30 protein-coding genes (1 of these 30 running past the window's edge) are annotated in these 57671 nt (G+C 72.0%); 21 read left to right on the forward strand and 9 right to left on the reverse strand.

The window, feature by feature from the left end:
• A partial coding sequence (locus ACTYVM_RS33475; RefSeq protein ID WP_445529578.1) for an SDR family NAD(P)-dependent oxidoreductase occupies positions 1-21435 on the forward strand: 21435 nt, incomplete at its 5' end.
• Between the two features lie 113 nt (positions 21436-21548).
• Positions 21549-22316, forward strand: coding sequence for a thioesterase II family protein (locus tag ACTYVM_RS33480; protein WP_445529579.1), 768 nt, complete (start codon positions 21549-21551; stop codon positions 22314-22316).
• Positions 22317-22433: 117 nt separating this feature from the next.
• On the opposite strand, the gene ACTYVM_RS33485 is transcribed toward ACTYVM_RS33480, so the two are convergent.
• Positions 22434-23759: a M14 family zinc carboxypeptidase gene (locus ACTYVM_RS33485; protein WP_445529580.1), complete on the reverse strand. Its 1326-nt coding sequence runs from the start codon at positions 23757-23759 to the stop codon at positions 22434-22436.
• A gap of 219 nt (positions 23760-23978) precedes the next feature.
• On the opposite strand from ACTYVM_RS33485, the gene ACTYVM_RS33490 reads away from it, so the two are divergent.
• Both ACTYVM_RS33490 and ACTYVM_RS33495 read left to right on the forward strand, forming a co-directional pair.
• Complete coding sequence (locus tag ACTYVM_RS33490) at positions 23979-25154, forward strand: HesA/MoeB/ThiF family protein (RefSeq protein ID WP_445529616.1); 1176 nt, start codon at positions 23979-23981, stop codon at positions 25152-25154.
• A complete protein-coding gene (locus ACTYVM_RS33495) occupies positions 25151-26380 on the forward strand; it encodes a hypothetical protein (RefSeq protein ID WP_445529581.1) in 1230 nt (409 codons plus the stop codon). The genes ACTYVM_RS33490 and ACTYVM_RS33495 overlap by 4 nt, the downstream gene beginning before the upstream one ends.
• 395 nt (positions 26381-26775) lie before the next feature.
• Here the strand turns inward: ACTYVM_RS33495 and ACTYVM_RS33500 are convergent, their stop codons facing one another.
• From ACTYVM_RS33500 to ACTYVM_RS33525, 6 genes are all read right to left on the reverse strand, one after another.
• Complete coding sequence (locus ACTYVM_RS33500) at positions 26776-27792, reverse strand: LacI family DNA-binding transcriptional regulator (protein WP_445529582.1); 1017 nt, start codon at positions 27790-27792, stop codon at positions 26776-26778.
• A 64-nt stretch (positions 27793-27856) separates the two neighbouring features.
• Entirely contained in the window at positions 27857-28879 is a 1023-nt protein-coding gene (locus ACTYVM_RS33505) for an ABC transporter permease (RefSeq protein WP_445529583.1), read from the reverse strand.
• Positions 28876-29844: an ABC transporter permease gene (locus ACTYVM_RS33510; RefSeq protein WP_445529584.1), complete on the reverse strand. Its 969-nt coding sequence runs from the start codon at positions 29842-29844 to the stop codon at positions 28876-28878. The genes ACTYVM_RS33505 and ACTYVM_RS33510 overlap by 4 nt, the downstream gene beginning before the upstream one ends.
• Entirely contained in the window at positions 29841-31475 is a 1635-nt protein-coding gene (locus ACTYVM_RS33515; protein WP_445529585.1) for a sugar ABC transporter ATP-binding protein, read from the reverse strand. Before ACTYVM_RS33515 ends, ACTYVM_RS33510 begins: the two co-directional genes overlap by 4 nt.
• Positions 31476-31553: 78 nt before the next feature.
• Positions 31554-32639, reverse strand: coding sequence for an ABC transporter substrate-binding protein (locus tag ACTYVM_RS33520; RefSeq protein WP_445529586.1), 1086 nt, complete (start codon positions 32637-32639; stop codon positions 31554-31556).
• A 183-nt stretch (positions 32640-32822) separates the two neighbouring features.
• On the reverse strand, positions 32823-36131 hold the full coding sequence (locus tag ACTYVM_RS33525) for a LamG-like jellyroll fold domain-containing protein (protein ID WP_445529587.1): 3309 nt from the start codon (positions 36129-36131) through the stop codon (positions 32823-32825).
• Between the two features lie 726 nt (positions 36132-36857).
• Between ACTYVM_RS33525 and ACTYVM_RS33530 the strand changes: the two genes are divergently transcribed.
• From ACTYVM_RS33530 to ACTYVM_RS33590, 13 genes are all read left to right on the forward strand, one after another.
• Complete coding sequence (locus ACTYVM_RS33530; protein ID WP_445529588.1) at positions 36858-37817, forward strand: urea transporter; 960 nt, start codon at positions 36858-36860, stop codon at positions 37815-37817.
• 4 nt (positions 37818-37821) lie between these two features.
• Positions 37822-38127, forward strand: a complete 306-nt coding sequence (locus tag ACTYVM_RS33535) for an urease subunit gamma (RefSeq protein ID WP_445529589.1) — start codon at positions 37822-37824, stop codon at positions 38125-38127.
• Between the two features lie 31 nt (positions 38128-38158).
• Positions 38159-38569: an urease subunit beta gene (locus tag ACTYVM_RS33540; protein ID WP_445529590.1), complete on the forward strand. Its 411-nt coding sequence runs from the start codon at positions 38159-38161 to the stop codon at positions 38567-38569.
• Positions 38569-40293 (forward strand): urease subunit alpha, encoded by a 1725-nt coding sequence (gene ureC, locus ACTYVM_RS33545; RefSeq protein WP_445529591.1) that lies wholly within the window; start codon positions 38569-38571, stop codon positions 40291-40293. The genes ACTYVM_RS33540 and ureC overlap by 1 nt, the downstream gene beginning before the upstream one ends.
• A gap of 97 nt (positions 40294-40390) precedes the next feature.
• On the forward strand, positions 40391-41089 hold the full coding sequence (locus ACTYVM_RS33550) for an urease accessory protein UreF (protein WP_445529592.1): 699 nt from the start codon (positions 40391-40393) through the stop codon (positions 41087-41089).
• 39 nt (positions 41090-41128) lie between these two features.
• The gene (gene ureG / locus ACTYVM_RS33555) at positions 41129-41839 is read left to right on the forward strand and encodes an urease accessory protein UreG (RefSeq protein WP_445529593.1); all 711 of its coding nucleotides are present in this window, start codon (positions 41129-41131) and stop codon (positions 41837-41839) included.
• The gene (locus ACTYVM_RS33560) at positions 41836-42777 is read left to right on the forward strand and encodes an urease accessory protein UreD (RefSeq protein WP_445529594.1); all 942 of its coding nucleotides are present in this window, start codon (positions 41836-41838) and stop codon (positions 42775-42777) included. The genes ureG and ACTYVM_RS33560 overlap by 4 nt, the downstream gene beginning before the upstream one ends.
• Positions 42778-42926: 149 nt before the next feature.
• Positions 42927-44213, forward strand: coding sequence for a flavin-containing monooxygenase (locus tag ACTYVM_RS33565; protein WP_445529595.1), 1287 nt, complete (start codon positions 42927-42929; stop codon positions 44211-44213).
• A 10-nt stretch (positions 44214-44223) separates the two neighbouring features.
• A complete protein-coding gene (locus ACTYVM_RS33570; protein WP_445529596.1) occupies positions 44224-44694 on the forward strand; it encodes a RidA family protein in 471 nt (156 codons plus the stop codon).
• Positions 44691-45365, forward strand: a complete 675-nt coding sequence (locus ACTYVM_RS33575; RefSeq protein ID WP_445529597.1) for a DUF1028 domain-containing protein — start codon at positions 44691-44693, stop codon at positions 45363-45365. Before ACTYVM_RS33570 ends, ACTYVM_RS33575 begins: the two co-directional genes overlap by 4 nt.
• A complete protein-coding gene (locus ACTYVM_RS33580; RefSeq protein WP_445529598.1) occupies positions 45362-46510 on the forward strand; it encodes a M20 family metallopeptidase in 1149 nt (382 codons plus the stop codon). The genes ACTYVM_RS33575 and ACTYVM_RS33580 overlap by 4 nt, the downstream gene beginning before the upstream one ends.
• Before the next feature lie 114 nt (positions 46511-46624).
• Complete coding sequence (locus ACTYVM_RS33585) at positions 46625-47548, forward strand: LysR family transcriptional regulator (RefSeq protein WP_445529599.1); 924 nt, start codon at positions 46625-46627, stop codon at positions 47546-47548.
• A gap of 188 nt (positions 47549-47736) precedes the next feature.
• A complete protein-coding gene (locus ACTYVM_RS33590; protein WP_445529600.1) occupies positions 47737-48666 on the forward strand; it encodes an NmrA family NAD(P)-binding protein in 930 nt (309 codons plus the stop codon).
• A 165-nt stretch (positions 48667-48831) separates the two neighbouring features.
• On the opposite strand, the gene ACTYVM_RS33595 is transcribed toward ACTYVM_RS33590, so the two are convergent.
• Positions 48832-49449 (reverse strand): TetR/AcrR family transcriptional regulator, encoded by a 618-nt coding sequence (locus ACTYVM_RS33595; protein ID WP_445529601.1) that lies wholly within the window; start codon positions 49447-49449, stop codon positions 48832-48834.
• A gap of 243 nt (positions 49450-49692) precedes the next feature.
• Here ACTYVM_RS33595 and ACTYVM_RS33600 point away from each other — a divergent pair, with 243 nt between their 5' ends.
• The 3 genes from ACTYVM_RS33600 to ACTYVM_RS33610 all read left to right on the forward strand — a co-directional run bounded on the left by ACTYVM_RS33600 (position 49693) and on the right by ACTYVM_RS33610 (position 54275).
• Complete coding sequence (locus ACTYVM_RS33600) at positions 49693-51165, forward strand: aldehyde dehydrogenase (protein ID WP_445529602.1); 1473 nt, start codon at positions 49693-49695, stop codon at positions 51163-51165.
• A gap of 109 nt (positions 51166-51274) precedes the next feature.
• Positions 51275-52642: an aminotransferase family protein gene (locus ACTYVM_RS33605; protein ID WP_445529603.1), complete on the forward strand. Its 1368-nt coding sequence runs from the start codon at positions 51275-51277 to the stop codon at positions 52640-52642.
• A gap of 136 nt (positions 52643-52778) precedes the next feature.
• Positions 52779-54275 (forward strand): APC family permease, encoded by a 1497-nt coding sequence (locus ACTYVM_RS33610; RefSeq protein ID WP_445529604.1) that lies wholly within the window; start codon positions 52779-52781, stop codon positions 54273-54275.
• Positions 54276-54412: 137 nt separating this feature from the next.
• Here ACTYVM_RS33610 and ACTYVM_RS33615 read toward each other — a convergent pair whose 3' ends face one another.
• The gene (locus ACTYVM_RS33615; RefSeq protein WP_445529605.1) at positions 54413-56629 is read right to left on the reverse strand and encodes a pectate lyase-like domain-containing protein; all 2217 of its coding nucleotides are present in this window, start codon (positions 56627-56629) and stop codon (positions 54413-54415) included.
• A gap of 397 nt (positions 56630-57026) precedes the next feature.
• On the opposite strand from ACTYVM_RS33615, the gene ACTYVM_RS33620 reads away from it, so the two are divergent.
• Positions 57027-57671, forward strand: partial view of a DUF1996 domain-containing protein gene (locus ACTYVM_RS33620; protein WP_445529606.1) — the 5' portion only. 450 nt of this gene lie beyond the right edge of the window; 645 of the gene's 1095 nt are visible here — the first part of the coding sequence; its start codon is at positions 57027-57029; its stop codon lies beyond the right edge, outside the window.

Raw genomic sequence — 57671 nt, forward strand, 5'->3', positions numbered from 1 at the left:
ACCGGTCTGCGTCTGTCGGCGACGGCGATCTTCGACCATCCCACGCTGTCCGCGCTCGCCGACCACCTGCTCACCGAACTCTTCGGAGCTGAAGCCGAGACGCTCGCCCCCGTCCGGCTCCTGCCGACGACGGAGGACGATCCGATCGTGATCGTCGGCATGGCCTGCCGCTTCCCGGGCGACGTCACCTCGCCCGAGGACCTGTGGCGCCTGGTCAGCGAAGGCACGGACGCCGTCTCCGACTTCCCGGCCAACCGCGGCTGGGACGTGGACGGCCTCTACCACCCGGACCCCGAGCACTCCGGCACCTCGTACACCCGCTCCGGCGGATTCCTGCACGACGCGGGCGACTTCGACCCCGACTTCTTCGGGATGAGCCCCCGCGAGGCGCTGGCGACGGACTCCCAACAGCGTCTGCTCCTCGAGACCTCGTGGGAGGCCATCGAGCGGGCCGGCATCGACCCACACAGCCTCCGCGACAGCCGCACCGGCGTCTTCGCCGGCGTCATGTACCACGACTACGGCAGCCTGCTGGGCGGCAAGGAGTTCGAGGGCTTCCAGGGCCAGGGCAGCGCGGGCAGCGTCGCTTCCGGCCGCGTCTCGTACACCTTCGGCTTCGAGGGTCCGGCCGTCACCGTCGACACCGCCTGCTCGTCCTCCCTGGTCGCCCTGCACTGGGCCGCCCAGGCACTGCGGTCGGGCGAGTGCTCGCTCGCCCTGGCCGGCGGCGTGACCGTCATGTCGAGGCCCAGCACCTTCATCGAGTTCTCGCGCCAGCGGGGTCTCGCTCCCGACGGCCGCTCCAAGGCGTTCGCCGAGTCGGCGGACGGCGTCGGCTGGTCCGAGGGCGTCGGCATGCTCCTGCTGGAGCGGCAGTCGGACGCGATCCGCAACGGTCACCAGATCCTCGCGGTTGTGCGTGGTTCGGCCGTCAACCAGGATGGCGCCTCCAATGGGCTCACCGCTCCCAACGGCCCGTCCCAGCAGCGCGTCATCCGCCAGGCCCTCGCCAGCGGCGGACTCTCGACCGGTGACGTGGACGCGGTCGAGGCGCACGGCACGGGTACGACCCTGGGTGACCCGATCGAGGCCCAGGCGCTCATCGCCACCTACGGCCGGAACCGCACCGACGAGCAGCCCCTGTGGCTCGGCTCGCTGAAGTCGAACATCGGTCACACCCAGGCCGCGGCCGGTGTCGCCGGTGTCATCAAGATGGTCATGGCCATGCGCCACGGTGTGCTGCCGCGCACGCTGCACGTGGACACCCCGTCGTCCCACGTCGACTGGACCGAGGGCGCGGTCGAACTGCTCACCGAGCAGACCGAGTGGCCCGAGACGGACCGGGTGCGCCGCGCCGGTGTCTCCTCCTTCGGCATCAGCGGCACCAACGCCCACGTCATCCTGGAGCAGCCGGTCGCCGTCGCGGAGCTGGAGGCGGCTGGAGCGGACGATGCCGAAGCCGTCGTCGTCCCGCTGGTCCTCTCCGGCAAGTCCCCCGAGGCACTGCGCGACCAGGCCGCCCGCCTGCTCGACACCGTCCGCGAGCGCACGGCGCTGCGCCCCCTCGACCTCGGCCACTCGCTGGCGACCAGCCGTTCCGCGTTCGACCACCGCGCCGTCGTCCTGGCCACCGGCCGGGAGGACGCCCTCCGCGCCCTGACCGCCCTCGCCGACGGCGAGGCGGACTCCAGCGCTTTCATCGGCCGCACCCGGACGGGCCGTCGTGCCGCGTTGTTCTCGGGTCAGGGTTCGCAGCGACTCGGGATGGGTCGTGAGCTGTATGGCCGGTTCCCGGTGTTCGCGGACGCCTTGGATGCCGTGCTGGCCGTTCTGGACGGCGAGTTGGGTGGTTCGCTGCGGGAGGTGATGTGGGGTGACGATGCCGGTCTGCTGAACGAGACCGGGTGGACTCAGCCTGCGTTGTTCGCCGTTGAGGTCGCTCTCTACCGGTTGGTGGAGTCGTGGGGTGTGAGGCCGGACTTCGTGGCCGGTCACTCCATCGGTGAGATCGCGGCCGCTCATGTGGCCGGGGTGTTCTCGTTGGAGGACGCGGCCCGTCTGGTGGCGGCTCGTGGCCGTCTGATGCAGGCGCTGCCGGCGGGCGGCGCGATGGTGGCCGTGCAGGCCACGGAGGACGAGGTCATCCCGTACCTCACCGACGTGGTGTCGGTCGCCGCCGTCAACGGGCCTACCTCGGTGGTCGTTTCGGGTGAGGAAGGAGCCGTGCTGGAGGTTGCGGCACGGTTCGAGGCGGAGGGCCGCAAGGCGACGGCGCTGCGGGTGTCGCACGCGTTCCACTCCCCGCTGATGGATCCGATGTTGGACGAGTTCCGGGCGGTGGTCGATGGGTTGTCCTACGCCGCCCCGGAGATCCCGGTGGTGTCGAACCTGACGGGTTCCCTGGCCACGGCTGAGGAGTTGTGCTCGCCCGAGTACTGGGTACGCCACGTCCGCGAGGCGGTCCGCTTCTCCAACGGCGTCACCACGCTCGAGGAACAGGGTGTGACCACGTTCCTGGAGCTGGGTCCTGACGGAGTTCTCTCCGCGATGGCCCAGGAGTCGCTGACCGGCGACGACGCCCTCACCATCCCGGTCCTGCGCAAGGACCGTGACGAAGAGACCGCTGCCCTGACCGCCCTCGCCGCCCTGCACACGGCGGGCCTGCGGCTCGACTGGAACGCCTTCTTCGCCGGCACCGGCGCCACCCGCGTCGACCTGCCGACCTACGCCTTCCAGCACGCCACCTACTGGCCCAGCGCCACGCACTCCGCCGCCACGGTCGTCGGCCTCACCGCCGCCGGACACCCGCTGCTCAACGGTTCGGTGGAGCTGGCCGAGGGCGAAGGCGTGCTCTTCACCGGTCGTCTCTCCCTCCAGTCGCACCCCTGGCTCGCCGACCACGCCGTCATGGGCACCATCCTGCTGCCGGGCACCGCTTTCCTGGATCTCGCGATCCGTGCGGGTGACGAGGTCGGCTGCGACCGGGTCGAGGAACTCACCCTCGCTGCCCCGTTGACCCTGCCGCAGGACGGCGCCGTGCTGCTCCAGGCCCGTGTGGGTGGCGCCGACGATGGTGGACGACGCACAGTCACCGTGCACTCGCGCCCCGAGGGCGCCACGGACGGTGCCTGGACGTTGCACGCCACCGGCACGTTGGTGACCGGCGGCAGTGCCGTCGAGGCCGACTTCGACGTCAGTGCGTGGCCGCCTGTCGGTGCGGAGGCCCTTGACACCGACGGCTCCTACGAGCGCTTCGTTGCTCGCGGCTTCGCCTATGGTCCGCTCTTCCAGGGGCTCACCGCCGCTTGGAGCACGGGTGAGACGCTGTATGCCGAGGTCGCGCTGCCCGAGGAGGGCATCGATGACGCGGCCGGTTTCGCCGTGCACCCGGCGCTGCTCGACGCGGCCCTGCATCCGGCGCTGCTCACCGACGACGACGGTGGTCTGCCGTTCTCCTGGGAGGGCGTCAGCCTGCACGCCTCCGGCGCCACCGCGCTGCGCGTCCGGCTCGCTCCGGCGAGTGCGAACGCGGTATCCGTGACCGCTGTCGACCCGGCCGGCCGGCCCGTGGTCTCCATCGCCCGGCTGCTCGCCCGCCCGGTCGACGCGGACCAGCCGGCCGGTGACGCCGGACAGCTGCGGGACGCGCTCTTCCGGCTGGAGTGGACCCCGGTCCCGCTGCCGGAAGGCACCGGTTCCGCAGGGGTTGCCCTGCTGGGCCCGGACACGGAGGCGCTCGCCGATGCCGTGGGCGAGGGTGCTGTGCGGTATGCGACGCTTGCCGATCTGCTCGCGGCCGCTGCGCCGGTTCCCGGTGCTGTGTTGGTTCCGTTGACGCCTCGTTCCGACGGCGATGACACGCCGGGTGCCGTGCACACCCGGACCGCCGCCGCCCTCACCCTTCTTCAGGAGTGGCTGGCGGAGGACCGACTGACTGGTTCTCGTCTCGTCCTCGTCACCCGCGGTGCCGTCGCCACGGACGACGCCCCGGCGACCGACCTTGCCGCCGCTGCCCTGCTGGGCCTCGTCCGTTCCGCGCAGACCGAGAACCCCGGCGCCTTCGGATTCGTCGACATTGACGGGGCCTCCGACTCCGTCCTCGCGCACGCCCTGGCCCTGGACGAGCCGCAGCTCGCGCTGCGCGCTGGTCGCGCTCTTGCCGCCCGTCTGGCCCGTGCCACCGCCGATTCCGCCGTCCAGGTCGCCTGGTCGTCGGAGGGGACGGTGCTGGTGACGGGCGGTACCGGTGGCCTCGGCGGCCTGGTGGCCCGTCATCTCGTCGCGGAGCGTGGGGTGCGGCGTCTGCTGCTGACCAGCCGCTCCGGCCCGGACGCTGCGGGCGCCCGTGAGCTGGTGGCGGAGCTGGAGGGCCTGGGCGCCGAGGTCTCGGTGGTGGCGTGTGATGTCGCCGACCGGGACGAGGTGGCCGCGCTGGTCGCGGAGATCCCGGCGGAGCACCCGCTCACCGCGGTCGTCCACACGGCCGGTGTCCTCGACGACGGCGTTCTGAACTCGCTCACCGGCGAACGGCTCGTCAACGTGTTGCGGCCCAAGGTGGACGGCGCCTGGAACCTCCATGAGGCGACGCGGCACCTGGATCTGGACGCGTTCGTGGTGTTCTCGTCCGTCGCCGGTGTCTTCGGCGGCGCGGGTCAGGCCAACTACGCGGCGGGCAACGCCTTCCTCGACGCCCTCGCCGCCCACCGACAGGCCCTCGGTCTTCCCGCCACCTCCCTCGCCTGGGGCCCCTGGCAGCAGGGCGCGGGCATGACGGCCGGGCTCGACGAGCGCGACATCCGCCGGGCCGCCGAGTCCGGGATGCCGCTGATCACGGTCGAGCAGGGTCTCGCCCTCTTCGACGCCGCCCTCACCTCCGGCGAGGCCGCTCTCGTCACCGGCCGCCTCGACCTTGCCGCCTTCCGGGGCCGGCCGGAGATCCCGGCCCTGCTGCGCGGACTGATCCGCACCCCCGTGCGCCGCACCGCCGCGACCGGGGCCGCCGAGGGCGCGGACGCCGGACTGGTCCAGAGGCTCGCCCGTCTCGACCGGGAGCAGCGCCACGAGGTCCTGCTCGACCTGGTCCGCGCGAGCGCTGCCCTGATCCTCGGCCACGCCGCCGGATCCGACATCGACGCCGACCGTGCCTTCCGTGACCTCGGCTTCGACTCGCTCACCGCGGTCGAACTCCGCAACCGGCTGCGGACCGCGACCGGTCTGCGTCTGTCGGCGACGGCGATCTTCGACCATCCCACGCTGTCCGCGCTCGCCGACCACCTGCTCACCGAACTCTTCGGAGCTGAAGCCGAGACGCTCGCCCCCGTCCGGCTCCTGCCGACGACGCAGGACGATCCGATCGTGATCGTGGGTATGGCCTGCCGCTTCCCGGGCGGGGTGGCCTCGCCCGAGGATCTGTGGCGCCTGGTCAGCGAGGGCACGGACGCCGTCTCCGACTTCCCGGCCAACCGCGGCTGGGATGTCGACTCCCTGTACGACCCGGACCCGGACCACACCGGCACGTCGTACACCCGCTCCGGCGGATTCCTGCTCGACGCCGCGGACTTCGACGCCGACTTCTTCGGCATGAGCCCGCGCGAGGCGCTGGCCACCGACTCCCAGCAGCGCCTGTTGCTCGAGACCTCGTGGGAGGCCATCGAGCGGGCCGGTATCGACCCGCAGAGCCTGCGCGGCAGCACGACCGGTGTGTTCGCCGGTGTCATGTATCACGACTACGGCGGCCTGCTGGGCGGCGAGGAATTCGAGGGCTTCCAGGGCAGCAGCGCGGGCAGCGTGGCCTCCGGCCGGGTCTCGTACACCTTCGGCTTCGAGGGGCCGGCGGTCACGGTCGACACGGCCTGCTCGTCCTCCCTGGTGGCGATGCACCTCGCGGCGCAGGCACTGCGGTCGGGTGAGTGCTCGCTCGCCCTGGCCGGCGGCGTGACCGTGATGTCGACGCCCACCGCGTTCGTCGAGTTCTCCCGCCAGCGGGGTCTGTCGCCCGACGGCCGGTGCAAGGCGTTCTCGGACTCGGCGGACGGTGTCGGCTGGGCGGAGGGTGTCGGCATGCTCCTGCTGGAGCGGCAGTCCGACGCGATCCGCAACGGCCACCGGATCCTCGCCGTGGTCCGTGGTTCCGCCGTCAACCAGGACGGCGCCTCCAACGGTCTGACGGCCCCCAACGGCCCCTCCCAGCAGCGCGTCATCCGGCAGGCGCTCGCCGGCGGCGGACTCTCGACCGGCGACGTGGACGTCGTCGAGGCGCATGGCACCGGTACGACGCTGGGTGACCCGATCGAGGCCCAGGCCCTGATCGCCACCTACGGTCAGGACCGCCCGGAGGACCGTCCCCTGCTGCTCGGCTCCGTGAAGTCCAACCTGGGCCACACGCAGGCCGCGGCCGGTGCCGCGGGTGTCATCAAGATGGTCATGGCGATGCGCCACGGCGTGCTGCCCCGCACCCTCAACATCACTGAGCCGTCCCCGCACGTCGACTGGAACGCCGGTGCCGTCGAGCTGCTCACCGAGCAGACCGAGTGGCCCGAGACGGACCGGGTGCGCCGCGCCGGTGTCTCCTCCTTCGGCATCAGCGGCACCAACGCCCACGTGATCCTGGAGCAGCCCGCGAAGGTGATCCAGGGCACTGCGGTCGCCGCTTCGGTGCCGGGGGCTGATGCGGTGGAGCCCGAGGTGGTCCCGTGGGTGCTCTCCGGCAAGTCGCCGGAGGCACTGCGCGACCAGGCCGCCCGCCTGCTCACGCACATCCAGCTGACGCCCGAACTGCGCCCCGCCGATGTGGCGTTCTCCCTCGCCACCCAGCGTTCCCTGTTCACCCACCGCGGCGTGGTGCTGGCCACCGAGCACGAGGAGACGGTGCATGCCCTGGCCGCCCTCGCGTCCGGCGAGGCCCACCCCTCCGTCGTCACCGGTAACCAGACATCGGGCCGTCGTGCCGCTTTGTTCTCGGGTCAGGGTTCGCAGCGGTTGGGGATGGGGCGTGAGCTGTACGGCCGGTTCCCGGTGTTCGCGGAAGCCCTGGATGTCGTTCTCGCCGTTCTGGACGGTGAGTTGGGTGGTTCGCTGCGGGAGGTGATGTGGGGTGAGGACGCCGGTCTGCTGAACGAGACCGGGTGGACCCAGCCCGCGTTGTTCGCTGTCGAGGTCGCTCTCTACCGGTTGGTGGAGTCGTGGGGTGTGACGCCGGACTTCGTGGCCGGTCACTCCATCGGTGAGATCGCGGCCGCACACGTCGCCGGGGTGTTCTCGCTGGAGGACGCCGCCCGCCTGGTGGCCGCTCGTGGCCGTCTGATGCAGGCGCTGCCGGCCGGTGGTGCGATGGTGGCCGTCCAGGCCACCGAGGACGAGGTAACTCCGCATCTCAGCGATGAGGTGTCGATCGCCGCGCTCAACGGGCCCACGTCCGTGGTCGTCTCGGGCGTCGAAGACGCCGTGCTGGAACTGGCCGCGCGATGCGAGGCGGAGGGCCGCAAGACCACCCGACTCAAGGTGAGCCATGCCTTCCACTCACCGCTGATGGACCCGATGTTGGACGAGTTCCGGGCGGTGGCGGAGGGGCTGTCGTACGCCGCCCCGGAGATCCCGGTGGTGTCGAACCTGACGGGTTCCCCGGCCACGGCTGGGGAGTTGTGCTCGCCCGAGTACTGGGTGCGTCACGTCCGTGAGGCAGTTCGTTTCGCGGACGGGGTGGCCACGCTCGTGGAGCAGGGGGTGGCCACGTTCCTGGAGTTGGGTCCGGACGGAGTTCTCTCCGCGATGGCCCAGGAGTCGCTGACCGACGAGGCCATTACCATCCCCGTCCTGCGCAAGAACATGGCCGAGGAGCGCGCGGCCCTGGCCGCCCTCGGCCGGCTGCACACCACCGGTACCCGCGTCGACTGGGCCGGGCTCCTGGCCCCCATCGGCGCCCGCCCCCTCGAACTGCCGACCTACGCCTTCCAGCACCGGCCCTTCTGGCCCGCCGGTAAGCGCGGTGCCACGGACGTCAACTCCATCGGCATCAGCGAGGCAGCCCACCCGCTGCTCCACGCGGTCGTCGAACTCGCCGAGGACGAAGGCATGGTCTTCACCGGGCGCCTGTCGATGCACTCGCACCCGTGGCTGGCCGACCACGCCGTCCACGGCACCGTCCTGCTCCCGGGCACGGCCCTGCTGGAACTGGCCCTCCGCGCGGGCGACGAGGTCGGTTGCGACCACGTCGAGGAACTGACCCTGGCCGCCCCGCTGGTCCTCTCCGAGCAGGGCGCGGTCCGCACCCGGGTACGGGTGGGCGCCGCGGACGCCGCCGGACGCCGGACCGTCACGGTCCACTCGCGCCCGGAGCAGTCCACCGACGCCCCCTGGACCCAGCACGCCACCGGCGTCCTCGCCGCCGGGCTCCCGACGGCCGCCGCGCCGTTCGACGCCACGGTGTGGCCGCCGGCGGACGCCGAGCCCGTTGACCTGACCGGCTTCTACGAGGCACGCGAGGCCGAGGGCTTCGCCTACGGTCCCGCCTTCCAGGGCCTGCGGACCGCCTGGCGCCGCGGCGACGAGGTGTTCGCGGAGATCGCTCTGCCGGACGGCACACAGAAGGAAGCCGAGCGCTTCGGCCTCCACCCGGCCCTGCTCGACGCCGGTCTGCATGCCGCCTGGCTCGCCGCCCCGGCCGGTGACGGCACCACCGGCAGCGTCCCGTTCTCCTGGAACGGCGTCTCGCTGCTCGCCTCCGGCGCCTCGTCCGTCCGTGTCCGGCTCGGCCGCGACACCGACGGCACGCTGACCCTGGCCGTCGCCGACACCACCGGCGTCCCCGTGGCCGCCGTCCGGGCGCTCACCATGCGCGCCGTGTCCGCGGAGGCGCTCAGCTCCGCCGCGGCACTCGTCCGCGACTCCCTGTTCCGCCTCGACTGGACCCCGGTCACGGGGACGGCGGTCACCCCGGCCGAGCCCGCGGAGCCGACGGCGGAGATCGTCGGTGCGGACCCCTTCGGGCTCGTCGAGAGCCTGAGGGCGGCCGGCACCGAGATCGGCCGGCGCGCCTCCCTGACGGACGACGGCGAGCTGCCCGACCTGGTGCTGCTGCCCGTCTCCGTCCAGGAGCACGAGGACGCGGCCGACACCCCGGCCGTCACCCATGCCCTCACCCGGCAGGTGCTGGAGCTGGTGCGGACCCGGCTGGAGGACGAACGTCACGCCGCCACCAGGTTCGTCTTCGTGACCCGGGGCGCGACCACCGGCCATGACCTGGCGGCCGCCGCGGTCTGGGGCCTGGTGCGCTCCGCGCAGTCCGAGAACCCGGGCTGCTTCGGCCTGATCGACCTCGACCCCGAGACCACCCGTCCGCTCCCGCTCCCGCTCGCCGCTCTCCTGGGCGACGAACCCCAACTCCGCCTCCAGGACGACGAACTCCGTGCCGCCCGTCTGGTCCGCCGTCCCGCTTCCACCGCCGAGGCCGTTCCCACCTTCGGTGGGGAGGGTGCGGTGTTGGTGACGGGTGGTACCGGTGGTCTGGGTGCGGTGCTGGCGCGTCATCTGGTGGCCGAGTACGGGGTGCGTGAGCTGGTTCTGGTCAGTCGTCGTGGTGGTGCGGCGGCGGGTGCGGCCGAGCTGGTCGCGGAGCTGGCGGAGTCGGGTGCGCGGGCGACGGTGGTGGCGTGTGATGTGACGGACCGTGCGGCGGTGGCCGAGTTGGTGGCCGCGCATCCGGTGTCGGCGGTGGTGCACTCCGCCGGTGTCCTGGACGACGGCATGGTCGCCTCCCTCACCCCGGAACGACTCTCCGGCGTGCTGCGCCCGAAGGTGGACGCGGCCTGGAACCTGCACGAGGCCACCCGCGACCTGGACCTGGACGCCTTCGTGGTGTTCTCGTCCGTCGCCGGCGTCTTCGGCAACGCCGGCCAGGCCAACTACGCGGCCGGCAATGCGTTCCTGGATGCGCTGATGGAGCACCGACGTGCGGTCGGCCTGCCGGGTCTGTCGCTGGCCTGGGGCCTCTGGGAGCAGACCGGGACCGGCGGGATGACCGGCACGCTCTCCGACGCGGAGCTCGAGCGGCTCGCGGCCTCCGGAGTGCCCCCGCTCACCGTCGAGCAGGGTCTGGCCCTCTTCGACGCCGCCCTGTCCACCGATGACGCCACGCTCGTGCCCGTCCGGCTCGACCTGCCCGCCCTGCGCGGTCAGGGCGAGGTGCCGCCACTGCTCCGTTCGCTGATCCGGGGCCGCTCGCGCCGTACGGCGGTCGCGGGCTCGGCGACGGCGACCGGTCTGCGTGACCGGCTGGCCGTCCTGGACGCGGTCGAACGCCGGGAAGTGCTCCTGGACCTCGTCCGCGGCCAGGTCGCCCTGGTCCTCGGTCACGCCGACGCCACGGCCGTCCACCCCGCGCGCGCCTTCCGGGACCTCGGCTTCGACTCGCTCACCTCGGTCGAACTGCGCAACCGCCTGAACACGGTCACCGGACTGCGTCTGCCCGCCACGATGGTCTTCGACTACCCGACCGTCGAGGTCCTGGTCGACTTCATCCTGGACGAACTCCTCGGCACCGACGCCGAAGTGCAGCTTGTGCAGCGCGGCACGGCGGCCGTGGCCGACGACCCGATCGTGATCGTGGGCATGTCCTGCCGCTTCCCGGGCGGGGTCGCCTCACCCGAGGACCTGTGGCGCCTGGTCACCGAGGGCACGGACGCCGTCTCCGGCTTCCCGGTCAACCGTGGCTGGGACGTGGAGAACCTCTACCACCCGGACCCCGACAACGTCGGTACGTCCTACACGCGTTCCGGTGGCTTCCTGCACGAGGCGGGGGAGTTCGACCCCGGCTTCTTCGGCATGAGCCCGCGTGAGGCTCTGGCGACGGACTCGCAGCAGCGCCTGCTCCTGGAAGCATCGTGGGAGGCGATCGAGCGGGCCGGTATCGATCCGGTCGGTCTGCGGGGCAGTGCGACCGGTGTGTTCGCCGGTGTGATGTACAGCGACTACAGCGCGATGCTGGCGAGCCCGGAGTTCGAGGGCTTCCAGGGCAGCGGCAGCTCCCCGAGCGTGGCCTCCGGCCGGGTGTCGTACACCTTCGGCTTCGAGGGTCCGGCGGTCACGGTGGACACCGCGTGCTCGTCGTCGCTGGTGGCGATGCACTGGGCGATGCAGGCGCTGCGCTCGGGCGAGATCTCGCTCGCCCTGGCCGGCGGTGTGACCGTGATGTCCACGCCCGCCGTGTTCGTGGACTTCGCGCGTCAGCGGGGTCTGTCGCCCGACGGCCGCTGCAAGGCGTTCTCGGACTCGGCGGACGGTGTCGGCTGGTCCGAGGGTGTCGGCATGCTCGTCCTGGAGCGGCAGTCCGACGCGATCCGCAACGGCCACCAGATCCTCGCGGTCGTCCGTGGTTCGGCCGTCAACCAGGACGGCGCCTCCAACGGCCTCACCGCTCCGAACGGCCCGTCCCAGCAGCGCGTCATCCGCCAGGCCCTCGCCAGCGGCGGACTCTCCACCCAGGAAATCGACGCGGTCGAGGCGCACGGCACGGGTACGACGCTGGGTGACCCGATCGAGGCGCAGGCGCTCCTTGCGACCTACGGCCGGGACCGTGACCCGGAGCAGCCCCTGCTCCTGGGTTCAGTGAAGTCGAACATTGGCCACACGCAAGCCGCGGCCGGTGTCGCCGGTGTCATCAAGATGGTCATGGCGATGCGCCACGGCGTGCTCCCGCACACCCTGCACGTCGACGCCCCGTCCTCGCACGTCGACTGGACCGAGGGCGCGGTGGAGCTGCTCACCGAGCAGACCGAGTGGCCGCGGACGGAGCATGTGCGCCGTGCGGGTGTGTCGTCCTTCGGCATCAGCGGTACGAACGCCCACGTCATCCTGGAGCAGCCGGCGAAGGTGATCCAGGGCACCGTGGCCAGTGCCTCGGCCCCCGAGGCTGACGTGCTGGAGCCCGCGGTGGTGCCGTGGGTGCTGTCCGGCAAGACGCCGGAGGCGCTGCGCAGCCAGGCGGCGAAGCTGCTCGCCTCGGTCGAGGCAGACCTCGACCGTCCGCTGGTGGACGTCGGTTCCTCCCTCGTCACCGCCAGGTCGCTGTTCGAGCACCGCGCGGTCGTCCTCGCCACCGACGCGGACACCGCGGCCCGCGCCCTGGCGGCCCTCGCGGTGGGCGAGCCCGACCCCGCGGCCGTATCCGGCCCGGCCCGCACCGGTCGCTCGGCGGCGCTGTTCACCGGTCAGGGATCGCAGCGGCTCGGGATGGGGCGTGAGCTGTATGCCCGGTTCCCGGTGTTCGCGGAGACCCTGGATGCCGTTGCCGCTGTCCTTGACGGTGAGTTGCGTGGTTCGCTGCGTGAGGTGATGTGGGGTGACGATGCCGGTCTGCTGAACGAGACCGGGTGGACCCAGCCCGCGCTCTTCGCTGTCGAGGTCGCTCTCTACCGTCTGGTGGAGTCCTTCGGTGTGACGCCGGACTTCGTGGCCGGTCACTCCATCGGTGAGATCGCGGCCGCTCATGTGGCCGGGGTGTTCTCGCTGGAGGACGCGGCCCGTCTGGTGGCGGCTCGTGGCCGTCTGATGCAGGCGCTCCCGGCCGGTGGTGCGATGGTGGCTGTCCAGGCCACCGAGGACGAGATCGCCCCTTACCTCGGCGACGAGGTGTCGGTGGCCGCCGTCAACGGACCCACGTCGGTGGTCGTCTCGGGCGTCGAAGGCGCCGTGCTGGAGGTCGCGGCGCGGTTCGAGGCGGAGGGCCGCAAGGCCACGATGCTGCGGGTGTCGCATGCGTTCCACTCGCCGCTGATGGACCCGATGCTGGACGAGTTCCGGGCGGTCGCCGCGACGCTGTCGTACGTCGCCCCGGAGATCCCGGTGGTGTCGAACCTGACGGGTTCCCTGGCCACGGCTGAGGAGTTGTGCTCGCCCGAGTACTGGGTACGCCACGTCCGCGAGGCGGTCCGCTTCGCCGACGGCGTCACCACGCTCGAGGAGCAGGGTGTGACCACGTTCCTGGAGCTGGGTCCTGACGGAGTCCTCTCCGCGATGGCCCAGGAGTCGCTGACCGGCGACGACGCCCTCACCATCCCGGTCCTGCGCAAGAACACGGCAGAAGAGGCCACCGCGGTCGCCGCGCTCGCCCGGCTGCACGTCGGCGGACTGCGGATCGACTGGTCCGCGCTGTTCGCCGGTACCGGCGCACACCGCGTGGAACTGCCGACGTACGCCTTCCAGCACCAGTGGTTCTGGCCCGCGGCCCCGCTCGGCGGCGGCGACGTCCGCGCCGCCGGTCTCGGCTCCGCCGAGCACCCGCTGCTCGGTGCCGCCGTCGAACTCGCCGCAGGGGAGGGCGTGTTGTTCACCGGCCGCCTGGCGCTGCACTCCCACTCCTGGCTGGCCGACCACGCCGTCGACGGCACCGTCCTGCTGCCGGGCACGGCCCTCCTTGAGATGGTGATCCGCGCCGGCGACGAGGTCGGCAGCGACCGGGTCGAGGAACTGACCCTCACCGCGCCGCTGGTCCTGCCCGAACGGGGCGCTGTCCAGGTCCAGGTCGCCGTCGAGGCGCCCGACGCCGCCGGCCGCCGCGTCGTGGGTGTGTACGCACGCCCCGAAGGCACCGGCGACACCGCGTGGTCGCAGCATGCCGCCGGTGTGCTGGCCCCCGCCGGCAGCCGGCCGGCCCCCGCCGCCTTCGACACCGCCGTATGGCCGCCCGAGGGCGCCGAGGCCGTCAATGCCGACGGGTGCTACGAGGAGTTCGCCGTGGCAGGCTTCGGCTACGGCCCCCTCTTCCAGGGGTTGCGAGCGGCCTGGCGTCGCGGCGACGAATGGTTCGCCGAGGTGGCTCTGCCCGAGGGCACCGAGAACACGGCCGCCGGCTTCGGTCTGCACCCGGCCCTGTTCGACTCAGCGCTGCACGCCTTGCTGCTGGCCCCGGCCGCCGACGGCGGCACGGCCGGACTGCCGTTCTCCTGGACGGACGTCTCGCTGCTCGCCTCCGGCGCCACGGTGCTCCGCGTCCGGCTGACGCCGACCGGCGACCGGACGCTGTCCCTCAGCGCCGTGGACCCGTCCGGCACGCCGGTCGTCTCGGTGGGCTCCCTGGTCACCCGGAGCACCACCGGAGTCGGCACCTCGGGCACCGAGGCGCTGCTGCGCGACGCGCTCTTCGGCGTCGAATGGACCCCGGTCCAGGCATCCGAGGTGGCCCCCGCGACCGTCGCGCTGCTGGGCACCGACGGCGACCCGCTCGGGCTCGCCGCCGTACTCACCGGAGCCGGCACGACCGTGCGGACCTACCCGGACGTCGCCGCTCTGGTGGCCGGGACGGTCGCCGCAGACCGGCCCGCACCGGACGTGATCGTCCTCGGCGTCGCCTCGCACGACGGCGAACCGGCCTCCGAGGCGGCACACCGGCTCACCGCCGACGCTCTGGACACCGTCCAGAGCCGGCTGTCCGACGACCGGCTCGTCGACGCCCGCCTCGTCTTCGTGACGCGTGGCGCGGTCGACGCCAAGGACGTCGGCGCCGCGGCCGTCCACGGTCTGGTCCGTTCGGCCCAGACCGAGAACCCCGGCGCTCTCGGCCTCGTCGACCTGGACGGGACCCCCGAGTCCGCCGCCGCCCTCGCCGCGGCGCTCGGCTCCGCCGAACCGCAACTCGCGCTGCGCGAAGGACAACCGCACGCCGCCCGGCTCGCCCGGCTGTCCCGCCCCGCCGACACCGCCGCGCCCACCGCGTGGCAGTCCGACGGCACGGTCCTGGTCACCGGCGGCACCGGCGGCCTGGGCGCCCAGTTCGCCCGGCACCTCGTCGACGCCTACGGGGTCCGCAACCTGCTGCTGGTCAGCAGGCGCGGCGGTGACGCCCCCGGTACCACCGAACTCGCCGCCGAACTCATCGCGCACGGTGCCGAGGTGACGGTCCAGGCCTGCGACGTCGCCGACCCGGAGGCCGTGGCCGCCCTGGTCGCCGGGATCCCCGCGGAGCACCCGCTCACCGCGGTCGTGCACACGGCGGGCGTCCTCGACGACGGTGTCGTCGGCTCCCTCACCGGGGAGCGGCTCGCCCGAGTGCTGCGCCCGAAGGCGGACGCGGCCTGGAACCTGCACGAGGCCACCCGCGACCTGGACCTGGACGCGTTCGTGGTGTTCTCGTCCGTCGCCGGTGTCTTCGGCAACGCCGGTCAGGCCAACTACGCGGCCGGCAACGCCTTCCTGGACGCGCTCATGGAGCACCGCCGCGCGGCCGGCCTGCCGGGTCTGTCGCTGGCCTGGGGCCCCTGGAACCAGACGGGCGGCATGACGGAAACCCTCTCGGACGCCGACGCCGAACGGCTGGCTCGGGCCGGGATGCCGCCCCTCGATGCCGAGCAGGGCTTCGCCCTCTTCGACGCGGCGCTCGCGGCCGGCACCGGCACCGGCACCGGCACCGGCACCGGCACCGGTACCGGTACTGAGGACGCCACAGGAACCGCCCTGGTCGTCCCGGTCCGGCTCGACCTGGCAGCGCTCGCCGCACGCGGCGAAGTACCCGCGGTACTCCGCGGTCTCGTCCGGACCCGCACCCGCCGCACGGTCGCGGGCGGAACCGTCACCGCCGACGGGCTCGTGGCACGCCTGACCGCGCTCACGGCCGTAGAACGCCAGGAGGCGCTCCTCGACCTGGTCCGCACCCAGGCGGCACTGGTCCTCGGACACGCCGAAGCCGCGTCGGTGGACGCCGCGGCCCAGTTCCGTGACGTCGGCTTCGACTCGCTCACCGCGGTCGAACTGCGCAACCGGCTGAGCGCGGCCACCGGACTGCGCCTGACCGCGACGCTGGTCTTCGACTACCCGAACGCGGCCACGCTCGCGCACCATCTGCACGACGAACTCTTCGGCACCGATCCCGAATCGGCACTCGCACTCCCGGTGAAGCAGCTGCCCGCCACGACCGACGACCCGATCGTCATCGTGGGTATGGCCTGCCGCTACCCGGGCGGGGTCGCCTCGCCGGAGGACCTGTGGCGACTGCTGCTCCAAGGCACGGACGCCATCACGGAGTTCCCCGTCAACCGCGGCTGGGACATCGAGTCGGTCTACGACCCGGACCCCGAGCACCTCGGCACGTCGTACACCCGCTCCGGCGGATTCCTGGAGAACGCGGGGGAGTTCGACGCCGACTTCTTCGGGATGAGCCCGCGTGAGGCGCTGGCGACGGACTCGCAGCAGCGCCTGCTGCTTGAGGCGTCGTGGGAGGCGATCGAGCGGGCCGGTATCGACCCGGTCGGTCTGCGGGGCAGTGCGACCGGTGTGTTCGCCGGTGTGATGTACAGCGACTACGGCTCCATCCTCGGCGGCAAGGAGTTCGAGGGCCTCCAGGGCCAGGGCAGCGCGGGCAGCGTGGCCTCCGGCCGCGTCTCGTACACCTTCGGCTTCGAGGGGCCGGCGGTCACGGTCGACACGGCCTGCTCGTCCTCCCTGGTGGCGATGCACCTCGCGGCGCAGGCACTGCGGTCGGGCGAGTGCTCGCTCGCCCTGGCCGGCGGCGTGACGGTCATCTCCACCCCGGGCACCTTCGTCGAGTTCTCCCGCCAGCGGGGTCTGTCGCCCGACGGCCGGTGCAAGGCGTTCTCGGACTCGGCGGACGGTGTCGGCTGGTCCGAGGGCGTGGGCATGCTGGTCCTGGAGCGGCAGTCCGACGCGATCCGCAACGGCCACGACATCCTCGCCGTGCTGCGCGGCTCCGCCGTCAACCAGGACGGCGCCTCCAACGGCCTCACCGCCCCCAACGGCCCGTCCCAGCAGCGGGTGATCCGCCAGGCGCTGGCCAGTGGCGGACTGTCGACGGGTGATGTGGATGTCGTCGAGGCGCACGGTACGGGTACGACGTTGGGTGACCCGATCGAGGCGCAGGCGTTGCTGGCGACCTACGGCCGTGACCGTGATCCGGAGCAGCCGCTGCTGCTGGGTTCGGTGAAGTCGAACATCGGTCACACGCAGGCCGCGGCCGGTGTTGCCGGCGTGATCAAGATGGTCATGGCGATGCGGCACGGTGTGCTCCCGCAGACCCTGCACGTGGACGCCCCGTCCTCGCACGTCGACTGGACCGAAGGGGCGGTGGAGCTGCTCACCGAGCAGACCGAGTGGCCGCGGACGGAGCATGTGCGCCGTGCGGGTGTGTCGTCCTTCGGCATCAGTGGTACGAACGCCCACGTCATCCTGGAGCAGCCTACGAAGGTGATCCACGGGACGGTGGTCGGTGCCTCGGCGCCGGAGGCGGACGCGGTGGTGCCGTGGGTTCTGTCCGGCAAGACACCGGAGGCGTTGCGCGGCCAGGCCGCCCGCCTGCTCACCGCGGTCACCGAAGGGCCGGCACCGCGTCCGGTCGACGTGGCCCACTCCCTGCTCGTCACCCGCTCGCTGTTCGCCCACCGCGCGGTGGTGCTGGCCGGTGAGCAGGAGGAGACGGTCCGCGCCCTCACCGCCCTGGCGGCGGGCGCGACCGACCCGGCGGCGGTGTCGGGCACGATGGCCTCCGGTCGCTCGGCGGCGTTGTTCTCGGGTCAGGGTTCGCAGCGGCTCGGGATGGGGCGTGAGCTGTATGGCCGGTTCCCGGTGTTCGCGGATGCCCTGGATGCCGTACTGGCTGTTCTGGACGGTGAGTTGGGTGGTTCGCTGCGGGAGGTGATGTGGGGTGAGGACGCCGGTCTGCTGAACGAGACCGGGTGGACTCAGCCCGCCCTCTTCGCGGTCGAGGTGGCTCTCTATCGTCTGGTGGAGTCGTGGGGTGTGAGGCCGGACTTTGTGGCCGGTCACTCGATCGGTGAGATCGCTGCCGCGCATGTTGCCGGGGTGTTCTCGCTGGAGGACGCCGCCCGCCTCGTGGCCGCTCGTGGCCGTCTGATGCAGGCGTTGCCTGCTGGAGGCGCGATGGTGGCAGTCCAGGCCACGGAGGACGAGGTCGTCCCGTATCTGTCCGATGAGGTGTCGATCGCCGCGCTCAACGGACCCACGTCCGTGGTGGTGTCGGGCGTGGAAGGTGCCGTACTGGAGCTGGCCGCACGGTTCGAGGCGGAGGGTCGTAAGACCACCCGGCTCCGTGTGTCGCACGCCTTCCACTCGCCCCTGATGGACCCGATGCTCAAGGAATTCCGGACGGTGGCCGAGGGACTCTCCTACGCCGCCCCGGTGATCCCGGTGGTGTCGAACCTGACGGGTTCCCTGGCCACGGCCGAGGAGCTGTGCTCGCCCGAGTACTGGGTGCGCCATGTCCGTGAGGCGGTCCGTTTCACCAACGGCGTCACCACGCTCGAGGCGCAAGGTGTGACGACGTTCCTGGAGCTGGGCCCGGACGGAGTCCTCTCCGCCATGGCCCAGGAGTCGCTGACCGGCGACGACACCGTCACCATCCCGGTCCTGCGCAAGGACCGAGACGAGGAGACGACCGCGCTGCTGGCCCGCGCCGGTCTGTACACGCGGGGGATCGGGGGCGGCTGGCAGGACCTGCTGGCCAGTACCGGTGCCCGCCGGGTGAACCTGCCGACGTACGCCTTCCAGCACCAGTGGTTCTGGCCGACCGGCCGGGCCGCCGCCACCGGTGATGTCCGCGCCGCCGGTCTCGGCTCCGCCGAGCACCCGTTGCTCGGTGCCTCCGTCGAGCTTGCCGCAGGTGAAGGCGTGTTGTTCACCGGCCGTCTGTCGCTCACCTCGCACCCGTGGCTGGCCGACCATGTCGTGATGGGCGCCGTCCTGCTGCCGGGCACGGCCCTGCTGGAGATGGCGGTCCGCGCGGGTGACGAGGTCGGCTGCGGCCGAGTCGAGGAACTGACCCTCGCCGCGCCGCTGGTGCTGCCCGAGCGGGGCGCGCTCCAGGTGCAGGTCGCCGTCGCTGCCCCGGACGACTCCGGCCGGCGTGTGGTCGGGGTGTACTCGCGCCTCGAAGGCGCCGACGAGTCGGCGTGGGCACAGCACGCGGCCGGTGTCCTGACACCCGGCGCCACCGCACCGGATCAGGGCTTCGACACCGAGGTCTGGCCGCCGCGGGACGCCGAGTCGCTCGACACCGAGGACTGCTACCAGGCGTTCACCGAGGCCGGATTCGCGTACGGACCGCTCTTCCAGGGCCTGCGCGCGGTGTGGCGTAGCGGCGGGGAACTCTTCGCCGAAGTGGCGCTGCCCGAGGAAGGCACTGGTGAGGTGGCCGAGTTCGGTCTGCACCCGGCGCTCCTCGACTCCGCGCTGCACGCCACGATGCTGGCCGCCACCGGCGGTGAGGAGGGCGACGGGGGAGGTGCCCTGCCGTTTTCGTGGGAGGGTGTCGCGCTGCACGCCTCCGGCGCCTCGGCGCTGCGGGTGCGGCTGGCCCCCGCGGGCGACAACGCGCTCTCGGTGCATGCGGTGGACCCGGCCGGTGCGCCGGTGGTCACCGTCGAGCGGCTGCTCACCCGCACCGTCACCGGTGACCAACTGAAGTCCGCGGCCGAGGACCAGAACACGCTGTTCGGCGTCGACTGGCTGCCGGTGGCCGACACCGGGACCGCTCAGCCCGCGTCGGTCGCGGTTCTCGGGGACGACCCCTTCGGTCTCACCGACGCGCTCACCGGTACCGGCCTCACGGCCGTCACAGCGGCCGACCTCACCGCGCTCACGGCCTCGTCCGAGGCCGCCGTACCGGACACGGTGCTCGTCCCGGTCGCCGGACCCCCGGCCGCCGCGGGGGACCTGCCCGGCGCGGTCCGGGAGGTCACCGCTCGGGTGCTCGCGCTGCTGCAGCAGTGGTCCGGCGAGGAGGCGCTCGCGGCCTCGCGGCTGGTGTTCGTCACCCGCGGCGCGGTCGCCGTGGACGGCGGCGTGGACGGCGGCGTGGACGGCGGCCGAATCGCGGACCTCGCGGCCTCCGCGGTCTGGGGCCTGGTGCGCTCCGCGCAGTCGGAGAACCCCGGCTGCTTCGGCCTGCTCGACCTCGATCCGGCCACGGCGGACCCGTCCGCCCGGCTCGTCGAGGCCCTGACGGCCGGTGCCGAGGAACCGCAACTCGCGCTGCGCGGCACCGAGATCGTGGCCGCCCGCCTCGCCCGGCTGGACACCGGTACCGGCACCGCACAGCCGGAGCCCGCCTCCGGCGCCACGGCGGACGGCACGTCCGGCACGTTCCGGACCACGGGGACCGTCCTGGTCACCGGCGGCACCGGCGGTCTCGGCCGGCTCCTCGCCCGGCACCTGGTGGCCACGCACGGCGTGCGGAGCCTGATCCTCGCCAGCCGCAGGGGGCTTGAGGCGGACGGCGCGGGCAAGCTCGTAGCCGAACTGGAGGAGATGGGCGCCGAGGTCACCGTGCGGGCGTGCGACGTCGCCGACCGGGAGGCCGTGGCCGCGCTGGTCGCGGCGGCGCCGCAGGACCGTCCGCTGTCGGCGGTCATCCACACGGCAGGTGTCCTCGACGACGGTGTGGTCGGCTCGCTCACGCCGGAGCGCCTCGCCACGGTGCTGCGGCCCAAGGCAGACGCGGTGTGGCACCTGCACGAGGCGACCCTCGGCCTGGACCTGGACGCGTTCGTCGTCTACTCGTCCGTGGCCGGCGTGTTCGGCGCCGCGGGGCAGGCCAACTACGCGGCGGCCAACACGTTCCTGGACGCGCTGATGGCGCGGCGCCGCGCCGACGGGCTGCCCGGCGTGTCCCTCGCGTGGGGCCCGTGGGAGCAGGACAGCGGTATGACGGGCACCCTCTCGGGCGCCGAGGCCGACCGCCTGGCGCGTTCCGGGATGCCGCCGCTGACGGTCGAGCAGGGGCACGCCCTGTTCGACGCGGTGGTCGCCGGCGACCGGGCGCTGGCAGTGCCGGTCCGGCTCGACCTCGCCGTACTTCGGGTCCGCGGGGAGGTGCCCGCGCTGCTGCGCGGCCTGATCCGGGTGCCCGCGCGGCGGGCCGCGGCCCAGGGCGCGGTGCCGTCCGCGGACACGCTCACCCGGCAGCTCGCCGGGCTGGGCGCGCAGGAGCAGGAGGAGGTGCTGCTCACTTTGGTGCGTGGACAGGCGGCGGCGGTGCTCGGGCACCGGGACGGCACGGCGGTCGGCCGGGAGCGCCAGTTCCAGGAACTGGGCTTCGACTCGCTGACCGCGGTCGAGTTCCGCAACCGGCTCAACGCGGCCACCGGTCTGCGGCTGCCGGCCACGCTGCTGTTCGACTACCCGACGCCGGCCGACGTCGTCCGGTACGTGCGCGGACAGCTCGTGACCGACGACCCGGCGGGCGCCGGGTCGGTGCTCTCGGCGCTCGACGCGCTGGAGAAGGCGATCGCCGGACTCAGCCTCGACGACGCGGAGGAGCACCGTCGGGTGACCGGACGGATCGAGGTCCTCAGGACCAAGTGGGCCGAGCTGAGCCGTACGGACGCGTCCGGCGACGACACCTCGAAGGAGGACCTGGACGAGGCGTCCGACGAGGACATGTTCGCGCTCCTCGACGACGAACTCGGCCTCAACTGATCCACCCCGCAGGCCGCTTCGGCGGCCCGCGGGCCAGCCCCCGTACACGCCGAAACCCGCCGCACACCGCGCCGCCGGCATCAGGCCGGCGCTCACGAAAGGTCAAGGAAAGCGTGACGACCCGTACGTCCACCGAGGAGAGCCTGTGGGCCCGGAGCTTCCACCCGGCCCCCTCCCGCTCCACCCAGCTCCACTGCTTCCCGCACGCGGGCGGCTCGGCGTCCTTCTACTTCCCCGTATCCGCCCAACTGTCCTCCGTGGCAAAGGTGTTCGCGGTGCAGTACCCGGGGCGGCAGGACCGGCGCAAGGAGGTGTCGCCCCGGGACATCGCCACCCTCGCCGACCAGGTCTACGACGCCCTCGGCCCCGCCCTCAAAGCACGGCCGACCACGTTCTTCGGGCACAGCATGGGCGCCACCCTGGCCTTCGAGGTGGCCCGCCGCCTCGAGGCCGACGGCGGTGAACTCGTCCGGCTGTTCGCGTCCGGGCGACGCGCGCCGTCGACCGTCCGCGACGAGAAGGTGCACCGCCTCTCCGACGAGGGCATCGTGCGGGAGCTGAAGCTCCTCGCCGGCACCGACACCGCGCTGCTCGGCGACGAGGAGATCCTGCGCATGATCCTCCCGGCCATCCGCAGCGACTACGAGGCGATCGAGACCTACCGGTGCGCCCCCGACGTCACCGTCCGCTCCCCGATCACCGTCCTCACCGGCGACTGCGACCCCAAGACGACCATGGCCGAGGCCGAGGCGTGGCGCGGCCACACGACCGGCGACTTCGACCTCCAGGTCTACCCCGGCGGCCACTTCTACCTGACGGCGCAGGCCCCCGCGGTCACCGCCTCACTCAGGAACCACCTGACCGGGCAGGGGCAGGGCTAGCGTCTGCCGTTCCGCCCGACGCCCGACGCCGGGCCACGGGCGGCGGGCGGAACGGGCGGCCTTCGGAGGGTGGGGGCGATCCGCGTCCGCTGAGCGAGCTTCGCAAACCGGCCTGCGTCAGGTCGTGTTCACCGGGGGAGCCTCCAGCGCGCTCTCGACGGCTGCCACAACCGTGCGTGCCTGGTGTTCCACCTGATGGCGCACGGGCACCCAGCGCAGACGCAGGGCCTGCTCGAAGTCGGTGCACCACGCCGTGAAGAGTTCGTCCAGCTCGCGGTGCAGCAGGGGGGCGGCGTCGTCGTCCGCCGCCTTCAGCAGCCGCAGCAGGAGACCCGCGGCGCGCAGTGGTTGTCGGCGGGCCACGATGTCGAGGGCGCAGACCTGCGCGGTCGTCAACCGCCGCGGATCGTCGGTGTGTGTCGCGTCGGCCGCCTGCCGGGCGAGCGGTTCCCAGGAGTCGGCGACCAGGTCGTAGAGACCGTCGGCCATCCACTCCAGCACGCGTCCGACCGGGTCGTCCTGGGCCGGTGGCAGGAACGCGCGCGCCTTGTCGAGGACGGCGGTCACCTGCCGTCCGCCGTCCCGCACCAGTCGGGCCAGGTCGCGCAGTGCGGGGCCGGCTTCCGGGTGCGGGGACAGGTCGTCGGCCATGTCGGTCGCCCACATGGGCACTTCGACGATCGCTGTGACGCCGCCGTACCGCGAAGGTGCGCACCAGGTGGACAACCCGATGTTCTCGGACCCGGCTGCGAGGCGGTCGGTGCTGTCCGGTGGAGGCAGGACGTGGATCCCGGGGCTGGGGTTCTCCCAGTAGAGGGCGTCGAACGTCCCGTGCTGGACCGGAATGCCGAGCTCTGCGGCGGACGTCCGGAAAGACTCGGCGAGTTTGGGTAGGTCCCGGGTCAACTGGACCCAGCTGCCGCCGGCTTCGACGTTATGCAGGGAGCACTGGAGGAACGGCCGGAGTTCGTCGATCACCTGGAACAGCGCCTGGCTCTCCGGGAGCCGCCGCGATTCGATCGGCGCCCATTCCGGCTGTTCCGCCGCGACCGGGCGGTAGACGGTGCGGTAATAGCTCACCAGGGTGTGGTCGGCCCGAGCCGTCGCCTCCTCGATTCCCTGGCTCAGTGCGGCGCCGTCCGGATCGAGGCACAGGATGATGTCCCAGGTGACGATGGATGGGTCGGTCGCCGCGGACAGCCCCTCGCCGCACGCCACTTGCTCCGCCAGGACGAGCGCGGTCGCGCCGCCGACCGGCTCGTCGGGGTGCGGCCGGGCGACCACCAGGACGTGGCGTGGCCCGTGTCCCACGGACAGCATCAGGATCGGACGGCCCGCGCGGGACGTCCCGATCCGGCGCAGACGGCAGGTTCCGGGAAACCGGGAGACCAACTGCCGGGCCGAATCGGTGACTTCTCCGACCGTGGGATATCGGTCGAACATCCGCGTCCGATCAGGCGCCGCCGTTGCCACCGCTGTCGCTGGTGGTCTCCTTCTTGTCCAGCGGCCGGATCTCGATCTTGTTCGCCATGCCGTGTCCTTCCGGTGGTGGTTGCGGCTTGCACGGGATTGAGGTGCTCTTGCCAGAGTTCGCTCATCAGGTAACGCTTGTCAACGCCCATAGTTGTAAGGGTGGTTGGGGCTGACGAGATTGGCGTGAAGATGACGGTGCACACGATGCGGCGGCCTCGGATCAAGCCGGAACACCGGGCCTATCGGACAGTGGACGGCCATGTGAGGATCGGGAGCGTCGTTCACGGCATCGGTGCCGAGGTCAAGGACCCCGACGGCTGGGTGTGGACGCTGGTCGAGGCCATGGACGGTACGCGAAGCGCCGCGGACATCGTTGCCGAAGTGTCCCGTCGCCATCCGGGACTGCGGCTGCCGGAACCGGACATCCTCCAGGCGATGACGGATCTGACCACCGCCGGGTATGTGGAGGATGCCGGTGCCGCGCCGCCGGGGGAGCTGTCCGAGCGGGAGCGCGAGCGGTACAGCAGGGGCATGACCTTGCTGCGCTGGATGGACCTCCGGCCGAGGAAGAGCGCCTGGGAGCCGCAGTTGCGGCTGCTCCGTGCCCGGGTCCTGCTGGTCGGCGTCGGCGGCACCGGCGGAGCCGCCGCACGGGACCTGGTGGCCTCCGGGGTGGGGCGGTTGCACTGTGTCGAACCGGATGTCGTCGAACTGTCCAACCTCAACCGGCAGACCCTCTTCCGTGAGCACGACCTCGGTACGCCCAAGATCGACGCGGCACTGACGGCGTTGCGCGCCCTGAACTCGGACACCGCGGTCACCGGCGAGCGCCGCGAGGTGCGCGGGCCGGCGGACCTGGAGGACCTGCTGACCGGCGCCCCCGGTGGCGGGCCCGGGTACGACGTGCTGCTGTTGGCCGCCGACCGCCCCGCCGTGATCCGCCGGTGGGCCAACCAGGTCTGCCTCGCCTTGGGCACGTCGTGGGCCGAAGCCGGCTATCGCGGCCCCTTGGTGAGCGTCGGGGTCTTCACGCCCGGCCGGGGCGCGTGCTGGGAGTGCCTGCGCAGCGCCGAGATCGAGCGGCGCGACCTGCGGCTCGCGCCCGGCCAGGACGAGGACGTAGCCTCGCCCCGCATGCCGTGGAATCCGGTCAACGCCGTGACCGCGGGACTGTCCGGCAGTCTGCTGGCCCATGCCGCCTTGATGCTTCTGTGCGGGATCCCGCGGATCGACCCCGGATGCCGGTTCGGCCTCAACCTCATGATGCCGGGCGACGCGATCATGCAACGCTCGGCGCGACGCCCGGACTGCCCTGCCTGCCATGCGGTACCGGCGGTGAACCCGGAATCGGGAGACCACTCGTGACGGACACCGCGGCGGAGGACCGTCCCCGGATCGAGCCGTCCACTCGCGTCCTGCTGCACGACCTGGGGGTGCGGCGCGACGGGGACGAGTGGATCGTGGGCCGCATGGCCACCCGGACCTTCGTCGCCATGCCGGCGGCGGGGGCACGTGCGGTGGAACTCCTGGGCGAGGGGCTGAGCGTGGCCCGCACGGCGGAGACGCTGCGTGCCGAGACCGGTGAGGATTTCGAGATCACGGACTTCGTCAGGGATCTGACCGCTCTGGGTTTCGTGGCGCGGATCGGGGACTGCCCGATCCCGGACGCCGACCCGCCGCCCGCGTCACTGCCGTGGCTGCGCCCCCACCATGTGCGGTTCGCCCTGCATCCGGTGCTTCCCGTGCTCGTCGGAGTGCTGCTGACGGCTGCCGTCGTCGTCCTGATCCGGCGTCCTGACCTGCTTCCGGGCTATCGCGACCTGCTGTGGAGCCCGCACGGCAGCCTGGTCCTGCTTTCCGGGGCGGCAGCCGGATGGGCGCTGCTGCTGGCCCATGAGGTGGCGCACCTGGTCACCGCCCGCGCCGCAGGAGTGCCGGGCAGGATGCGGCTGGGCACCCGGCTGCAGTTCCTCGTCATGCAGACGGACGTCAGCGGCATCGAACTCGCGCCCCGCCGCCATCGCTTGACGGCCTACCTGGGCGGTATCGCCCTCAACCTGTCCGTCGCGTCGTTGCTGGTCCTGATCCTCGCCCTGATGGACACCGGGACGACGGCCCACCGGCTGCTGGCCGCCGCCCTGCTGGTGGCCCTGCTGCCGTTGCCCTTCCAACTCATGGTGTTCACCCGCACGGACCTGTACTTCGTCCTCCAGGACCTCACCGGCTGCAGGAACCTGTACGGTGACGGTCTCGCCTACGCCCGGAGCGTGTTCCTGCGGCTGGTGCGATCGCGGCGCCTGCGCCTGACGACCGGAGCCGGTGACCCGAGCACCCGGCTGCCCCCGCACGAGCGCCGCGCCGTTCGCTTCTACAGCGTCGTCCTCGTGGCCGGCACGGCGGCCTGCCTGACGTTCATGGCCGCCGTCACCCTTCCCGTCGACGTCACCTTGCTGGTCCGCGCGGCACGAGGACTGGGCCCGGAGCACGGCCTCGCGGGCAATGCGGACTCGGCGGCCGTGCTGGTCACCCTGGGCGGGGTCAACGTCCTGTGGCTGGTCACCTGGTGGCGCAACCGCCGCACCCGTCGGTGATCGCGGAGAGCCATGCGGTGTCCTCCGGGCGTGGCGGGCCGGGGTCGGGTGCGGGCAGCCGCCGCAGTTGGACTCGGGTACAAAGCCGTGGAGCACATGGACGTGCGGCGGCCACCGGTCGGGAACACGTCCCTGAGGACGAAGCTCTTGCCGGGACCGTCCCCGCGCGCGGCCGTCCGCGATCAGGTTGGCGTAGCGCCCCATCAGGGCCCCGGGTGCGGGCTCGGACCGGCGTAGTCCTCGGTGCCGGTCAGCGACAGGACGACCGAGCGTGCGACTCCGTGACGGTCCGGCACCTCCAGGGCGTGCGGGATGCCGCCGTGGGCGAGCACCTCGGCGCGTACGCCGCAGCCGGAGACCCGTCCACGCCCCGGATCCGGCCCGTTCGGGCCGGTTCAGCGGTGGCTGCCCAGGGTGGACTCGCGCACCACCAGGTCGTGGCCCGGCCGCAGCCGGCGCGGCTCGGTGTCGGCCGTGCCGGTCAGCCGGGAGATGACGCAGCCGACGGCCTGGCGGGCGATGGCCTGTTTGTCGGGGGAGACGGTGGTCAGGGTGATCGCCCCGAAGCGGCCCTCCTCGATGTCGTCGAACCCGACCACCGCGACGTCCTGCGGGATGCGCAGCCCGCGCTCGCCGAGCACCCGCATGGCGCCGATCGCCTGGAGGTCGTTGTAGGCGAACACCGCGTCGGGCCGCACTCCGCGGTCCAGCAGGGTGGCCATGGCCTGGGCGCCGTCCGCCCGGCCGTAGCCGTCGGTGGGGGCCACCAGCGAGTCGTCGTGCGGCAGCCCGGACGCGGCCAGTTCCTCCCGCCAGCCCCGGAGGCGCAGGTGGGCGGGCTGGCGGGCGCTCTCCGCACGCGCGCCGAGAAAGGCGATCCGCTGCCGGCCCATCCCGACCAGATGGCGGACCGCGCTGCGCGCCGCGGCCACGTTGTCGATGGCGATGTGGTCGTAGGGGGCGTCGTACTCCCGTTCGCCGAGCAGCACGAGCGGCGACGTCTCGGTGCGGCCGCGCAGGTCCTGGTTCTCCAGTTCGATGGGGGAGAGGATCAGACCGTCGATCACATGGGTCCGGAAACCCTGGCAGACGAGCATCTCCTTCTCCCGCATGCCGGCGGTGTGGTCGAGCAGCACGGTGTAGTGGTGGCGGGCCGCGGCGTCGATGACCGCGCTGGCCAGTTCCGCGAAGTACGGGTTGCCCAGTTCGGGGACGGCCAGCGCGATGATCCCGGTGCGGCCCTTGCGCAGGTGGCGCGCGGTGAGATTGGGGCGGTAACCGAGCTCGTCGATCGCCTGTTGCACCCGGGCCCGCATGGCGGGGGTGACGTGCGGATAGTCGTTGACGACGTTCGAGACGGTCTTGATGGACACTCCCGCTCGCAGCGCGACGTCTTTGAGGCTGACGCCCACGGCGTTCCCTCCTTGTCGGGCCGAGCGCAGGACTGCGACGGGTCCTGCGGCACGGCGTCTGTCATCAGGTGCGGCGTGCCCGCGCCAGGTACCGCTGGGCCACGACCACCACGATGAGGAAGCCGCCGCTGACCACGGACTGGTAGGACGAGTTGAGCGAGCCTATCTGGTTGATCAGGTTCTGGATGACGGCGAGCAGCAGCACCCCCCACAGGGTGCCGCTCACCGAGCCCGCGCCGCCGATGAGCAGGGTGCCGCCGATGACCACCGCGGCGATGGCGTCCAGTTCCATGCCCACGCCGACGATCGTGACGCCGGAGGAGAGCCGGGCGGCGTTCAGCGCACCGGCGAACCCGGCGAGCAGCCCGCTGAGCATGTAGACGAGTACCCGGGTGCGGGCCACCGGCAGCCCCATCAGGGTCGCGGCGTCCGCGCTGCCGCCCACCGCGAACAGCGACTGGCCGAACGAGGTGCGCTGCAACACCACCCCGCCCGCGGCGAACAGCGCCAGCGCGACGAGCACCGGAGAGCCGAAGCCGCCCACCGTCCCCTGACCGAGTCCGGCGAAGGCCGAGCCCCGCGGCACCAGGTAGGTGGTGGCGCCCTCGTCGGTGAGGGCGAGCAGCAGGCCCCGGGCCCCCAGGAGGGTGGCCAGGGTGACGATGAAGGGGGCCATGCCGGCCCGTGCGATCAGCAGTCCGTTCAGGGTGCCGATCGCCCCGCAGACGGCCAGCGGCAGCAGCAGCGCGGCCCACAGGCCGTACTGCGAGGCCCAGGCGGCCAGCACGCCGCCGAGCGCGAACACCGACCCGACCGAGAGGTCGATGCCGCCGGTGATGATCACCAGTGTCATGCCCAGGGCGACGACGGCGATGAAGGACGCCTGCACGGAGACGTTCCGGGCGTTGTCGAGCGTGCCGAAGGACGGGAAGACGAACGAGGAGACCAGGACGACCGCCGCGAGGACGGCGAGGGCGCCGTGCCGTTGCAGGAGCGAGGCGATCCGCTCCCGGCCGGCGGCCGGGGAGGGGGACGCCGCCGTACGGGGCGCGGCCGGCGGATGCCGGGGGGTGGTGAGTGAGTTCATCGGGACCGACGCTCCCGGGCGACGTAGACGGCGACGAGGATGATGGCGGCCTGAGCGATCTGCGCGGTGGAGTCCGGCAGGTCGTGCTTGACCAGGGTGGCCCGCAGCAACTGCATCAGCAGCGCGCCGGTGACGGTGCCCAGCACCCGTACCGAGCCGCCGGACAGCGGCGTGCCGCCGACCACCACCGCGGTGATCGCGGACAGCTCCATGAGGTTGCCGAGCGCGGAGGGGTCGCTGGCGGTCAGCCGGGCGGTGGCCAGCACGCCGGCGAGCGCCGCCAGCACCCCGCACAGGACGTAGACGCCGATCAGGACCCGCTTGACCGGCAGCCCGGCGAGCCCCGCGGCGGACCGGTTGCCGCCCACCGCGACCAGTTGCCGGCCGAACGTGGTGCGGTGCACGAGACCGGCCACCGCCAGCGCCAGGACGCCCGCGGTCAGCACCACCACGGGGACGCCCAGCACCTCACCGCTGCCCAGCGCCAGCAGGTCCGGGTTGACGATCTGCTTGAGCTGCCCGTCCGCCATCACCAGGGCCAGGCCCCGGCCGCCGACGAACAGGGCCAGGGTGGCCACGATGGGTTGCAGGCCCACCACCGCGACCAGGGTGCCGTTGACCGCGCCCACGACGACCCCGGCCAGCAGCGCCACGAGCAGCGCCGGGATCAGCCCGTAGCCGAGGTAGAGCGGCAGCAGCGCGGCGGCCAGCGCCATCGTGGACCCCACCGACAGGTCCACGCCCTCGGTGCCGATCACCAGCGCCATGCCGAGCGCCACGATGACGACCGGGGCGACCTGCACCAGCTGGGTGCGCAGATTGGCGGCGGTCAGGAAGTGGTCGGTGAACGCGGCGTTGAACGCGAGCAGCACCAGCACGGCCGTGTAGACGCCGTACTTCTGGAACCAGGCGGGCGCGGCGAGCCGGACCCTCGTCCGTCCCAGGGCCGGCGACAGCTGGGTCATTCCTGCTCCTCGTCCGTGTGCGGCGCCGTGTCCGGCGCTGAGCGCGGCGCCCGGGCGGCGGGCTCGGGGGTGTGCGCGGCCAGCGCGTCCAGCAGGTCGGCCTCGCTGACCAGGTCGCCGGCCAGCTCACCCGCCACCGCGCCGCCGCGCAGCACCACCAGCCGGTCCGCGCCCTCCACCAGTTCCTCGACGTCGGAGGAGATCAGCAGCACCGCCAGCCCCTCCTGCGCCAGTTCGTCGACGAGGGCCTGCACCTCGGCCTTGGCGCCGACGTCGATCCCGCGGGTGGGCTCGTCCAGCAGCAGCACTTTCGGCTCCAGGCAGAGCCAGCGGGCCAGCAGCACCTTCTGCTGGTTGCCGCCGGAGAGCTCCTCGACCTTCTGCTCGGGTCCCGCCGCCTTGATCCGCAGCCGCTTCATGAAGATCTCGACGACGCGGTCCTGCCGCCTGCGGGAGACGACACCGGCCCGGGACAGCCGGGGCATGGCGGCCAGGACGATGTTCTCCCGCACCGACAGACCGGGCACGATGCCCTCGGCCTTGCGGTCCTCGGAGAGCAGGCTGACACCGGCCCGGATCGCCGCGGCGGGGGAGAGGCGGCGCAGTGGCCTGCCCGCCACCGAGACCGTGCCGGAGTCCAGCGGCAGCGCACCGACCAGGGCCTTGGCGGTCTCGGTGCGCCCGGAACCCAGCAGGCCGCCCAGGCCGAGCACCTCCCCGGGACGCAACTCCAGGGACACCTCGTCGAGCAGGTGACGGCGGCTCAGCTTCTCGGCGGTGAGCACCGGTTCACGGGCGGCGTCATGCTCCGCGCCGAAGCCGGTGACGCCGTGCCGGCGGACCTCGGCGACCTCCCGGCCGAGCATCAGCGAGACCAACCGCATCCGGTCCACGTCCGCGAGGTCGCCGGTGTGCACCAGACACCCGTCGCGGAGGACGGTGACCCGGTCGCAGATGCGGTACAGCTCGTCCATCCGGTGGCTGACGTAGAGGACGGCGATGTCCCGGCTGTGCAGGTCCTGGATGACCCGGAAGAGCGTCTCCACCTCGCGCGGCTCCAGCGCGGAGGTCGGCTCGTCCATCACCACCACACCGGCCCGCACCGAGACCGCGCGGGCCAGGGCCACCATCTGCTGGGTGCCCACGCCCAGGGTGTTCAGGGGGCGGCGCACATCCGCCGTGACGCCGAAGCCGGCCAGCAGCTCGGCCGCCTCCCGGTGCATCCGGGGGAAGTCGATCAGACGCAGGCGGTTCTTGGGCTCGCGGCCCAGGAAGATGTTCCGCGCCACGCTCATCATCGGGACGAGGTTGACCTCCTGGTAGATGGTCGACACACCGGCCTGCTGCGCCTCGTGCGGCCGGGCGAAGGACACCGGCCGTCCACCCAGGCGCAGCTCTCCCGTGTCGGGGCGGTGCACGCCGGTGAGCACCTTGATCAGGGTGGACTTGCCGGCGCCGTTCTCGCCGACCAGGGCGTGGATCTCACCGCGGCGCAGCGTCAGGGAGACGTCGTCGAGCGCCACCACTCCGGCGAAGCGCTTGCCGACGCCGACGGCCTCCAGCACCGCCGGCGGCGCGGCGCCGGCCGCGTCCGGGTGCGGTGCGGCGACTGCCGCTTCGGGTGGTGCCATGGGGTCAGGCCTTCCGTCGGTCGATCAGCGGGGAGCGGGCCGCCCGGTCCGGGGCGGCCCGGGCGGCCCGAGGGCGTCTCAGTAGGCTCCGGACAGGGAGTCCTTGGCGTTGGACGCGTCGTAGGCGCGGTCGGAGATGATCACGTTCTCCGGGATGGACTCACCGGCGAAGAACTTCTGCGCGGTGGAGAACGCCAGCGGTCCGAACCGCGGGTTGGACTCGATCACCCCGTTGTACTGGCCGTCGGCCAGGGCCTGCACGGCGTTGCGGGTGCCGTCCACGGAGATGATCTTGACGTCCTTGCCCGGCTTCTTGCCGGCCCCCTTGAGGGCGGTGACCGCGCCCAGGCCCATCTCGTCGTTCTCCGCGTACACGGCGGTGATGTCCGGCTTGGACTGGATCAGCTGCTCCATCACCTGCTGGCCCTTGTCCCGGGCGAACTCGCCGGTCTGCTGCGCCACGATCTCCAGGCCCGGGGCCTTCGCCTCGACCTGGTCGACGAAGCCCTTGGTGCGGTCGGTGGTGACGTTGTTCCCGGACGAGCCCAGCAGGATCGCGACCTTCCCCTTGCCGCCGGTCGCCTCGATCATCGCGTCCGCCGCCCGCCTGCCCTGCTCGACGAAGTCCGAGCCGAGGAAGGCCACATAGTCCTTGCAGGCGGTGGCGTTGAGCTTGCGGTCGACGGTGATCACGGGCACATGCCTGGCCGCGGCGGCCTGCAGCGCCGGCTCCAGGCCGTCGGAGTTCAGCGGCGCCACGATGAGCAGCTGCGCGCCCTGGGCCAGCATGTCCTTGATGTCGCTGATCTGCTTGGACAGTTGGGACTGGGCGTTGGTGGTGAGCAGCTTCTTGACGCCCAGCCTGGCGGCCTCGTCCTTGATGGACCGGGTCTCGGCGATCCGGAACGGGTTGGCCTCCTTCTCGGACTGCGAGAAGCCGACGACCGCGTTCTTCAGGTCGATCCTGGTGGCGCCGTAGGCGTCCAGGGTGCAGCCCGCCCCCGAGGTGTCGGCGGACGGCGACTGCACCACCTGGGCGCCCTGGCTGGTGTCGGAGGAGGCCGCGCCGGTGCCCTCCTCCTTGGAGCAGCCCGCGGCGGTGAGGGTCGCGGCGGCGGCGAGGCAGACGGCGGCCACGAGACGGGATCGGCGAGGGGTGGTCATGGTCGGTGCACTCCTTGCGTGGTGGGGCGACTGCTCTGGCACGGCGAGGGCCGGCGACGTCGGCGAGGTCGGCGACGTCGACCGGCCGCCGAAGGGCCGCAGGGTGGGAATGCGGCGTGGTGCGTGTGTGTGGGGGGGCGGGGCGGGAGGCTCCCGGGGTGGACCGGGAGCCTCCCGCCGGCGTCACCGCTTGGCGGGTGCGGTGGGTTCCTGCGCTGCCAGCGAGGCGACCTCGGCTCCGCTCAGGGCGCGGTCGTAGGCGTGCACGTCGGCGATCGCGCCGGTCCAGTGGTCGACCGGCCCGCCGTTGTACTTGCCGCGGCCGATCACGAGGTTCCCGGAGGGCACCTCCCCGTTGCAGGCGCGGGTCGAGCCCGCCTCGGTGCCGTCCACATAGATCCGCAGCGCCCCGTCCCGGTGGCTGTAACTGCCGGCCAGGTGGTACCACGTGCCGGCCTGCGGCTCACCGATGCCGTCCGCCAGCGCCCGCGCGCCGGAGAAGCTGAACGCGAACCGCTTGTCGGCCTGCGAGTACTGGAGGTAGAAGACGCTGCTGCTGTCCCCGTCGACGGACACCGCGGTGCTGAAGTGGCCCTTGTCGTCGAGGCGGACCCAGGCGGCCACCGAGTAGTCGCCCTTCTCGGTGTCCAGGACGGGCGCGCCGGCGTCGACGTAACCGGTTGTGCCGTCCAGTCGCACCGCGCCGCCGTTCGGCCCGGAGGTCCAGGTCGCGCCGCCCTTGAGGGTGCCGTCGTGTCCGCCGGCGACGTCCGTGGCGACCGTGCCGGACTGCTGGTGCAGCGGCCACCAGGACACTCCGGTCAGTCCCGGGGTGCCCGGCGGGGCGTTCACTCCGCCCGCGGCCGAACCCGCCGCGATGACCTGCTGGTTGATCTCCCGCACCGGGCCCGGCAGCACCTTGACCACCTTGCGGTCGTAGGTGAGCAGGCCGTTGAGCTCGCCCTCCACGTCCGTGACCTGGGTGTAGACGGAGCCGGAGAGCCCGCAGGAGGCGCGCTGGATCAGCTTCCTGGTGTTCTCCACATACGCCTTGGTCAGCTCCTCGGTGCTGGTGGCGGCGTCACCGTAGTCCTGGCCGCCGGCGGTCCCCAGGACGTGGCCGGGAACGAGGTACGAGTAGCCGCCGTGCTCCCCGTCGACGGATGCCCGGGTGGCGTCCGGGGCGGGGTTCGCCGGGCCGTGGTAGTCGTGGAAGTCGATGATGTCACCGCGACCCGAATCGCCCTTGGAGGCACAGCAGTTGACGCCGGAGTGGGCATCCACCAGGCGGGACGGGTCCTGCTTCTTGACCGCGTCCGCGAGCTCACCGGTGGCGGCCTTGCTCCACTCGCCCCAGCCCTCGTTCATCATCGTCCACATGACGATCGACGGGCTGCTGATGTGCTGGTCGACGATGGTGTGCACCTGGTCGATGAAGGTCCGCGTCTCCGGTGTGTCCGCCGCCGCCGTCATACGGCTCGGCATGTCCTGCCACACCATCAGACCGAGCCGGTCGGCCCAGTAGTACCAGCGGGCGGGCTCCACCTTGATGTGCTTGCGCACCGCGTTGAAGCCGAGCTGCTTGTGCTCCACCAGGTCGTACTTCAGGGCCTCGTCGGTCGGCGCGGTGTACAGGCCGTCCGGCCAGAACCCCTGGTCCAGGGTGGCCATCACGAAGGTGGGCTTCCCGTTGAGCAGGACCTTGTTGACGCCACCGACCGGGGCGACCTCGATCGACCGCATGCCGAAGTAGGAGCCCACCTGGTCCTTTCCGGCGCGCCCGCCGTCCAGGGTCACCTTGAGGTCGTAGAGGTACGGGTCGTCCGGGCTCCACAGGTGCGGCTTGCTGATCGGGAGGCGCAGCGTGGTACCGGCCCGTCCGGTGACCGAGCCCACGGCCTTGTTGCCGGCGTAGGCGGTGGCGGTGACCTTCGCCGACGACGCGGTCCCGGCGGTGGGGCGCACGGTGACGGAGAGCGAGTTGTCGGCCAGGTCCGGGGTGAGCACCAGGGAGTCGACGCTCGCCTCGGGCACCGGCTCCATCCAGACGGTCTGCCAGATGCCGGAGGTCGGCGTGTACCAGATGCCGCTCGGGTCGGTGGACTGCTTGCCGAGCGCGTACCGGTCGTCCGTGGTGTCCTTGACCTTCACCAGCAGGGTCTGCGTACCGCGCTGGGTGAGCGCGTCGGTGACGTCGGCGCCGAACTCCTCGTAGCCGCCGGTGTGGTGGGCGACCTGCCTGCCGTTGACATAGACCCAGGCCTCGTAGTCCACCGCGCCGAAGTTCAGCCGCAGCCGGTTGCCCGAACCCACCTTCCAGCCGTTCGGCACGGTGAAGGTGCGCTGGTACAGCGACCAGTCGTGGTGCTTGGCGACGCCGGACAGGGCCGACTCCATCGGATACGGCACCAGGATCTGCCCCGAGAGCTTCCCGGCGGGCAGCGCGGCGTCCTGCGCGGTGGCCTCGAACTGCCAGGTGCCGTTGAGGTTCTGCCAGTCCTTGCGGGTCAGCTGCGGCCTCGGGTACTCGGGCAGCGCGTTCTTGGCGGAGACGTCCTTGGCCCACTTGGTGGCGAAGTACCAGGTGGAGTTGTTCTGCGCCACCACGGAGAAGGGCCCGAGCTCGGCGCCGTCGGCGGTGGTGATGCCGCCCTTCCCGTCGTAGCTGATCCGTACGTCGGCGTTGAGGGAGACGGGGGTGTCGTCCTTGCCGGCGGTGACCAGGAGCCGGGAGGCGTTCCTGGGATCCCTGGCCGCCGTGGGAGACCAGAGCGTGCCCCCGGAGAGCACCGCGAGGTGCTTGGCCGCGTCCGCCGGGACCGCCTTGACGGTGGAGGGCAGCTCGAGCGTGGCGGTCCGGCCGGTCGCGGCGACGGTGCCCTTGGCGTCGGCGGGGGCGAAGCCCGCCGGCAGGTGCAGCGCCGAGTCGGGGACCGGCTGGCGGGCGAAGCCCGGACCCGACCACTCGGTGTGCAGGTAGGCACCGCCGTTGCCCTGGTTGTAGTCGACGGCCAGGTCGTGCAGACCGGCCTTCAGAGTGATCGGCTCGGAGGTGGTCTGGACGTCCCAGTCGGTGGTCCAGTGGTCGATCACACCGGCCCCGTCGAGGGACATCCGGAAACCGTTGTCGCCCTTGATGTAGAAGGTGTAGACGCCGTCCGCGGGCACCTCGAGCCGGCCCGTCCAGCGCACCGCGACGTTGTCCGTGGTCCCGGCGTAGGCGCGCAGCGTGGGCAGCAGGTCGTCGACGTGGAGGGAGCTGTCGATCCGGGTGCCGGTGTACGACGCGAAGTCCAGCGCCGTGCTGCTGGACATCCGGTAGTAGTCACCCCGCAGGCCGAGGTCGGCGGCCTCGGTGGAGGGACGGGGCGCCGCGGCCGGGGCGGCGCTCACCTGGGCCGGCACCAGCAACGCGGCTCCCAGCAGCAGCGGCAGCAGCGCGACGAGTCGGCCGAGGCCGAGGAAGGGTATTCGGAGTCTGCCTGGGCTCATGCTCACCCTTTCCGTAACGGAAGTTGTCCACGCCTGAACCTGGGTGCGCCGAACGGAAGCGTTCTTGTATAACGTTGGAAAAGTCGGCGCGGGAGCATGAAAGCAGGGCCCCACGGCCCTGTCCAGACCCCTGACCCCGACCGACGCGAACGGAACCGGTCGAGCCTGGACGTCCTCAAGTCGGATGCGGAGTACGGGGATTCAGGGTCTGGACACGACAGCCCGCGCGTGCTGTCATTCCTGTCGGCGGCAGGCTCTTCAACGTTATAAGCGGTGGTAAGGCGCGCCGGTGTCGTGTACGCGCAGCGCCGGTGTCGTGCCCGAGCGGGACGGCTGGGAGGAACAGCGGTGGCCGCCGCCGTGGGCGAGGCCCCGGCCCGTGAGGTGACACCCCCGCGGTGGCACCCGTGAGTTGGCAACGGCGCCACCAGGATGCCCGCCCGACCGCTCTCGTCACCCGGGACGGCTGGTTTGTTCTTCGCCCGGATCGTTCCAAGAGATGCCCAACAACTCTCTCGCTCGCGGTCAAGGCGCGATGTCCGCGGCCGATGGCTCACCCTCCCCGCCAGCAGTTATCCCTCTGCGTGCCCGAGTGATCACCAACGGTTCAGGGTTTCGGTGACAGGCCCCGGGCGTAGTGTCAACGAAGTGTTGAAGGGCGCCATCTCCCCCCTGTCGACGGGGCGTTGGTGAATCCGACGTGTTCCTTACACAGGGAGAAATCGCATGCCCACAGGGGGACAGGCGGTGCTGCGGCCCGCGGGCTGGAGCCCGGTCGCCGTCGGGCGGGTGCAGTTGCGCGGCATCGCGCAGGTCGCGCTCAGCGCGAGCCCGTGGACAGGGCTGCTGTTCGTCGCCGCGCTGTTCGCAGACAGCTGGTGGATCGGCGTGTTCGGTCTGCTCGGCACGGCGGCGTCCACGGGGACGGCGGCGGTCCTGGGCGCCGACCGGGACAGCCGGTTGCGCCCGGGGCTCGAGGGGTACTGCGGCTGCCTCGCCGGCATCGCCCTCCTCCTCCGGTTCGGCGCTTCGTGGCGGACCGCGCTGCTCACCGTTCTCGCCGCGGCGGTCTGCTCGGTGCTGGGAGCGGCGTCCGTCCGCCTCCTGGGCCGCGTCGGGCTGCCCGTGCTGACGGCTCCGTACTGTCTGGTCACCGGTGTCCTGGTGACCGCACTGCCCACGGCCTCGGCCGCGGCGGCGTCACCGGCCCCGGTCGCCGGGATCACCGGCCTGTCGGCCGCGGACATCGGCAACGCCTTCTGCGACAACATCGGTCAGGTCTTCTTCCTCGACAAGTGGTACGCGGGCCTGATCCTGCTGGCCGGACTGCTGGTCACCTCCTGGCGGGCGGCCGTCGCCGCCGCCTGCGGCAGCGCCGTCGCGATCCTGACCGCGTGTGTCATGGGCCTGCCAGCCGACCACATCGGCGCAGGGCTCTACGGCTACAACGCGGTGCTCGTCGCCATCGCCCTGGGGACGACCTTCCTGACCCTCACTCCCTGGAGCGCCGGCTACGCCGTGCTCGCCGCGGTGGCCTCGGTTCCCTTCACGACCGCCTGGACGGCCTTTGTCCAGCCGTCCGGCGGATCACCTTTCACCTGGCCGTTCGTCGTGACGACCTGGCTCTTCCTGGCGGCCGTTCCCGTGTTGGACCGGCCCGGCATCTCGTTGGAGAAAGCGAAGTGACGCCATGAACCTCGCACCGCGCGAAATCGACAAACTGCACGTCTACGTGGTGGCGGACCTGGCCCGGCGCCGCAGGGCCCGAGGGACCAAGCTCAACTACAGCGAAGCCGCCGCGCTGATCACCGAGGCCGTACTCGAAGCCGCCCGCGACGGCCACACCGTCGCCGAGTGCATGGAGCTGGGCCGCAAGGTCGTCTCCGTCGACGACGTCATGCCCGGGGTGCGCGAGATGCTCACCGTCCTCCAGGTCGAGACGGCCTTCGTGGACGGGACGAAGCTGGTCACCTGCCACGACCCGATCAGCGCCTGAACCACCGCCTGAACCACCGAGGAGATCAACGATGTCGGGTGGAGCCCACTACCTCTACGGGGACGACCCCGTGGAGATCAACTCCGGCAGGGCCAAGGTCCGCCTCACCGTCGCCAACACCGGCGACCGCGCCGTCCAGATCGGCTCGCACTACCACTTCTTCGAGGTCAACCGCGCGCTGCGGTTCGACCGCGAGGCCGCGTACGGCATGCACCTGGACATCCCGTCCGGCACCGCCGTCCGCTTCGAGCCCGGCGACACCCGCGAGGTCGAGCTGTGCGCCTTCGGCGGCACCCGGCGGCTCGTCGGCTTCGCCGGTCTCGTCAACGGCGGCCTGAACGCCAAGGACACCCGGCAGGCCGCGCTGCGCCGCGCCGAGCGACGGGGATTCGCCACCACGGGCGGCAGCGCCCGTACCGAGAACGAGGGAGCCGACAACTGATGGCGATCATCCCGCGCAAGCAGTACACCGACCTGTTCGGACCCACCGTGGGCGACCGGTTCCACCTCGCCGACACCAACCTGGTGGTCGAGGTCGAGCACGACCACAACGCCGGCTCCTACGGGGACGAGGCCGTCTACGGCGGCGGCAAGGCCATCCGCGACGGCATGGCCCAGGACCCCGCCGCGCTGAACCGCGAGGGCGCCCTGGACCTGGTGATCACCAACGTCGTGGTCCTCGACCCGGTCGTGGGCGTCGTCAAGGGCGACATCGGGGTACGCGACGGCCTGATCGTCGGCATCGGCAAGGCCGGCAACCCCCGCCTGCAGAACGGCGTGGACCCCAAGCTGGTCATCGGGCCCGGCACCGAGGTGATCTCCGGCGAGCACCTGATCGCCACCGCGGGCGGCATCGACACCCACATCCACTTCATCGCACCGCAGCAGGCCCAGGAGGGCCTGTCCAACGGCATCACCACCTTCTTCGGCGGCGGCACCGGTCCGACCGACGGCAGCAACGGCACCACCTGCACCCCCGGACCGTGGAACATCCACCGGATGCTGGAGGCCGCTGAGGACCTGCCGGTCAACGTCGGCCTGCTCGGCAAGGGGAACGGCAGCCTGCCCGAGGCGCTGCGCGAACAGGTCGAAGCGGGCGTGGCCGGCCTCAAGGTGCACGAGGACTGGGGCGCCACCCCCGCCTCCATCGACAACGCGCTGAGCGTGGCCGACGAGCACGACGTGCAGCTCGCCGTCCACACCGACACCCTCAACGAGGGCGGCTTCTTCGAGGACACCCTGTCCGCGATCGACGGCCGGACCATCCACACCTTCCACACCGAGGGCGCGGGCGGCGGTCACGCACCCGACATCATGCGGGTCTCCGGCGAGCCCAACGTCCTGCCGGCCTCTACCAACCCCACCCTGCCCTACACCGTCAACTCGGTGGACGAACTGCTGGACATGGTGATGGTCTGCCACCACCTGTCCCGCAACATCCCCGAGGACGTGTCGTTCGCCGACAGCCGGGTGCGCGCCGAGACCATCGCGGCCGAGACGGTGCTGCACGACCTCGGCGTGATCAGCATCTTCTCCTCCGACTCCCAGGCCATGGGCCGGGTCGGCGAGTCCTTCGCCCGCGCCTTCCAGACCGCGCACCACTGCAAGGAACTGCGCGGTACGCTCGCCGAGGACAGCTCCCGCAACGACAACGCGCGCGTCCTGCGGTACCTGGCGAAGCTCACCATCAACCCGGCGATCGCGGTGGGCGCCGCCGACGTGATCGGCTCGCTGGAGCCCGGAAAGCTCGCCGACATCGTGCTCTGGCCGATCAACTCGTTCGCCGCCAAGCCCAAGATGGTCATCAAGGGCGGCATGGTGAACTGGGCGCTGATGGGCGACCCCAACGCCTCCCTGCCGACCCCGCAGCCGGTCTACTACCGGCCGATGTTCGGCACCCACGGCCGCGCCAGGCAGCGCACCTCGGTCACCTTCATGTCCCAGGCGTCCATCGCCGCCGGTGTCCCCGGCGAGCTGGACCTGCGGCGCCGGATCGAGCCGGTGCAGCGCTGCCGGTCGGTCGGCAAGCAGCACATGGTCCGCAACGACGCGCTGCCGCGCATCGAGGTGGACCCCGAGACCTACAAGGTCACCGTGGACGGCGAGCCCGCCACGATCGAGCCGGCCGAACGCCTTCCGCTCAACCAGCTCTTCTACATCGTCTGACACCCCGGACGGTTCCGCGGAGCGCCGCACGCGCTCCGCGGGCCGCCCCACGGCCGGCCCGCGGCGGACGGCCGTCCGGCAGGAACGGAGACCCGGCGTGAACGACCCGATGCCGATCCAGGCGCTGCTGACCGGGCTCCAGCTCACGGACTCGGCCTTCCCCAGCGGCTACTACACCCTCTCCCACGGGCTCGAGGGCTTCCAGCAGGCCCGTGAGGTCACCCCGCGCAGCCTGCCCGCCCTCCTCCACGACCTGCTCCGCCACAGCACGGGGCCGGCCGACGCGACCGCCCTCGCCCTCACCCACCGCGCGGTCGGCGCGGACGACTGGGACCAGGTGGTGGCCGTGGAGCGGCGGCTGTACGCCACCAAACTGGGCCGCGAGGCCCGGCAGGCCGCCGTGCGCACCGGACGGCAGCTGCTCGACCTGGCCGACGAGGTCTACGGCACGCCGCCGATCGCGCACTACCGGACCCTGTACCGCGCGGGCACGGTGCGCGGCTGCCAGCCGGTCGTCGCCGGCGTCGTCCACGCGGCGAACGGCCTGACCACCCGGCAGGCCGTCACCTGCGAGCTGTTCGCCTTCGCGGCCAGCCTCGTGGGAGCCGCCCTGCGACTGCGGCTCACCGACCACCGCCGCGCCCAGGTCGTCCTGCACGGTGCCGCCCCGGTGATCGAGGAGACCGTCGAGGCGGCCCTGCACCGCGAGTTGGCCGATCTGGGCGGATGCGTGCCCGTCGCGGACGTCATGGCCGGACGCCATGAGCGCGCTGAGGCACGGCTGTTCGCGAGCTGACCACCACCCCGAAACACACCACCGAGGACAAGGATCACCATGCACGACCCCACACAGGTGCGAGGCTCCCATCACCACCACGACCACGACGAGTTCGTACGGCGCCCCGAGGACGGCGTGCTCCGAGTCGGCATCGCCGGGCCGGTCGGCTCGGGCAAGACCGCGCTGATCGAGGCGCTCGTCCCGGTGCTCATCGGGCGCGGCCGGACCCCCGCGGTGATCACCAACGACATCTACACCTCCGAGGACGCCGCCCACGTACGGCGCACCCTGGACGGGGTCCTCGACGCGGACCGCATCGTCGGCGTCGAGACCGGAGCCTGCCCGCACACGGCGGTCCGGGACGACCCGACGATGAACCAGGCCGCCGCCGACGAGATCCTGGAGCGCTTCCCGGACGTGGACACGCTGCTCTTCGAGAGCGGCGGCGACAACCTGACCCTCACCTTCAGCCCGGCACTCGTCGACCTCTTCCTGTTCGTGCTGGACACCGCCGAGGGCGACAAGATGCCGCGCAAGCGGGGCCCCGGTATCACCGAGTGCGAGCTGCTCGTCATCAACAAGATCGACATCGCCCAGTACGTCCGGTGCGACCTGGCCGTGATGGAATCCGACGCCCGCCAGGTCCGGCAGGGCCGACCGGTGGTGCTCACCAACTCCCTGACCGGAGAGGGCCTGGACACCATCGCCGACTTCCTCCTGTCGCACGAGGCGGCCCGGCGGACCGACCAGGAGCCGGCCTCCGCATGACCAAGGCGCCCGCGCGGCTGGAACCCGCACACTACGAACCCCGGCGGACACCGGCCCGGATGCTCGACCTCACCGGCACTCCGGACACCCTGGCCGCCGGGCGCCCCGGCAAGGTCGGCCTGCTCGAACTGCGCTACGCGCGGGTCGGCGACCGCACCGAACTCGTGGACCGCTACCAGAAGTCACCCCTGCAGATCATGCGCCCGCTGTACGTGGACCCGCTGCGGCCCGACCTGCCGGTGACCTATCTGATGTCCACCGGCGGCGGCATCGTCCAGGCCGACCGCAACCGCGTCGACATCGACTGCGGCCCCGGCACCGCGGTGCACCTGACGACGCAGGCCGCCACCAAACTGCACAAGATGGAGTTCGACCACGCCACCCAGGTCGTCAACCTCACCGCGGGAGCGGACAGCTACGTCGAGTACCTGCCCGACCCGCTGATCCCGTACCGGGACGCCCGCTTCTACCAGCACACCAGCGTGAGCCTCGACCCCACGGCCACGGTGCTGCTGGGCGAGACCATCGCCGCCGGCCGTCTGGCCCGGGGCGAACGGCACGCCTACCGCATGCTCTTCAGCGACCTGGAGATCACGCGGGGGGACGGCGAGTTGGTGGCCGTGGACACCGTCCGCCTGGATCCGGGCGAGCCCGGCTCGGTGACCGGCCCAGCGGTCTTCGCCGACCACGACCTGATGGCCACGCTCTACGCCGTCTCCCCGCTCGCCCCCGCGGCACGGATCGCCGACACCCTGCACGAGGCGCTGCGGACCACAGGCCTGGCCTTCGGCGTGAGCGTGCTGCCCGACGACTGCGGAGCGTGGGCGCGGATCCTCGGCAGCCACTCGCCGGCGGTGGCCCGCGCCCTGCACGCGGCCTGGGACGCCGTGCGCCGCCTGCTCATCGGTGTCCCCGCCCCCGACCTCCGCAAGACCTGACGGTTCTCCCGGCGCACATCCAGAGAACAGATCCCCTAAAGCGAAAACATCTGTTCGACAGTTGTCGAGCGGCGCCCGAGGATGTCTCGTGCGGTAGCACGGTCGACGCGGCACCGGGATGGGACTACCGCCTGAGGGGAGGCAATGGAATGCCGAGTGAAGAGACCGACGTGGTCGTCGTCGGTGCGGGCCAGGCAGGCGTGGCGATGAGCGAGCACCTGGGCGCCCACGGCGTACCGCACATCGTCCTGGAGCGGCACCGTGTCGCCGAGCGGTGGCGCTCGGAGCGGTGGGACTCCCTGGTGGCGAACGGGCCCGCGTGGCACGACCGGTTCCCGGGGCTGGAGTTCTCCGGCGTCGACCCCGACGGCTTCGCCTCCAAGGAGCAGGTCGCCGACTACCTCGCCACGTACGCCGAGAAGATCGGTGCCCCGATCCGCTGCGGTGTCGAGGTGACCTCGGTGCGCAGGCACACCGGCCGGCCGGGCTTCCGGGTCGAGACGTCGCAGGGCCCGATCGACGCGCGCTTCGTCGTGGCGGCGACCGGACCGTTCCAGCGGCCCGTGATCCCGCCCGTCGTCCCGGACGGCGCCGTCCCCGTGCAGATCCACTCCAGCGGGTACCGCAACCCGGAGCAGCTGCCCGAGGGCGCGGTCCTCGTGGTCGGGGCCGGCTCCTCGGGGGTGCAGATCGCCGACGAGCTGCGCCGCTCCGGTCGCCGGGTCCTCCTGTCCGTAGGGCCGCACGACCGTCCGCCCCGCTCGTACCGCGGACGGGACTTCTGCTGGTGGCTCGGCGTGCTCGGGATCTGGGACGCGCAGACGCCCCCGCGAGGCGCCGAGCACGTCACCATCGCGGTCAGCGGCGCCCGCGGCGGCCACACCGTGGACTTCCGCGCCCTGGCCGGCACGGGCATCGAACTCGTCGGCCTGACCGTGTCCCACGACGACGGCGTCCTGCGCTTCGCGCCGGACCTCGCCGCGAACATCGCGCTCGGTGACGCCAAGTACCTCGACTTCCTCCGGGCGGCCGACGAGTACGTCGAACGCAACGGGCTCGACCTCCCCGAGGAGCCGCAGGCCCACGTCCTCGGCCCGGACCCGGACTGCGTGACCGGCCCCCGCCTGGAACTCGACCTGGCCGAGGCGGGCGTCACCTCCATCGTCTGGGCGACGGGCTTCGCCACCGACTACGGCTGGCTCGAGGTCGACGCGTTCGACGAGAAGGGCCGGCCGGACCACCGACGCGGGATCTCCGCCGAGCCCGGCGTCTACTTCCTGGGCCTGCCCTGGCTGTCCCGCCGCGGATCGAGCTTCATCTGGGGTGTGTGGCACGACGCCCGGTACATCGCCGACCACATCACGACCCAGCGGGGCTACCTCGCGTACGGCACCACCGACCGGACCGGCGCCGCGCCGGCGACCCACGACAACTGAGGAGCAGACGATGACCTCCACGAGTGAGGGCCGCCGCGCGCAGGCCCCGATCGTCGCCGGCGAGCACACCCGGATCCGTCCGTTCAACACCCGCGACACCTATCCCGAGCAGAACCTCGACAACGACCTCTGCCAGGCGGTGGTCGCCGGCATCACGGTGTACGTGCGCGGCCAGATCGGCCAGGACCTCGACACCAGCGAGTCCGTGGGCATCGGCGACGCCGCCGCCCAGGCCGAGCAGGCGATGGCCAACATCGCGATGCTGCTGGAGGAGGCGGGCAGCCGCATCGAGCACCTGGTCAAGCTGACGGTCTATCTGGTCGACCCGCGCTACCGCGAGGCCGTGTACCGCACCGTGGGCCGCTGGACCAAGGGCGTGCACCCCATCTCCACCGGCCTGGTGGTCTCCGCGCTGGCCCGCCCCGAGTGGCTCTGCGAGATCGACGCGATCGCGGTGATCCCCGAGGAGGCGACGGCGTGACCTTCTCCCTGCTGGTCCGCGACGGCGGACGGTTCGGCATCGCGGTCAGCTCGTCGAGCCCGGCGGTCGCCGCCCGCGTCGCCCATCTGCGGCCCGGCGTCGGCGCTGCGGCCTCGCAGAACATCACCGATCCCACGCTCGGCCCGAGCCTGCTGGAACGGCTCGCCGAGCACGGCGACGCGGAGCGCGCCCTGACCGAGGTCACCGGCGCGGAGCGCACCGCGAAGACCATCGGCTACCGGCAGCTGACCGTGCTGGGCCGCTCGGGCCCCGGCTTCGTGCACAGCGGACCGCACACGCTGGGCACGTACGCGTCGGCCACCGCGGACGGCGCGGTCGCCGCGGGCAACATGCTGGCCGGGCGGCACGTCCCGGGCGTCCTGCTCGACGCCTACCTCGCGGCCGAGGGCGAACTGGAGGAGCGGCTGCTCGCCGCCCTGCGGGCCGCCGTCGCCGCCGGCGGCGAGGAGGGGCCCGTGCACTCCGCGGGCCTCGCGGTCGTCGCCGACGTGGACTGGCGGGTGACCGACCTGCGGGTGGACTGGGCCGAGGATCCCGTGGACCGGCTCGGCGAACTCCTCGACGTCTGGCTGCCGCAGCGCGACGACTACGTGCGGCGCGGACTCGATCCCGCCTCCGCTCCCTCCTACGGCGTGCCGGGCGACCGGTGAGCGGCGCCCTGAAGGAAGCCGCCCGCACTGCGGTGGACCGTCACGCCGAGCAACTCGTCGGCCTGTCCGAGCGGTTGCACGCCGACCCGGAGACCGCCTGGGAGGAACACCGGGCCGCGGCCGCCGTACCGGAACTGCTGGACCGCGCCGGGTTCGACGTCACCGCGTCCTACCTGGGCCTGGAGACGGCGTTCCACGCCCGGTTCGGCAGCGGGCCCGTCCGGATCGCGCTGTGCGCCGAGTACGACGCACTGCCGGGACTCGGCCACGCGTGCGGGCACAACCTCATCGCGGCGAGCTCGGTGGGCGCCGCGCTCGGCCTGGCCACCGTCGCCGACGACGCCGGCCTCACCGTCGAGGTCTACGGCACCCCGGCCGAGGAAGGCGGCGGCGGAAAGATCGAGATGCTCGACCGGGGCGCCTTCGCCGGAGTGGACCTCGCGATGATGGTGCATCCGGCGCCGGTCGACGTCGCCGAGGCCCGCCCGTTCGCGGTCAGCCACTCCCGGATCTCCTACACCGGCAAGTCCGCGCACGCCGCGGCCTATCCGGAGGCCGGGGTCAACGCGGCCGACGCCTTCACCGTCGCCCAGGTCGCGATCGGACTGCTGCGCCAGCAGCTGCCGGCCTCGGCCCGGGTGCACGGTGTGGTGACCCATGCCGGGGACGCCCCGAACGCCATCCCGGAGCGGTCGAGTGGCCGGTGGTACGTGCGGGCGGAGACGCTCGCCGAACTGGCCGAGCTGGAGCCACGGGTCGTACGGGCCTTCGAGGCCGGCGCCCTCGCGACCGGCTGCGAACTGGAGATCGAGCCGGAGAGCAAGCCGTACGCGGAGTTCCGCACGGACGAGAGGGCCCTCGGGCACTATCGCGCCAACGCCCTCGCCCTGGGCCGCGAGTTCGCGCCGCCCGGCCAGGCCGCGCGGATGAACCGCGCCTCCACGGACATGGGCAACGTCTCGCAGGTGGTGCCGGCCATCCACCCGTACATCGGCATCGGATCCCTGCCCGCCACCAACCACCAGCACGAGTTCGCCGCGTACTGCGTGGGCGCCAAGGCGCGGCGGGCCCTGCTCGACGGGGCGGTCGCGCTGGCCTGGACCGGCGTGGACCGCGGCGTGCCGGCCGGGGGAGCGGCGCCGTGACGGGGCCGGCCGCCGCCGTGGGCCGCGCCGGCCGGCGCACCCGACCGGGCGCGGCCGCATAGAGAGGCCCTAAGGTCGGCACCGATACGGAACACCAGGGGCAAGGGTCCACGTATGACGTCACCAGTGGGTTTCACGCTCGTTCAGCTCCGCTACTTCCTCGTCGCCGCCGAACGCGGTTCGATGACGGAGGCGTCGGCGGAGCTGCACATCGCGCAGTCCGCCGTGTCCTCGGCCATCCACAACCTGGAGCGGGATCTCCAGGCGCAGCTGTTCATCCGCCGGCGCGGCCGGGGGCTGACCCTCACACCCGCCGGTGAGAGGCTCCAGCAGCAGGCGCGGGATCTGCTGGCCCGCGCCCGCGAGGTCGAACAGGAGGCCAGGGGAGAGGGCGAGACGCTCTCCGGGCCGGTGGCCGTCGGCTGTTTCGTGACCCTGGCCCCCTACTATCTGCCGCACCTGTTCAGCGAGTGCACCCGGCGCTTTTCGGACATCGAGATCGACGTGGTGGAGGCGGAGACGGACCAGCTCGTCCACGCCCTGGCGGCGGGACGCGTCGACTTCGCCCTCACCTACCACCTGGGTCTGTCGGCCGAGCCGGACCTGCACAGCGAGACGATCGCCCGCGCCCCGGCCTACGTCATCGTCCCGGCCGACCACCCGCTGGCCGGTCAGGGCAGTGTGGAGCTGGCCGAACTGTCCGCGGAACCGCTCGTCCTGCTGGACCTTCCGCACAGCCGCGACTACTTCCGCGCGCTGGTGGCCGCCGCCGGCACCGCGCCCGACGTCCGCTACCGCACGCAGAGCTACGAGACCGTGCGCTCCCTGGTGGCCCGGGGGCTCGGCTACTCCGTCCTCAACCAGCGCCCGGCGACCAGCCAGACGTACGGCGGCGGAGAGATCGCGGAACTCGAGCTGCGGGACGCCTCCCCGCTCGAAGTCAGGATCGCCTCCGTGAAGGGCATGGCCCAGACCGCCCGCGCCCGGGCTGTGATGGGCCTGCTGCGGGAGATCGCCGCCCGGTCCACCGGGGCCTGAGCCGGTGGACACCCACCGGGGAAGAAGCCGGGCGGCCTTCATGACCTCGGCCTGACGTCCTCGGCCTCGACCTCACGGAGATCACCGAGGAGCAGCGGGCCCCGTCGGATGAGACGGCCGTTGTCGCAGTGCCGACGGCTCGTCGGGCTCCGGTTGCGCCCTGGCTACGGGCACCGCAGGCTGCCCCTATGGACCGCACCCCGGAAGCCGGCGCGCTTCCCGTTCTGGTGACGGGCGCGGCGGGCAGCGTCGGCGCCGTCGGACGATCCGTGGTCGAAGGCCTTCGGCAACGGGGCCTGCCCGTCCGGGCCATGGTGCGTCGCGACGACGAGCGGGCCCAGGCGCTGCGCGCGACGGGCGCCGAGGTCGTCGTCGGAGACCTGACGCGCGCGGGCGACGTCGCCGACGCGCTGGCCGGCTGCGGACGTATGTACTTCGGCATGGGCGTGTCGGCGCAGTATCTGGAGGCTGCCGTGACGACGGCGGCCGTCGCGCGCGCGTACGGACGCCTGGAAGCGTTCGTGAACATGTCACAGCTGACGGTCTCCGAGATGGACCTCACCAGCACCTCCGAGTCGGTCCAGCAGCGCCAGCAGTGGCTGGTCGAGCAGGTCCTCGACTGGTCGGGCCTGCCCGTCGTCCAGATCAGGCCCACCGTGTTCATGGAGAACCCGCTGTTCCGTGTCGGCTTCTCCTCTATTGCGAAGAACGGAAGCATCAGACTGCCCTTCGGCCGGGCCAAGACCTCCCCTGTGGCGGCCGGGGACGTCGCCGCGGTCGTGGAGGAGATCCTGGCCGACTCCGCCCCGCACATCGGCCGGATCTATGAGCTGACCGGGCCGCGCTCGGAGGACATCGCCGCCATGGCGGCGGAGGTCTCCGCGGTTCTGGGCCGGCCGGTCGAGTACACCGACGTCCCCCTGCAGGAATGGATCGAGGACGATCTCAAGCCGCTCGGCTTGCCCGACCACGTCTTCCAGCACATCTCCACCATGGCTCGCCTGCACGCGGAGAATCGCTACGACCGCAAGGCGGACGGGGTCGCGCAGGTCACCGGGCGGCCTCCTCGGGGGGTGGCCGACTACGTCCGTGAGAACCCCGGCCTGTTCAGCTCCTGAAGCCGCGTCCTGTCGTGCCGTGTCCGCCGTGTCCGACGTTGCGGCCTGACTGCCGGAGGCGCCGGCCGACCATCGTGCACGTTCCGCGGTGCGGTCAGCGGGGAACTGCTGCGGGGCGTCTGCTGACGCCCGGCCAGACCCACGCATACCCGCGTGCAGGCCGGTCTAGAGATCGGCGCAGCCCGTCACCGCCCGGGCATGGGCCAGAATCAGCTCACGGGCCCGGTCGAGGTGCAGAGCCGCGTTGCGGCTGACGATGTGCAGACCGTAGCCGTCCTCCAAGGCCACCAGCCCGTGCGCCAGGTCGTGCGCTGACGCGGCGAGGGAGAACACGCCGGTCGCGGCGCCGACTTCGAGGGCGGTCGTGTAGAGAGCGACCTCCCGGGCGAAGAGGGAGGTCATCAGCTCGGCGTGGCCCGGGCTGCGGCCGGCGCGCCGGTGCAGTTCGTACAGCAGCCCGTGCACCGGGTCGTCCGTCATGGTCGGCAGACCGCTGTGCAGCAGGGCCCGCAGCCGTGCCGCGGGATCTTCGGCGGGTGCCTCGTCGTAGGCCCGCTGCCGAGAGGCCAGGTAGCCCTCCACCGCGCCTCGGTGCACCTCCAGCACGAGGTCGTCGAGCTCGGGGTAGTAGTACAGGACCGAGCCCTGGGAGACGCCCGCCGCGTCCGCGATGTCCTTGATGCGCAGGCCTTCGAGGCCGCGCTCCGCGATGGCCCGTCCCGCGGCGGAGACGAGGGCCTGCCTGCGTGCCGTCTGGTTGCGTGGTCTACCCGCTTTGCTCATGGTGGCCCATTCTCTGATGCCCGTCTCAGTTTCCGCAAGAAGGTTCAGTCCGAAGCATTGACGGCTGGTTCACCTATTGTTTGAATCTCGACTCAAAGAAGTCGGCGCAGGCACTCGCTGCCGAGCCGCCCGCCCTGTCGCGCCCGTCGTTCTCGTCCCTCACCCCTGGGGCGCCCCGGGCCGCACCTGATCCGAACGGGCACCGGTTCGCCCACGTCCCACGACGCAATCGAAGGCCACAGCATGCAGACGTACGCCCACTGGCGGCAGCGCGCCGCCGACCTCACGCCACGCACGCTCCTGTTCATCGACGGGGCGTGGACCGATCCCGACGGCGACCAGTGGATCGACACGGTGAACCCCGCGACCGGCAAGACCACCGCCCAGGTGGCGGCCGGCTCGGCATCCGACGTCGACCGGGCCGTCACCGCGGCCCGCACCTCCTTCGAGGACGGCCGCTGGTCGCGCACCGCGCCCGCGGAGCGCAAGCGGGTCCTGCTCGCCCTGGCCCGCCTCATCGAGGAGAACAGCGAGGAACTCGCCCTCTGCGACACACTCGACATGGGCAAGCCCATCGCGGAGTCCCACGGCACCGACGTGCCCGGCGCGGCCGGCGTCTTCGCCTGGTACGCGGAGGCCGTCGACAAGCTCTACGACGAGGTCGCCCCGGCCCCGCCCGGCAACCTCGCCCTCGTGCGCCGCGCCCCGCTGGGCGTCGTGGGCGCGGTGGTGCCCTGGAACTTCCCCCTCGACATCGCCAGTTGGAAGCTGGCGCCCGCCCTGGCCGCGGGCAACAGCGTGGTGCTGAAGCCGGCCGAGCAGTCCCCGCTGTCGGCGCTGCTGCTGGCCGAACTCGCCTCGCGGGCCGGCCTTCCCGACGGAGTGCTGAACGTCGTCCCCGGACCGGGGGAGACGACCGGGCGCGCTCTCGGCCTCCACCCGGACGTGGACACCCTGGCCTTCACCGGCTCCACCGCCGTGGCCCGCCGGTTCCTCGCCTACGCGGCCGAGTCGAACATGAAGCAGGTGTGGCCCGAGGCCGGCGGCAAGAGCCCCAACGTGGTCTTCGCCGACGCCGACCTGGAGGCCGCCGCGGAACGCGCCGCCTGGGGCTTCGTCTACAACTCGGGCCAGGTGTGCTCCGCCAACACGCGGCTGCTGGTCGAGGCCTGTGTCGCCGAGGAGTTCACGGCCAGGGTCGCCGCACACGCCCGCACCTGGTTGCCGGGCGACCCGCTCGACCCCGCCACCCGCCTCGGACCGCTCGTCGACGAGGCCCAGGCCGAACGTGTCCTCCGGGCCGTGCGGTCGTCGGGCGGCACGCTCGTGTGCGGTGGCACGCGACCCGACCGCGACGGCGCCTACCTCGACCCCACCGTCGTCACCGGCCTCGCACCCGACGCGCCCCTCGTCCGGGAGGAACTGTTCGGGCCCGTGCTGACCGTGCTGCCCTTCCACGGCGAGGACGAGGCGGTCCGCCTCGCCAACGACTCCGCCTACGGACTGGCCGCCTCCGTGTGGACCCGGGACCTCGGCCGGGCCCACCGCGTCGCCGACGCCCTCCGGGCGGGCACCGTGTCCGTCAACACCGTCGACGCGCTCAGCCCGTTCACACCCTTCGGCGGGTTCAAGCAGTCCGGCCACGGCCGCGACCTCTCCCTGCACTCCTTCGACAAGTACACCGGCCTGAAGACGACCTGGATCGCCCACAGCTGACCGCGCCGGCGCCGGCGGGCACAGCCTCGCCCGAGCGGCCGAACCCACCGTCGGCGGGCCTGCCGGCCACCACACCCACCATCGGTACCGAGCAAAGGACGTACCCGTCATGACCCGCACCACCGCGGACCTCACCCAGCTGGACCGAGCCCACATCATCCACCCCTACCTGCCGGGCAGCGCCGCGGAGCGCGTCGTCATGACCTCCGGCTCCGGCTGCCGCCTCACCGACTCCGAGGGCCGCGGCTACCTCGACGCCACCGGAGGCCTCTGGCTCGCCCAGGTCGGCCACGGCCGCGCGGAACTGGCCGACGTCGCCCACGAGCAGATGAAGAAGCTGGAGTACTTCACCAGCTTCTGGGAGTTCTCCAACGAGCGCGCGATCGAACTCGCCGCACGCCTGGCCTCCCTCGCCCCCGACCCGCTGAACCACGTCTACTTCACCTCGGGCGGCTCCGAGGGCAACGAGGCCGCCATCAAGATGGCCCGGTACTACCACCACCGGCGCGGGGAGGGCAGCCGGACCTGGATCCTGGCGCGCAGCAAGGCCTACCACGGCATCGGCTACGGCGGCGGCTCGGCCACCGGCTTCCCCGTCTACCACGAGGGCTTCGCCCCGATGATGCCGCACGTCTCCCACCTCACGCCCCCGTGGCCTTACCGCTCCGAGCTCTACGGCGACCAGCCGCTGACCCCCGAGCAGGTCACCGACTTCCTCGTCCGCGAACTGGAGGAGCGCATCGCGGAGATCGGCCCGCAGAACATCGCCGCGATGATCGGCGAGCCCATCATGGGCGTCGGCGGCATGCTCGTCCCGCCGGCCGACTACTGGCCCCGGGTGCACGAGGTCCTCGACCGGCACGGCATCCTGCTGATCTTCGACGAGGTGGTCACCGCCTACGGCCGCGTCGGCGAGTGGTTCGCCGCCCAGTACTTCGGCGTCACCCCGGACATCATCGTCACCGCCAAGGGCATCACCTCCGGCTACATCCCGCTCGGCGCCCTCCTGGTCGGCGACCACGTCGCCGAGGTCCTGCTGCGCGAGCACGGCTTCCCCATGGGCTACACCTACAACGGCCACCCGGTCGCCACCGCCGTCGCCACCGCCAACCTCGACCTCATCGAGAAGGAGGGCCTCCTCGCCCGCGCGACGAGCCTGGGCGCCTACCTGCACGGCGAACTCGAGGCCCAGCTGGGCGAGTTGCCGATCGTCGGCGAAATCCGCTCCGTCGGCATGATGCTCGCCGTCGAACTCGTCCAGGACCGCGCCACCCGCGCCCCCCTGCCCCTGAACCCCGACCGGATGCCCCACGACGTCATCCGCCGCGAGACCGGCGTGATCGTACGCGACTCCGCACACAGCCTGGTGCTGTCGCCGCCGCTCATCATGACCGAGGCGGAGGCCGGGGAAGTGGCCTCGGCGCTGCGCGGCGTCCTGGAGCGCACCGAGCCCACCGGCGAGATCCGCGCCGCCTGACGCCCTCGGGGGGAGGCCCGGCCCAGCGACCGGGCCTCCTCGCCCGGCCAAGCCCCACCCGACACGGACCCCATGCCGTCAAGGCGCCCCGCACGCGCCCCCTCGCAGTTACTTCTCTCCCTCCTAGGAACTGCCCGTGTCCTCCCACCTCTCGACGACCGGACCACGCACGTCCCAGCCCGCGACCGGCGGCCTGCAGCGCAGTCTCAAGCGCTTCGACATCACCGCCATGGCCATCGCCGCGGTCATCTCCTTCGACACCGTCGGGCAGATCGCCACCGGCGGCGGCCAGGCCGCCACCTGGACGGCGGCCATGGCTCTCCTCTTCCTCGTCCCCTACGCCCTGCTGTTCGCCGAGACCGGCGCCGCGTTCCCCCAGGAAGGCGGCCCGTACGTCTGGGTCAAGCTCGCCCTCGGCCGCCCGGCGGCCGCGCTCACGACCCTCATGTACTGGGTCACCAACCCCATCTGGCTGGGCGGCTCCCTGGTCTTCCTCGCCGCACAGACCTGGGACGGCTTCGTCTTCCACCTGGGCTCGGGCACGGTGGCCGACTACACCTTCAAGCTGCTGTTCGTCTGGATCGCCATTCTCACGGCCGTCGTCTCCCTGCGCCGCGGCAAATGGATCACCACCGCGGGCGCGGCGATGAAGGTCCTCGCCCTCACCGTGTTCACCCTCACGGCCGTGCTCTACGGGCTGCGGCACGGCTTCCACGGCCTGGCCGACACCAGCTTCACCCCGACGACCGCCGGCTTCCTCGCCGTGGTACCGATCCTGTTGTTCGCCTACGTCGGCTTCGAGGCGCCCAACGCCGCCGGTGAGGAGATGCACAACCCCCAGCGCGACGTGCCCGCCGCGCTCGGACGCTCCGCCGCCGTCGCCGCCTGCTGCTATCTGCTGCCGGTCCTCGCCCTCCTGGCCGTCGTACCCAAGCAGCAGGTCACCGGCATCGGCGGCTTCATGGAGGGCGCCCGCCTCGTCTTCGGCGTCTACGGCGGCGCGGCCGGCCCCCTGCTGAAGCTCACCGCCGTCATGTTCGTCTTCGCCCTGCTCACCCAGGGCAGCGCCTGGATGATCGTCAGCGACCGCATGCAGGCCATGGCCGCCGCCGACGGGGGCTTCTTCACCCGCGCCCTCGGCGCCTTCCACCCGCGGCTCGGCACGCCGGTGCGCACCAACCTGCTCTCCGGAGCCGTGGCCACGGTGTTCATGCTCGCCGCCATGCGGCTCGCAGGCGGCGACGCGGCCGACGTGTTCGCGGTGGTGCTCACCGTCGCGGTCACCACCCTGCTGCTGTCCTACCTGGTCGTCATCCCCGCGCTCGTCCTGCTGCGGACCCGCCGGCCGGACGTACCGCGGCCCTACAGCGTCCCCTTCGGCGACCGCGGCTTCATGCTCTGCGCGGTACTCGTCTACGCCTGGATCCTGATCGGGTCGTGGTCGGCGCTCTTCCCCGGAGTCCTGGAACAGCTCTTCGGCATCGACTACGTCTTCCACGACGTCTGGGGCGTGTCCCGTACCTCGTTCGAGGCCTTCACCCTCGGCACCGTCGCCCTCCTGCTCGTCGTCGGCGCCGTCGGTGTCGCGGTGGCCCGCCGCGAGGACGCCGCACGGGGCATGGTCGATTCCTAGTGCCGCGGCGGGGCAAATGTTGCCTGTCGCGGCACTGGCCCCTGCGCGGGTGCCGGTCCCCGTACCCGCGTGCGGCGAGCCACCGGTGGGTGACTCGCCGCACGCACGTGCCGTTCGGGCCGGTCGTCCGTTCCCGGTCAGGGGAACTGGACCACCTTGGACGGCACGGTGGCCGTTCCCGAGGTGGGCGCGCCGGTGTCGTTGACGACATGGGCGTACTGGCCCTGGCCGCCCAGGGAGATCACCAGAATGTCGTGCAGCGCGATGCCGGGCCTGACCGGCACCTGGAATCCGTGGGCCTGCACGATCGTCGGGTCGGCCGTGAAGTTGCAGTAGCTGCCCAGGCCCCAGGCCTCGTGGGTGCCGACCGAGTCGGCGACCTTGTAGGCCGCGTAGCCGACGATGCCGTCGTGGGTGATGGCGGCGGCGTTCGGCACGTCGTAGGCCTTCTCGTTCTGGAAGAAGATCGTCCGGCCGCGTTCTCCGTTCCAGTACACGTCGTACTTGTTGTAGTGCTCGACGAACAGGCCCGTGGCGAGGACATCGTTGCCGTTGACCCACAGGCCGTAGTCGGCCCGGTTGGTGTTCCAGCCGACGCCGCTGCCGTGGTCCGCGCGCCACAGCCAGGTGTGGTCGATGACGACGTTGTTGCTGTTGACCACGATCGAGTTGGTCGCGAGGCCGGGGCCCGCGCCGCCGATGCGGACGAACACGTCCTGCACCGTGGTCGGGTCGGCGGCGTGGTCGGCGGATGAGCCGGGCTGGCCGACCCGCAGGAGCGTGTCCGAGTTGACCGTGCCCGCGTCGATCAGGAACCCGGCGAGCCGGACGCCGTCGACGTCGGCGACGTGCATCGCGTCGACGCCGTTGTCGGGCACGAGCGTGGCGAGGCCCAGCCCGAGCACCACGGTGTCCGCGCGGGTGACGTCGATGGTCCGGTCGAGGTGGTAGACACCGGGCGTGAACAGGAGGTTGAGCCCCTGGGACAGTGCCTGGTTGATGGTGGCGGCGGTCGCACCAGGCTTGACCACGTAGAACTGGTCGAGCGGCAGGGAGGTGCCCGCGTTGGCCGGCCACGACACGCCGCGCGCGTTGGTGCGCTTGGCCGGCACGAAGACCTTGTAGGTGCTGCCGTCGAGGTAGAGGAACGGCTTCTCGCGCGAGACCGGCGTGGTGTCGAGCGTGGTGTACGAGCCGGTGGCGAAGTCGGTCGCCGGCGCGCCCTGCACTCCGGTGAACGTCATGTTCCACACGCCGTTGGTCCAGCCGCCCACCGAGCTGTCGCGGGTGTACCACTGCTGCTGGGAGTAGGGGCCGACGGTGCCGTCGATCTTCGAGTCGGCGATGTACCCGCCGGAGGCCCAGCCGTATCCGTTCGGGGCGAGGTTGAGGCCGCCCTGGACGTGGATGCGCCGGAACGGCGCCGCCTGCGCGACGGCCCACCGGTCGTCGCCGTTCGACGGCCTGATGGCGAGGTTCTCCGCCGAACGCCAGAAGTTCTGGGTGGCGTTGCCGTTGAACCAGCCCGCGTCGACGGTGACGTCACCATTGATCTGGGTGTCGTCGGGGTTGAGGCCGAGCCCGGAGATCGAGGTGTAGAAGCCGATCTGGGCGTTGATCCCGTTGTAGGTGCCCGGCTTGAGCAGGAACTGGTAGCGGCCGGTGCCGAACTGGTTGGACTCCTGCTGGGCGAAGACCTGGTCGAACTTCTGCTGGAGGCCGGGGGTGGAGGGGTCGACGACGATGACGTTCGGACCCAGGTCGCCGCCGCCCTGGACCGGCGGGGTGCCGCCGTCGTCGGACGACTCGGTGTGGACGGCGACCTCCCAGAGCGAGTAGCCGTAGTCGGTCGCGCGGGACGTGCCGTGGACGCGCAGGTAGCGGCCCGAGCCGCTGACGTCGTAGGAGGCGGTGCCGCCGGTCGCGCCGGTGACGCTCTTCAGCGTGGTCCAGCTCTGGCCGTCGGCGGACGCCTGGATCTGGAACTCCTTGGCGTAGGCGGTCTCCCAGGTCAGGTCCACCCGGCACAGGTTCTGGACCGATCCGAGGTCGACCTGCACCCACTGCGGGTCCGAGAAGGCGCTGGACCAGCGGGTGCCCGGGTCGCCGTCGAAGGCGGCGGAGGCCGGGGTGCCGGCGCTCTCGGTGGAGGAGGCCGACGCGGGCCTGCCCAGGGCGGCGTTGCCGGTGCCGCAGGCGGCGGCGACACCGGCGCTCCGGTCGGACGCCGGCGTGGCGGTCCTGCCCTGGGACGGTGAAGTCCCGGCCGCGGCGGCGACCGAAGGATGGATGGCGGGAAGGGCGACGAGCGCTGCCACTGCGGCGAGCGCGACACCCAGGGATCTGAGTCTCATACGGCTCCCTGCGGGTGCGATGGGTGAGTGTTCGCGAGGAGGGCGGGGCGGCGTACAGCGCGTCGCAAGCTCAACTTCAGTCCTGCGCGGCTTAGTTCACATCTTGATTTAACTGATGATGCCGGAGGGTGGGCAAGCCCCCGGACACGGGAATCTTTTCAAGCGTTGACGACGCCGGTGCCCGCCGCAGGTGGGGTGGTGTTCAGGAAGTGAGGCCGGCGGGACAGAGCTGATCCTTCTGTGGCATGCCTTGACACTCACGCGTCAAGGCCTCAACACTCCCAGGGCGGGAGAGCGTCTGCCCACCGCCGTCGAGGACCGTGACACCCCGTCAGGCCGGTGCCCGCTCGCCCTTCTTCACCCCCCACCTCTCACCCCCTGCGTTCAGGAGGTCTCCATGCCACGGAGATCGAAAGCCCTGTCAGGAATGCTGATCGCCGGAGCGCTGCTGACGACGTCGCTCGGCGTGGCCGGCGTCGCCGCCGGCTCCGGGCCGCCCGCCCCCGGCAGCACGGCGGCGGCGTCCTTCGCGGCCGGCCACTCCGGGCACGCCATGGCCGCGTCGACCGCCTCCTCACCCGAGGACCCGGACGGCGACGGCTACATCCCGGCTGACCCGCCGGTCACCGGCGTCACCCCGTCCACGGAGAACCCGCCCCACCGCTACTTCCATGAGTTCCAGGCCAACTGCTCGGTCACCCATACCAGGCCCGACGACCCCATCGTCTATCCGCAGCAGCCGGGCAAGTCGCACGACCACACGTTCATGGGCAACACCACGACCGACGCGAACAGCACCACCGCGTCACTGGACGCGGGCGGCACCACCTGCAAGGCGCCCGGCGACCGGTCGGGCTACTGGGTGCCGACCCTCTACAACGGCGATCAGGAGGTGCTGCCGGTCGGTCCGCAGACGATCTACTACAAGGCGGGCGTCACCGACTACACCAGCGTGCGGCCCTTCCCCAGGGGACTGCGCTTCGTGGTGGCCAACCCGATGCAGAGCGCCCAGGAGTTCCGCGACAGCCCCGGCTTCGTCGAG

It is taken from the genome of Streptomyces cyslabdanicus (genome assembly GCF_052663305.1).

What these genes read in the sequence shown, in the direction of transcription:
- ACTYVM_RS33485 (WP_445529580.1), bottom strand. Translation starts at nt 23,759, where the DNA reads ATGTTCGACCGATATCCCACGGTCGGAGAAGTCACCGATTCGGCCCGG.
- ACTYVM_RS33490 (WP_445529616.1), top strand. Translation starts at nt 23,979, where the DNA reads ATGACGGTGCACACGATGCGGCGGCCTCGGATCAAGCCGGAACACCGG.
- ACTYVM_RS33505 (WP_445529583.1), bottom strand. Translation starts at nt 28,879, where the DNA reads ATGAACTCACTCACCACCCCCCGGCATCCGCCGGCCGCGCCCCGTACG.
- ACTYVM_RS33510 (WP_445529584.1), bottom strand. Translation starts at nt 29,844, where the DNA reads ATGACCCAGCTGTCGCCGGCCCTGGGACGGACGAGGGTCCGGCTCGCC.
- ACTYVM_RS33515 (WP_445529585.1), bottom strand. Translation starts at nt 31,475, where the DNA reads ATGGCACCACCCGAAGCGGCAGTCGCCGCACCGCACCCGGACGCGGCC.
- ACTYVM_RS33520 (WP_445529586.1), bottom strand. Translation starts at nt 32,639, where the DNA reads ATGACCACCCCTCGCCGATCCCGTCTCGTGGCCGCCGTCTGCCTCGCC.
- ACTYVM_RS33525 (WP_445529587.1), bottom strand. Translation starts at nt 36,131, where the DNA reads ATGAGCCCAGGCAGACTCCGAATACCCTTCCTCGGCCTCGGCCGACTC.
- ACTYVM_RS33530 (WP_445529588.1), top strand. Translation starts at nt 36,858, where the DNA reads ATGCCCACAGGGGGACAGGCGGTGCTGCGGCCCGCGGGCTGGAGCCCG.
- ACTYVM_RS33535 (WP_445529589.1), top strand. Translation starts at nt 37,822, where the DNA reads ATGAACCTCGCACCGCGCGAAATCGACAAACTGCACGTCTACGTGGTG.
- ACTYVM_RS33540 (WP_445529590.1), top strand. Translation starts at nt 38,159, where the DNA reads ATGTCGGGTGGAGCCCACTACCTCTACGGGGACGACCCCGTGGAGATC.
- ureC (WP_445529591.1), top strand. Translation starts at nt 38,569, where the DNA reads ATGGCGATCATCCCGCGCAAGCAGTACACCGACCTGTTCGGACCCACC.
- ureG (WP_445529593.1), top strand. Translation starts at nt 41,129, where the DNA reads ATGCACGACCCCACACAGGTGCGAGGCTCCCATCACCACCACGACCAC.
- ACTYVM_RS33560 (WP_445529594.1), top strand. Translation starts at nt 41,836, where the DNA reads ATGACCAAGGCGCCCGCGCGGCTGGAACCCGCACACTACGAACCCCGG.
- ACTYVM_RS33565 (WP_445529595.1), top strand. Translation starts at nt 42,927, where the DNA reads ATGCCGAGTGAAGAGACCGACGTGGTCGTCGTCGGTGCGGGCCAGGCA.
- ACTYVM_RS33570 (WP_445529596.1), top strand. Translation starts at nt 44,224, where the DNA reads ATGACCTCCACGAGTGAGGGCCGCCGCGCGCAGGCCCCGATCGTCGCC.
- ACTYVM_RS33585 (WP_445529599.1), top strand. Translation starts at nt 46,625, where the DNA reads ATGACGTCACCAGTGGGTTTCACGCTCGTTCAGCTCCGCTACTTCCTC.
- ACTYVM_RS33590 (WP_445529600.1), top strand. Translation starts at nt 47,737, where the DNA reads ATGGACCGCACCCCGGAAGCCGGCGCGCTTCCCGTTCTGGTGACGGGC.
- ACTYVM_RS33595 (WP_445529601.1), bottom strand. Translation starts at nt 49,449, where the DNA reads ATGAGCAAAGCGGGTAGACCACGCAACCAGACGGCACGCAGGCAGGCC.
- ACTYVM_RS33600 (WP_445529602.1), top strand. Translation starts at nt 49,693, where the DNA reads ATGCAGACGTACGCCCACTGGCGGCAGCGCGCCGCCGACCTCACGCCA.
- ACTYVM_RS33605 (WP_445529603.1), top strand. Translation starts at nt 51,275, where the DNA reads ATGACCCGCACCACCGCGGACCTCACCCAGCTGGACCGAGCCCACATC.
- ACTYVM_RS33615 (WP_445529605.1), bottom strand. Translation starts at nt 56,629, where the DNA reads ATGAGACTCAGATCCCTGGGTGTCGCGCTCGCCGCAGTGGCAGCGCTC.